We start from the raw sequence: 57,239 nt of genomic DNA, 5'->3' as shown, positions 1-57,239 counted from the left end.
AAGACTGTTCCAGCTTGCGGCTTGAATAGATGCCGTTCATGTACCCATAGACAAGAATTTTAAATAGACGCTTCGGTGATCTCTCGATTCTCCCCATTCGGGAGTACGTAGTGTACAGTTTGCTATAATCCAGCCTTTCTAACACTGCGCTGAGTAACCGTACCGAGTCATCTTCTGGGATCATCTCGCCGATGTCCATCGGCAAGACTAGTTGATATATATTTGTGTCTGTTATATAATTTGCTTGTATTTTCATGTTCCAACAAACTTGATTTTACACAAAAAAATGGCTCCCGGCTACTGCCGGTTGCCATTTTTGTTTTTTAGGGCTAGTGCGACAGCCCCTTTTTTTCTTATCCTATTTTGCTGTATCACAAGAAATATATCAGCCAGGATTGCTCCTTAAAGATTAAATACTTTTCTGGCATCTCGCGGCGTAAGTCCATGGACTTTTTTAAAGGCAACAGTAAACTTACTGGGACTCTCATACCCCAAAAACGTGCTGATATTTTGAATGCTCATATCATCTTTCCACAATAATCGCAACGCATAGTTCATCTTTTCCTGCCGTACATAGTCAGCAATCGTCAGCTTGTAATGCGCCTTAAATAAGAGACGCAGCTTGGTCGTACCCATTCCCGCAATAACAGCCAAGTCTCTAATAGGCGGCGGCGATAAAATATTTTTGTCTAATTCCGCCTTAACCCGCATGATAAATTTCATATTTTGATAGGTCAGAAATTTTGCCCTTTTTGTTTTTTCAAATCTTTCATCATAACCATTAAGCCCCATGTTCAATACAATCAGCGATAAAATCTCAATAATCTTTGTTTCGAGATACATAAGCGGCGGTTCTTTCTGCCTAATGCCATATTTTAGCTGCTCGAAGGCCAATACTAATTCAGGTACATTATAGCAATGGCTTTCCCAATTTAGAGCATCGTCTATAGAAAGAGGTTCAACCCATCCCCGGTCCTTAAGATACTTTGTAATAAAATCGCTAAAAATCCAAGCAGCAGTGTACCGAATAGGCTCTTCGCTGCCAAATATTTTTTTGAACGACTTGCCGCGATTAACCAGTAAATGAACGCCTCGCTGCAACTGTCTGGTTTTCTTGCCCTTTTCTACAATTGTCATGTCACCGCAGTCGAAAGAACACAACCACAATCCCGGCTGCTCAATTTCACACATCCAGGTGACTGACTGATGCAGGGTAAAATAAGCATTGGTAATAATCAGGCCTGGCCGAGGCTTAACATCCACCAGCCAGCTGTTACCATTTTCGGATGGCAGCCGATATCTGCTAACGTTTCCATCATCTTTTTTAGTGCAGCCTAAATGCATCATCAAATCTTCATTGCCTTTAAAATATTCATTGGTTCCCATACTTTGATCCTTTCAGGCGCCAGCAGGAGTAAGGCCTTACGATATTGTTACATTACGTATCTATTTAAGCCTTATTATAGCATGTTACGATTCCTGACTGAACAGCAGAGATAGGATATTTCGTTCCAAAGGTTCATAAAACTATACCTCTAAAACGCATTAAACTTATAAAGTCAACTTATAATATGAGAAACAATCTCATTCATGTCGACTTTTGGATACTTCAATACCTTCTCCAGAGGTTACGATCAGTCCGTTGACTGCCTTAAGTTTGCCTTGTTATAATTAGTTCCAGTTAGCCAGTGCCGGCATGCCAAGGGCAAACTTATTGTTCTTATTTACCGTTCAATGATAATCACTATTATTATTAATTGATCATTAAGCGTAATATCATCCAGTCGTTACAAAAGGGAGTCAAGAAAAGTATGAAGAAAAAAGCAGCCCGATCAGTACAGAAAAGTCTGCTCTATGTTCTGATTGGCACTAACTTGTTATGGCAATACTCGGCAACAGTTCATGCTGCTGAAAGCAATTCCGATCAACATGAGTTTACACTGGATGGGATCGAGGTTACAGCACATAAAGATGCTGCATCAGACAATGGCTATGTGGCCAGACGCAGCAGTGTCGGCACCAAAACCGACACGCCGCTTGAAGAAGCAGCCCGTTCAATCAGTATCATTACCCAAGAGCAAATAGAAGCACGTGGCGTTACTGACTTGTTCGATGCTTTAAGCTATACACCTGGCTTTAGTGACGCTACCTATTCCCGGGATTCTCGGAGCTTTCGAGCTAATCTTCGCGGCTTCACTAATGACTATTCAACCTATACTGACGGCTTGAAAATGCTATGGGGCAGCTTTGCACTTTCAGATTATGATACGTACAGTTTCGAGCGAATTGAAGTGCTTCGTGGACCGGCTGGCATTCTTTACGGTGCCAATAATCCCGGCGGCGTAATCAACCAAGTAACGAAACGGCCTACCAGCGGTGACATACGAGAAATCCGTATACAAGCTGGAAATGATAACATGCGCAGTACTGCTATCGATCTGGGTGGCAAAGTCAATGAACAGGACAATGTGTTTTTCCGCCTAACTGCTCTCGCCTCTGATGAAGATCTGCCAGCTGATTATAGCAGTGCAAAGCGCAAAATGATCGCTCCCGCCCTAACCTGGAAGCCGGATGAGGCTACCAGCTTCACCGTATTAGTCCATTACCAGAAGGACGATATTCAGGGAAGTTTTGACACCAATCCCTATCGTTACCTGCCTGGTCATGCTTTATATGGTTATTCCAAAACCGGCTTTTACGGCGAACCCAATTATGACCGTTTCATCAGGGATGACAAACAAATCAGCTATATTTTCGAGCATCGTTTTAACAATATATGGTCGGTGGCACAGAGTGCCCGGCACTCCGATATTTTTACAGATTTTAAGTATATGGAAGTCGCCGACGTAACCAATGGCATCGCCAGCCGCAGAGCCAATTATCTCACAGCCGACCTTAGCGCAGATGTGATTGATACTCACTTCCAGGCAAAGTGGTCGGGTGGGGTGGTGGAGCATACTACGCTGGTCGGCTTTGATTATCAAAACAACAATTACATATATAGCTGGGGCCGCAACAACTCGGCACCATCTCTTGATCTTTCCACAATGAATTATGGTCAGACAATCACTACTCCGGCTTTTAGCATTATAACCGATACTAAAGTCAGGCAAAACGGCTGGTACCTTCAGGATCAGCTCAAGTTTGGCCAGCGGTGGACTGCAATTGCCGGGGGGCGCTACGACAGCTACAACAGTAATGTGTTAAACCGCAAAACGAATGGACATACTCGCATTGACCAGGATGCTTTTACTGGTCGCATGGGCTTGGTTTGTGATGCCGGCAATGGATTATTTCCCTATATCAGCTATGATGAATCTTTTGAAGGTCAGACTGGCACCGATCGTTACGGCAATGCTTTTAATCCGACTACCGGCCGGCAATACGAATTGGGCATACAATACAAGCCGGAAGACGGCAGCACCCGATATACCGCTGCTATTTTTGACCTGAAGCAACAGAATACGCTGACTTCCGATCCATTGAACACAGGGCAGGAAAGTTTTAAGGTTCAAACTGGTGAAGTTTCCGCCAAAGGCCTGGAATTAGAAGCTAATATCGCCGCCTTGAAAGGTCTCAATATCACTGCCTCCTATACTTTCATGCCTAAACATGAAGTAACCAAAAGCAACGATAGTACGCGCCTTGGTAAAACAACGGCCAATGTTCCTAAACACAGTGCATCGCTTTGGTTTGATACAGCAGCTCCAGAAGCAGTTGAGGGTAAATCAGGCAAGGGTTGGGGATTTGGCGCAGGTTTGCGCTATATTGGCTCACGCTATGATTATGATAATACCGTTAAATTGGGTGGCGTGGTGTTGACCGATGCACTGCTTCGCTATGATGCCAATACCTGGCGCTATTCCGTCAATATTCACAATGTATTTGACAAAAAATATGTTGTCAGTTCCTGGACAAGTGATTATTACGAAACAGTCAGTCCCGGGCGCACGTTTATTCTGACCGCTACACGCCGCTGGTAAACCTCACGTGGAATGAGATTGACCGCCCCCAAGTTCTTCTTTTTTTAAATCCTGCACCTATGTTATACACCTGGGTGCAGGATTTTTATATTTCTTCTCATTTTTTAGTGTAATGACTGCACCTGCTTACGAATATCTTATAGTTTTTTTTGACATGTTACCATTATAAATGTAAACGAAGGTTTATTTTCTACATCTTTATGCGGCTCAACAATGTTCGAAAATTCTATCAGTCCATATTTCCCAAAGTCTTGTTTTATCGAGTCAGAATCATAAAAAAACATTTTTACCCCATCCATTATCTCAAAATAGTCTTTACCCAGTTGTTTGCCCCTTCCAAACATTGGGGCCTCTTTTGAAATAGTAGTAAAAATCATGTATCCATTTGGTTTTAACTGACTATAGCAATCTTTAATAAATTTCGTTCTTTCGCTGTTATTCAATAAGTGAATAAGCGCGTAGCAAAACATACCGTCATAAAGCTTGTTATCAAAGGGCATCTCAGTTACTGACCCCTGATAGATATTATTATCAATGCCATTTTGTCTTGCCAAATTAATTGCTGTTTTTGAAATTTCAATACCTGTTACATTCATTCCGTTGTCAATAAAAATCTTTGCATTCCTGCCATATCCAATACCCGGTATTAATATGTCCTTGACTTTTCTTTCAAGAAAAAAGTCTTTTGTCAAGATTGCCGAGTCTGAAGGTTCAAATCCCCACATTGTTTGTTTTTCTATAAAACTTGACTCCCAGAATTCTGTCACAGCTCTATCTCCCTTACTACTTTATTGTGGCTCTGTCTATAGCAAAGACGTGAGATACGGTGGTTAATCCCCTTGCTTCCCCCTTGAGGCTTTTGGCTTATAGTATTATTTCCTGCATCATGGTATTATTATCCGAGAGAAATAATTAGCGGAGAATGTATTGTCGAGGTGAGCTGGGGTTGTCTTTGTTGGATACATATACAGTTTATTTTCTTACCCTTTTAGGAAATCTTGTTATGCTTTTGATGCTGGTTATTTTCGTGAAAACTACCAGCTTTGAAGGTTTAATGCAACATTATATATATGGGAAACTACTGCAAACCATTGGTGCTGCTTTAGGTCTTTTTAGGGGGGCAGTACCGATTGATTTCTCCATTATCATAGGAAATAGTGTCATTTTCATTGGTGTCGCCTTGGAAGTCTACAGTATCGTTCATGTTGATAGAGTACCTCTTAAAAGCGTAACGAGGCGCTGGACACAGGTAGTATCCGTAATCATTTTAGTATTTACGTTCATATATTTGGCAGGGGTAAACATGGGGCATAGAGTTTTTTTCTGTGCTATGATTTTAGCGCTCTATTCGTTAACAGCAGCAGCCGGACTTTTTTTTCACAGCGCTGCTACAAAATTACGAAAAACATTGGCATTATTCTTCGTATTTTTAGCTGCTCATCAGGTTATTCGAGCTTTGGATGGCTTGCTAATAGGCGAGAGTTATACATTATTCACGGCTTCATTATTACAAATGATTTCGTTTATAAGCATATATATACATACGCTGGTAAGCACAATGGCATATTTGCTAATGACTCGCGAGATTATTGACATAAAGCTGAAAGAAACGGCTACCAAAGACTATCTGACAGGTATCTATAACCGCATGTATTTTCTGCAGCTGTCAGAAAAACGATTCTCACTACTGATCCGTCAGCAAAAACCAGCCTCAATATTTATGATTGATTTTGATTATTTCAAGGTTATTAATGATACGTATGGTCATATCGTCGGCGATAAGGTATTAGCGCATTTTAGCCGAGAAACGCAAGGCATTATTGGTGCCGATAATTTGTTGGGCAGATACGGTGGTGAAGAGTTTATTATCTTTGCCCCCAACACCACGGCTAAAGATGCACTTATCCTCGGGCAAAAAATCCAAGCAAAGCTAGCGCTGCTTTTTGCCAATGATGTATCGATTCCTAAATATACTGTTAGTATTGGCACAGCCACTATGGTTCCAGCGATACTTACGGACATGGATAATTTAATTAAGCAGGCAGACAAAGCCTTGTTACAAGCGAAAAAAAATGGACGAAATCAGATTGTTCAGGCCATTTTCTAAGGGTTGTGTCTAAAGGCATTCGTTATTTCCCCCTCACCCTTAGCATGGAAAAAGCAACTCTAACAAATGGATCCCCTGTTTTCCTCCCATCGTGATTGCTTCTCTACAGAATTTACAATAACATGCAACTTTTTCTGTCTGAATTTGTGTACAGTACTTTTGAAAATATGCTATCTGTTCCTCTTGGGAACAAGGGGTAAACATATTCGCTCCTTCCTCTACATAGCGCTTGGGGGCCAGTTTGGCATTGCTTGGTGTACAGGGAGCTAATAGGTTCACACCACAGAATTTGGTCTTTTCAAAGTTTTCATCCAGTTCTACATACTTAATATTCATTTTTTTCAAAAGAGAACGTACCGTATCTTGAAGATGTCGTTTTTCAAAAGCAATCCAGCAATCCTGAATCGTTACGATCTCGCTCTGATAATCTGGAAATGGAAAATCAGCATCATCGTCGATCAACGCCCAGACAAACTCAATATTTTCAGTCTGAGAGCTTTCCTCCATTATAGCGGCACAATTATTACAGACAACAATTGCTCCATCCTGAGCTGTTAGCTTTTGATGCTCTGCGCGACAACACCCGCTTGAATCAATATCATATCTATCTTTCATGTAGATACGCAATTTTTCACTTGCTTGTGTATACGAAGCTTTTGCCTTACAGCTTGGAAAAAAGAATTTTGCCATACCAATCACCTCATAAAAGTTTTGATTTTATTACAACATTCCTAGCAGCTTAATTTGTTCTCCATATGGTCCTGTAAAAACCAGTTTCATGGGACATGGAGCAAGTTCTTTGTTAGCTTCTCTTTATAACTGCTAATTCCTGTTATATCTTTACACTATAATCAATCATTATTTTACCAGAATCTCTACTTCAAAGTTCTTACCTCTTCTATAGTAAAAATGAAAACGGCTGCTTGCCTAAAAAGAATCGGTGTTTATATCGTTGCATGCGTACCCTTATGCAAAACTGCTATTGCCGCTGCTATAAGGATCATACCCATAAAAGCGGGTGCAGCAGACCCGAGTGATACATAGATTTGACCTCCAATGATAGGTCCAATCATTCTTGCTAAAGCCTGAATCGATTGGCTGCCTCCTTGAATCCTTCCTTGTTCACGAGAATCGACAGATTTGGAGAGCATTCCATTGAATGAAGGCCCAAAGATCGAATCACCAAAACCAAATATAAACATTCCAGCGATACAAAAAGGATAGAATGAGAACAAAGCCGATGCTGCAATAAGACTGTATCCTATAATCTCCGAAACCATTCCAAGAATTGCGATCTGCTTATCACTCAAATTTTTTAAAAGCTTCGGCATTATGAAACCTTGTGAAATGATGTCTTGGAAGCCCATAATTGAAAACATAAGTCCGATTATTGCAGGCCTCCAACTGAAAGTATCGATTGTAAATTGCGAAAAAACTGCCTGTAAAGACCCGTTGGCTATCCAAAGTAAGAACGCTGAGACAAGCAGCCTTTTTAAGTGTTTCATGGAAAGTAGGTTTGCAAGCTGTGTAAATGGGTTCAATCTTACAAAGGCAATCTCTTTCAGTCTATTATTCTTGTCTAGGCTCTCAGGCATAAAGTAGAATCCATAAACAACATTCAATACCGTTAGTATTGCTCCAAAATACATGGGTACAGCATAACCAAACTTGGCAAGGAATCCGCCTAGCGTTGGACCAATGACGGTACCTACGCCTACAACCGCACTCAGCCATCCAAAATATTTGGTTCGCTGTTCTGGCGGAATAATGTCTGCAAAATATGCGAAGATCGTACTTATGCTCCCGCCTGTTACACCTTCTATTATGCGCCCAGCAAATAATACCCATAGAGCTCCCCCTATGCCAAAAACAAAGTACCCGATTGCAGAACCCAAAAGGCATATTAAGAGCAGTGGACGACGGCCATATTTGTCGCTCAAAGCTCCAAAAGCAGGAGCCGAAAAAAACACGCAGACTGCATAGACAGAGGTCAGCAGCGTAACAACGATAGCTTGTTCTCCCGGATTATTTGTATAAGGCTGCACTAAGAATGGAACGACAGGTATTATAATACTAAAGCCTATTCCGCAAAGAAACACAGAGACGAGACCGAATAATAAAGCGTGTTTATCTACAGTTTGTTCTGTGTCCTGTTCATTGTGTGATCTAAATGTGAACACTTAAATTCTCCCTTCAAAACTGCATTTTTGTTTCCTCGGAAACATATTTATCCTATCATTATTTTGTTTCCTCGTCAACAAAATAATCACAATAAAAATGCAGCCTGTTCTCAATAGAATTGGCTGCCTGTACTTTCATTTCATTATTCAAATTCCGACTTATTATCTACACTCAGTTTCTTTATTTCTGCATCCAAATGCCTACTATACGTTTCTACGAAACTCAGCATACTGTCAAATTGTTCCTCGGTTACCTGCGCAAATACGGCTTTGTCCCGCTCTTGAAATTCATTGTGCAGTTCCTCATGGATTTCGTAAATTATTTTCCCTTGCTCAGTAAGCCTAAAATAGATTTCTTTCTTGTTCTCCGGCTTCTGGTAGCTTTCGATAATGCCTTTTTTTATGAGCTTCTTAGTGAGTTTACTGATGGCACCGTTAGTCATATAAAAGGACTCCGCAAGTTTTGTCACATTGGGATCTACATTTCTTCCAATGTATTCGATGCAATGTACTTCAGAAGACTTATACCCCTTAAGGCTGTCTTCCATCTTAGACTTATTAAGCCAAACCATCTTATTGAATAAATCCCTGAAACCCATTATGACCTGCTCTTCTTTGTTCATGCCCTGTCCTCCCACCCGTTGGTGCATTGCCACTATTATATTAAATTTTTGTTTCTATTTCAACAATATAAAAGGGAAATGCAACGGGTGTTCCCTGTTTTTTTATTACTTTGCGATACTCCTTACTCTTTTAATATTCTTGTAGCATACGTAATGAATTTTCGTACCGCCGGCGAAGCTGCCTTTATAGAAGGAACGGCGATTCCCAGCGTAATACTATGCGGTGGGTCAAGCGGAAGCATGACAACGTTATTTTGCCGCCCTTTGGTGATAAGCTCATTCATCACACTCATGCCTAATCCGCATTCAATCATTGCGATGGCCGCGTAATTTTCCAGTGTTGAAAAACAAATCTGCGGAGTCAAGTTCGCTTTTTTCAAAAGCTCAACAACATCATTATCCTTTCCCAATGCAGGCATGATGAATGCTTCCTCTTGGCATGCGGAAAGCGGGTACGCCGCTAGCTGCGACATCGGGTGATCAGGCGGTAAAACAGCGAGCATAGGATCTGTCTTCAAAGGTATCCATTCGTAAGTCATCGGCTCCTGATAGCTAAAAAAGGCAAGATCTACGCGCCTTTCTGAAAGCCATCCATCTACTTCTTGCCGAATCCCTTCCATCAAGTGGATTTCAATATGCGGGTATTCCTCACGAAATACTTTAATCACTTTCGGCAACCAATGAGTTGCAATGCTGGAATAGGCGCCGATCGTGATAGTGCCGGTTTCAAGACCATTGATTTCTGCTGCCGTCTGCCTAAACTGTTCATCCCACCGTAATAGTTCCCGCAGAATCGGCAGCAGCTTCTGTCCGTTTTCTGTTGCCGTGACCCCTCTATGCCCACGAACCAAAAGCGAAAAGCCAATTTCGCTCTCCAGGGCATTCATCATATGCGCCACGCCGGAAGGCGTGTATCCTGACTGCTCTGCCGCTTTTGAAAAGCTGCCAGTGTCGATTGCGCGAACAAAAATCTCGCATTTCTTCAAATCCATGGTCCAACTCCTAGCTGTGAGAATTTCTCATATCAAATGCAAGAAATTGTCGTTTTATTTTATACTGAACCCATTGTATAGTGAAATAAGTAAAATGACAAGGTACAAGTCCGAATTACGATTTCATGAAAAAGGAGATTATATAGATGTATAAAAGCGCCAGGAGCAATGCCACCTTTATTGGGTTAATTGCTATCATACTTTGGAGCACAATGGTTGGTTTAATTCATAGCGTAAGTGAACTGCTTGGTCCGATTGGAGGTATCGCTATGATCTATACCTGTGCCTCTGCCCTTCTTATTGTTACCTTTGGAATACCCAAAATAAAAACTTTTCCTTGGAAATATATATTAATTGGAGGTTTTTTATTTGTAGCTTATGAAATATCTTTTGCTCTAGCGATTGGGTATGCAAGCAATGGGACTCAGGCAATTGAAGTCAATATTATAAACTATTTGTGGCCCTGCCTTACAATCCTATTTGCTATCATTTTTAATAAACAGAAATCTACACTCCTAATCATTCCCGGACTTACTCTTTCCCTTCTTGGTGTTTGCTGGGTATTAGGAGGCGAGAAAGGTTTAGACTTAAGTGTGATGATCAGCAATATAAAAAGCAATACGTTTAGCTATGTTTCAGCGTTTGTAGGTGCTTTCATTTGGGCTACGTACTGCACTGTCACGAATAAGCTAGCGGAAGGGAAAAATGGCATTACATTATTCTTTATCCTTACTGCTGCTGTCCTATGGGTTAAGTTCTTCATGAGTGGAGGTGCTGCACTCAATCTTAGTATGCGTGCAATACTCTATGTATTGATGACAAGTTGTGCAGTGGGTTTTGGGTATGCTTCCTGGAATTTCGGTATATTGTATGGCAATGTCTCCATACTTGCCAGTGCCTCATACTTCACGCCAATATTATCATCGTTATTAGCCTCATTGTTGTTGAATGCGCCACTTTCTGTTTCCTTTTGGCAGGGTGTATTGATGGTATGTTTAGGATCAGTATTATGTTGGCAGGCAACAAAAGACCAGCCATCAAAAAATAAAGTTTGCTCTTCCTAGTTATTTTTTATTCGGTCCTATAATTTTATGCTTAGATACGATATCTCTTTAGGAATATGCAAATAGATTCCATACTGGCGACTGAACAGTAAGATTCGCATAATGGCTCCCACTGCTAGAAATACTACTTTCAGAGCAGCATCCTTCTGGTGACATTAGGTCTTTTTTAAGCCTTTGTCTTTTCCAGGAAATTGCATAGTTTACTGCTGGGGAAGGAGTATATCGCTATGGAAATTGCATCTGATTTATTCAAAGTGGCAGTACGGATCTTCACTATTTTGCCACTGATGCTATTCGTAACCTTATTTATGGGAAGACGATCTGTCGGAGAATTGCCTGTTTTCGACTATTTGATCATCATCACGCTAGGTTCTGTGGTGGGTGCAGACATTGCCGAGCCTAAAATCAACCACATTTACATTGCGTTTGCCGTTATCGTCATTGGAATCCTGCAAAAACTTTTTGCTGAACTAACAATCCGGAATCAAAAATTTAAAGAGTTAACAACTTTTGATCCGGTAGTTGTAATAAAAGACGGAATATTAATTGTCAAAAACATCAAGAAAATTAAGTACTCCCTTGAAAATATTTTAGAATTATTAAGAGAATACGGAATTTTTAATATAGCAGAGGTTAGCATCGCACTGATTGAAGCAAACGGACGATTATCAGTTTACAAAAAGCCAGAACTGTCAACGGTAAACCTGCAGGATTTAGGCATCCAAAAACCAAACAGCGGAATTGCCTATCCGGTAATTAAAGAAGGAAAAATACTACAACAAGCATTAACTGACCTCCACTTAACGGAGAATTGGCTTTATGACCAGCTAAAACTACAAGGAATTGCTACTGCTAAAGCCGTCTTTTTCGCTACCGTGGACGACAATCAACAAGTATATATATCACCTCTCCATGTCAAAAGTGAATCAAATTAAGGACTGGAGTTTAATCTTAGATGGAATACGGAAACAGTATCCTATCTTTCGATAATGATACTCATGCTAATATATCTAAGGCTAGTTTCTTCTCTCTTTTTTTTACAGAGCTTGCTGCTTTTACTGTATTACTTTTGCTGTTATCAGCTGTCACATTTGCATCCATTTCATCTTTTTTTCTTTTTCGTTCCACTTCAGCAGCCTCAATTCCCAATTCTTTTGCCTCTTTAATATTTTCTTCTGGTGAAATATTTGTCTTGGCTAAAAGCAAATGTCTCATACTGGCGTTAAAAAGATAGGTTTCATGTTCTTTTCTGACTTTCGCGCGTTTGCTAGGGCTTTTAGCAGGAGATGATTCATTTTTATACCAATCTTCTCTAAGCTTTCGTACGGTTTTTTCGTATTGAATCTGCTGTATTTGTTTTGTAACTCCTTGTAAGGCCACAAACGTCTCTTTTCTGTCTTTGGGAAAAAATATTGGCATCGCCGCTTTTCTTATTAGCATGTTTAGATTGTAATGTTTTTAGTATGTCATCTCTGTATTTTTCTAATGATTTTAATGAATCATTAGAATTGACATTTAACAAATTATTAAATTCCCCCCATTCATTGGAAAACATCCCCATTACATTACGTATCGAAAAAGTCATCGTAACTATTAAGCAGTAATGTCATGAAATGCAAAAAAATTCTAACATAGGAGGTATTTCTATCTATCGTCATATCAACTTAAAGAGAATCTGTCCATAAATTTACTAACAAATTTATAGACAGATTCTCTTTATTAACATGAAATTACTACATCTTTTAGCAGCAATTCATTAGCTATTATTCTTTGCATTGAGTAAATCTTTTCCAAAATCAGAGAAATCTGTCTTGACAGTAGATTCTAATTATTATAAGATTTACTTAATAAATTCACTGAATGCGTTCAGTGAAAAAAGAGAGGAGAGTATTCAGTGCAAAAATACAAAAAATTATTTGAACCAATAAAAATAGGTTCTATCGAAATTAAAAACCGCTTTGCCATGGCACCGATGGGACCGTTAGGCCTAGCGGATTCGGAAGGCGGTTTTAACCAACGCGGCGTCGAATATTATACAGCACGTGCTCGTGGCGGAGTAGGTCTTGTTATTACAGGTGTTACTTTTGTTGATAATGTCATCGAAGAGCATGATGTATGTCACGTTCCTTGCTCTACCCATAATCCAGTCCATTTTATCCGTACTGCCAGAGAAATGACAGAACGTATCCATGCTTATGATGCGAGGATCTTTCTTCAACTAAGCGGGGGCTTCGGCAGAGTAACCATTCCTACTAATTTAGGCAATCATCCTCCAGTTGCACCATCTCCTATTACTCATCGGTGGCTTGATAAAACGTGCAGAGAACTTTCGGTTGCGGAAATTAAACAGATTGTAGAGAATTTCGGCAAGGGTGCATACAATGCAAAGAGGGCTGGCTTTGACGGTGTTCAGATTCATGCTGTGCATGAAGGATATTTAATCGATCAGTTTGCCATTTCCCTTTTCAATCAGCGTACCGATGACTATGGCGGCTCTTTAGAAAATCGATTGCGCTTTGCTAAAGAAATCGTCGAAGAGATCAAGAAGACATGTGGAGCAGATTTTCCGGTAACCCTCCGGTACAGCCCAAAGAGCTTTATCAAGGGTTTGCGTGATGGCGCACTTCCAGGTGAGGAATTTGAAGAAAAAGGCAGAGATATTCCTGAAGGAATTGAAGCTGCAAAACTTCTTGTGTCCTATGGTTATGACGCTCTTGATATCGATGTGGGATCGTATGATTCCTGGTGGTGGAGCCACCCACCCATGTACCAGGAGAAAGGCTTATATATACCTTACGCCAAGATTATAAAAGACGTGGTTGAAGTGCCTATCATCTGCGCAGGGCGTATGGATAATCCAGCTTTAGCATTAAACGCACTAGAAGATGGCGCTTGCGATATGGTAAGTCTCGGTCGCCCGCTGCTCGCTGACGAAAGCTATGTAAATAAGCTTCGCAGTGGAAAAGTAGTTAATATACGTCCATGTTTATCCTGCCAAGAAGGCTGTATGGGACGCATCCAAGAATATTCTTCCTTAAACTGTGCTGTTAATCCAAGAGCCTGCCGTGAAAGGGAAACGGAGCTTACGCCAGCACTTACAAGTAGAAAAATACTGATTGCAGGCGGTGGCGTCGCTGGCTGTGAGGCAGCCAGAGTCTTAGCACTCCGTGGACACAAGCCTATCATTTATGAAAGCACAGGGCGTTTAGGAGGTAATTTGATACCAGGCGGTGCACCTGATTTTAAAGAAGATGACCATGCTTTAATCGCTTGGTATGAAAATACATTAAAAGAACTTAATGTAGAAGTTCATCTTAATACTGTAGTTACTCCTGAATTGATCAGTAACCATCAAATTGATGGCCTCATCATTGCCACAGGCTCCAAACCTAAAATGTTTAGCCTTGGAGATAATAGTAAAGTTTACTCTGCTGCACAAGTGCTGCTGAAAGAAGTCGACCCTGGCAGTAAAACTGTTATTGTTGGCGGTGGGCTTGTCGGCTGTGAGCTGGCTCTTTGGTTGGCAGATCAGGAGAAAAAAGTTACACTAGTAGAAGTGCAAAGCAAGCTCTTGGCACTAAACGGCCCCCTTTGCCACGCTAATTCAGAAATGCTGGAAAAATTAGTTCCCTTTAAAGGCATAGAAGTACTAACATCCGCTAAAATTTTAAAAACTACAGACAAAGGAATTTTACTTGAAGCCAATAACAAAACCGAAGAAATTCCTTGTGACAGCGTAATCCTAGCTGTCGGGTATACCTCCGAAAACTCCCTTTATAATGAACTTAAATATGACTTTTCCGATATTCATGTAATTGGTGATGCCCGTAAAGTTTCAAATATAATGTATGCCATATGGGATGCATTTGAAGTAGCCTCAAAATTATAAGTTTTATATTGATGAAACCTCTGGCAGCTCTTTGGCATGCCAGAGGTTTTTTATTTGCTGCTATTGATTGAAAACCTTTTTTGAATTATATATAATTAGGCTAATTGTGAATCAAATAGCCGTTTATATAGAGGAGAAAGCATATGACAAAATTAACAAGCCGAGCAAAACAAGCTTTGGAGACAAAAAATAGAATTTATGAATGCGGTGTTAATCTGATTGGGAAACATGGTTTTGATCAGATTACAGTAGAGCAAATTGCCTCTGAGGCAGGAGTCTCTGTAGGCACCTATTATTATTATTTTGAATCAAAGTTTGAACTCTTTAAAGAAATGTTTAAACGTGCTGATGAATACTTTTTAAACAAAATTGCCGACAATTTGGAAAGTAGCACTGCACCAGAGAAAATTGTTGAATTCTTCGAAAAATATGCTGATTTTACTTATGAAACTGAAATTGAAATCGTAAAAAAGATTTATATTTCCGATAATAAAATGTTTATTACTGAAAACCGCCCCATGCAAGCAATCTTACAGTCAATTATTGAAAAAGGACAAGCGAGTGGAGAATTTTCAAAATCAATGTCTTCCATCGAACTAACTAATATGCTCTTTCTAGTTGGACGAGGTGTTATCTTTGATTGGTGCTTGCGGGATGGTACTATCAATCTTAAGGAAACTATGAAAAAAGTAATCGGTATTGTGACAAAGGGTTTGAACTAAGTCATATCCTTTCTTTCCATATGGGTACCCCTTCTGTGCTCTATCTCACCGAGACAGGTTCTTTATCCTGCTCTATTCAGTATAAATCATCTTTTTGGTCATACCGCCATCAATTACAATATTTTGGCCAGTTATAAAATCATTCTTGTCATCCGCTAAAAATATACAGGTTCTAGCAATATCCTCCGGTTTCCCTACTCGTTTGGAAGGATGCTGCTCATGATCTTTCATACTTAGTTCTTCATAGTGATGATTTTCAATCCAGCCTGGACTGATGGCATTAACCGTAAAATTCTTAGCACTAAGTGAAAGGGCCAATGCATGAGTAAGTGCTACGATACCACCTTTGGAAGCTGCATACGCTTCCGAATTCGGTTCAGACATTACATAACGAGTAGATGCAATATTAATAATCCGACCATAACTATTACTCTTATGGTATTTTGCAAACTCTTGCGCAGTAACAAATGCAGCTCTAAGATTGAGATGGATAACCTCGTCCCATTCCTCAATTTTTAGTTCACAAATCGGTTTAAAGATTCCTTTTCCTGCATTATTAATAAGGACATCGAGCTTCTTATAGCTGCAAACAATGAATTGATACATCGTTCTAATTGCTGAAACGTCTGTTAAGTCTATTTTATAAAAAACGGCCTTATAGTTATTTTGTCGCCATTCACGAACTAATACTTCACCATTTTTCTCATCAATGTCGGCAATAATGACGGTAGCCCCTGCAGCTAAAAATTCGTAGCTGACAGACTTTCCAATACCATTAACACCGCCTGTTACTAAAACAATTTTCTCGGCATAACCCATCTGTTTCACCTGCCAGTATTCATTTTTTCTAAGTACAGACATACACTTTTTTCCTTTTTTAGAGCATTCATTCTATCGATTTTAACTGGATAGGTTCCTTGTCTCAGTTCAATTTGATATATTGAGAATTAAGTTTGCTATATATTTTCGATGGAAATAGCTCGTACAGGTGAACCATCAGCATTTTTATGCTTCATTGGCATAATACTTAAAATAAACTCTTCTTTGCTAATGGAATCTAAATTTGTTAGGTTCTCAATAATTATGATTTTCTTCAGCATTAATATTTTATGAACTGCAAACGTAGCTGATTCTATATCATCTACTGAAATTGCGTCAATGCCAATTCCTTTTAATTTAAATTCTGACAGCCATGTGGCTGCTTCTTCACTTAAAGAAGGAAAATCTTTATAATATTTCTTATCGCCCCAGTATTTACTCCACCCCGTTTTTATGATAATGAATTCAACACTTTTTATTTTCTCCTCATAAATTTTTAAACCATCAATATCTATTAACTTCATCTTTTTGTCCGAAAAATCAAGAACAGTTGCTTTTCCAATAAAATGTTCTATATCTAAATTATCTAAATAAGCTCCATTACTCAACATATGTGCAGGTGCATCTATATGTGTACCTGTATGTGAGTACATCGTTATTTTAGCCTCTTGAAAACCATCATTTTCCAAGGTATTCGCTTTTCGAAAAATGGGTTGCTCTGTTCCTGGAAAAACGGGCATATCCGCATGAATACAATGTGTTAAATCGATAACTTTCATCGTACACCTCCCATAATAACTAAATCTTCTCAATAACCTAAGGCGTTTATATCTTCACCTCAAAAATTTTGCTTCATAGCAGACGAGTTGGCCAAAACGTATCTCTTAGGTCTGCTTATTTATTATGGTAGCTTCTCTTTCAAAATGCTAAATCCTTCTAGATTCTTAGTTGTTAAAAAAGAAGCTGCTCATAAAAACTCTAATCATTTATTATAGCAGCTTCTCTTTATTAAATTTAAAGCCTGCCGTCTTCATATTACAAGTATTTTACCAGGCAAGTATCTGTTTTTGGTTTTTGCCAATACAGTTCTTAATGGAATGTTTTCTACATCGTCAGAACAACGTGATGAACCTCACCGTCATCTCGCATTATAACGTAAGGACCATCCTTTATGTCTTGCTCCGTAAGTACAACTTCCTGTTCATCAAATTGTAAAGCAAGCGATCCAGCAGATTTATGCGACGGGTTTTTAACGGTAATATGATACGAACTGTCACCAAAACGGTAGCTGACAGAGAACTCTGGCCATTCGCAAGGAATACAAGGGCAAATGTACAATCGATCACCACGGCGACGAAGGCCGAGAATCGACTCAATACCCGCCTGATACATCCATCCAGCAGCCCCAGTATACCACGTCCAGCCAGCGCGTCCTTGGTGCGGTTGGGCGGTATAAACATCCGCGGCAATGACGTAAGGTTCGCCTCCATACTGCCGTACTTCATTAGGAGTGCGCGTATGATTGAGAGGATTTAACAGTTGAAACAATTCCAAAGCCTTATCTCCGTTGCCAAGCCCGCACCAGGCGATAATGCTCCAGATAACGCCATGGGTATATTGAGCTCCATTCTCCCTTATACCGGGTGGGTAGCCTTGAATATAGCCGGGGCTCGGATTGGTGCGGTCAAAAGCTGGTGTTAAAAGACGCGCAACAGAAAGATCCCGATCCACCAATTCACGGTCGAATGACTGCATTGCCTGCAGAGCCTTTTCTTCTGGTGCGGCCCCTGAAATGACTGACCAAGATTGAGCAATGGCGTCGATACTACACTCCTCGTTATAGATAGAACCTAACCATTGTCCATCGTCAGTGAAAGCCCGCCGATACCATTGTCCATCCCAAGCATGCTTATCAAGAGAGGCTGCCAATTTTCCTCCTATATCCAAGTAATGTTCGGCTCGCTCTATAGCACCGCGGTGCCGGCAGAAATCTGCAAATCGCTTCAACACGTCACAGAGAAACCAACCAAGCCAAACGCTCTCACCGCGTCCTTCAGCACCGATATTGCTCATACCGTCATTCCAATCGCCGATTCCGATCAGCGGCAGCCCGTGCTCACCAAGGCGCTGCACAGCTCTGTCAATGGCCCGTAAACAATGTTCAAAAATGCTGCCGTTCTGGTCAGAGATTTGAGTAATCTCATATCGTTCATGTTCCCCCTCTGATAAAGGTTCACTAGTAAGAAATGGTATCACTTCTTCCAGTATACTGCCGTCCCCCGTATGCTCAACATACCGTCCAACGGCATAGGGCAACCATAATAGATCATCGGAGAAACGAGTACGTATTCCGCGCTGCGTTTCTTCATGCCACCAATGCTGCACGTCACCTTCCTCATATTGATGTGCGGCATGCAGCAAAATCTGCGTCCGTGTTAAATCGGGGCGGGAGTGCAGAAGTGCCAGCGAATCCTGTAATTGGTCACGAAAACCATACGCACCTCCCGCTTGGTAAAAGGCGGAGCGTGCCCACATTCTGCAACCGAGAGCCTGGTACAAGAGCCAGCCATTTAGTAGCACATTCATCTCCCTGCAAGGCGTAGAAACCGAAATTTGCTCTAAAACACCATCCCAGAATTCACATACATGCTCTAAGGCTTGATCGCAAACTTGATATTGATGATACTTTTCAGCTAGTTTCACGGCAGCGCCTCGAGACTGTTCTGCACCCAGCAGAATATAGACCATCTGTTCGGACCCAGCCTCCAGAATGAGTTTGCCCTGTACCACGCCGCACGTATTGTAAAGCGGTCCTGTCTGACCTGAAAGGCGTTCCCGGGTCATAGCTGCCGGATTTTGCCATGTACCATTGCGTCCGAGAAATTCATTGCGGTCTGCAGTCCACGACAGGTCGTCAAAACCAAAGTTCTGCTTTGCTTCACTTTCCGCCAATGCCGATGGGCTAACAGAAACTTTGTTTTTAGAATATACGCCTAAAAAGGCGCAGACCCCGTGAAACGACTCCTGATACACATTATGTGCCAGCAGCAGCCGGGCAGAATCATCCCACTCCGTGACGATGAAAGAAGCATTTGAGGGACGCTGTACACCTAGTACCCATTCCGCATAATAGGTGATGGAAAGTTGCCGCTGCTCGGCACTGTTATTTTGCAACCGTAACTGAATAACCTTGACAGGGTCATCGGGGGGAACAGAAACAGTCATTTCTGACCTGATACCGTGCTCCTCGTGACGAAAGCAAGTAAACCCCTTACCATGAGTAACGGTATATCCCGAGACGGAAGACGCAGCAGTCTGCCCGGCATCCCCTCGCTTTGGTACAGCTGACCAAAGTTCTCCGCTCACTTCATCCCGCAAATAACACATTTCACCTGGCGGATCAAGCACTGGATCATTAGACCATGGGGTCAGCTTACACTCACGGCTGTTCTTCCACCAAGTGTAGCCAGTGCCAAGTTCTGAAACAAGGCAGCCGAAACGGGGATTGGCAAGTACATTGATCCACGGTGCCGGCAGATAATTGCCACTTTTAAGCACAATTCGATACTTTCGGCCATCGGATGTAAATCCTCCCCAGCTATTGAAGAATAGTAATTCTTCTCCATTGTCTAACATAGGTTCAGCATGCCTGCCAACTGACGCTGTCGGCTTGAGTAGCGCTGGTAAAGCCATTGCCTTTCGGAGCAGGCTGGATTGCGCCTGGAAGCTGGGACCGTCTGCCCGAAACACAACACGGGCAGTGGCTAAAAGTAGCGTCCTGTCCTCTCCTGACAGTTGGCTGGAACCTATGACCGAAATCCCTCCGGGACCCGGGCTGTGCCAACCAACGACTTGTTCAACTGCTCGTCTCAATATCTCCTGCAAATCCTGCTGATAGCCTCCCGCCGATTCATTTAGAATAACTAAATCGAAAAGCAATCCCAGGCGGCGTAAATACTCGTGTCCGGTAAGCAGATGGATCACAAACTGCATATTGATTCGGTCCTTGATCCGTACCATGATCAATGGCACGTCACCGGAAACTCCGTGCGGCCAGAGGCCAGACTGACCTTTTACATTTGACAAAATACTTTGTGCGCGTTCCTGCCGCAGCATCGGAGTATACACAATCCGTCCAGCGAATATTTGAAAAGCCATCGCCTGGGCCGCATTCAAATGCAAGTGCTGAAATTCGATTTGACTGCGATTCCAAGCCAATTGAAATACTCGTTCTACTACCAGATCCCCAGAGAAATGTCTGATAATTTCTACTGCCTCTTCTTTCGTACCTGCCACAGCAGTAACAGCAAACAGTTGTACCTGTTCACCGGGCTTGATGTTCATTCGTCTCCGCATAATAAATGCAGGATCGGCAACAGAACCTACTGTTTTGCGCAAACGGGAACGAACACCCAACGGCAAGGCAAGCGTATGCCCTCGGCCTATGAAGCTGGACCGGTCTGTCTCATATTCCGCAGCGCCGAGAGTTTGGCCTGGAGTCAGCAGGGAATGCGCCGCCCACAACGATTGTTCGTCTTGCTTACGCGGCCTGCGTCGAGCCAGCAAACACTGGGCATCCTCAACATATGACGTTTTGATGAACAATTTACTAAATGCTGGATGCGCATCATCAGCCATGGGAGATGCCAAAGCCAGTTCAAGAAAAGTTGTCACTTCCATAATCCGCTCTTCATTGCCAGTATTCGTAAGTGTAAGCCGCCTAACTTCACCATTCCATTCAGGTGATACACAAATTTCCAGACTTGTCTGCATATCTCCATCCATGCGCATGAAGGTAGCTCGATCAAGAGTAAACTGCACACGCTGTGCATCTGAATGGACACGGCAAGGCTGAAATGCCGGCGACCATACCACATCTCGGGTAACGTCACGAATATAAAGATAGCTTCCCCAGTTATCCAATACCGGATCCTCCCGCCAGCGGGAAACGGCCAGACCTTCGTAACGGATGAACCCGCTGCCGCTGTTAGTCACCAGAGTTGTAAACGTACCATTTGACAATACGCACACTTCGGGTGCAGGCGTGCTTGTACTGTGGTACTCGCGCAGTGTGACGACCTCTGTCGGTTTCTTATCGGTCACGTATTCCCGTTCCATGGCGGGATGTTTAATAATGTTAGGCCGTGCTGGAATACGCTCCTGCAAAAGCAACTCTGCTGCTCGTACCCGCTTGTCATGGTGAAAACGCTCTATTATTGTCCTCGGCGCCAGCAAGTTAGCAAGCGCAAGCAGGCTCATTCCTTGGTGATGGGCCATAAAACTGCGTATAACTCTACTAGACTGCTTCTTGGGCAGTCGCTCAGATGTAAAATCAATTGATTCATAATAGCCGTATTTCCCCCGAGCTCCAAGCTCATCTAGCTTTTGCAATGCCTGCATTCCTTGCCGCTTTGCAAAGGGTAAGGCAAGAATCGTAGCGTATGGTGCCACGACCAAATCCTGTTCGAGACCGCGCTTGAATCCCAGACCGGGAACACCAAATGCTCTGTATTGATAATTCATCTGATGATCAAAGGCATAATAACCGGATTCAGAAATCCCAAACGGAATACCTCGCTGACTGGCATACTCCATTTGCCGCTGAACTACCCCGCGATAGGTACTGTCCCAGACGGTTTTCGAATAGGTACGCGTAAACAGCCACGGCATTAAATATTCAAACATTGTCCCGGACCAAGAAAGCAGCGTAACTCGCCTACCTACCCGTGTCATTGTTCGTCCAAGGGCATGCCAGTGTGACACGGATATCTGGCCAAGAGCGATGGCAATAAAGCTTGATAGTCTAGCCTCTGATGCCAGCAAGTCATATAGAATGGAATCGGGTTTACCCATCCCTGCGTTATAGCCCAGATAGAATAATTTAGCTTTATGATCATAAAGCGGTCGAAAGTCTGTTCCATGAATCAGCACTTCCAGACGGGCAAGTAGTTTTTGCCCGCGAAAAAGCCATTCCTCCCGGAGGCTCTGGGATGATGTTCCATATTCACCTGCATCTTCACTTTTTCTTACGGACGTTAACTCCTCAGCAAAAGCAACATGTAATGTTTCTACCGTCTTACCGTCAACTTTATTAATACCTGGCCATCCATCTTCTTTTAGATCTGATTTGATCCATTCCGCTACCCCTTCTTTGACGGCTACCAAACCTACAACGAGGTTACCTGAATCTACCGTTGACACGTACAGCGGCGGGAGCGGCTTCAATGTGACAGTATCGTACCAATTATAAAGATGACCTTTCCATTTATCTAGCTGTTCTACAGTACCAATCGTACGCTCCAATCGTTCAATCAAACCGGGTGTATCGATAAACCCAAAATCCCGCGCAGCCAATGTGCATGTAAGGTAAAGTCCAATGTTGGTCGGCGAAGTCCGGTGAGCAATTCCGTTAGGGGGCTCCAATTGAACATTATCAGGAGGCAGCCAATTTTCTTTTTTCGTAACGTAATCCTCAAAGAACATCCAAATCTGTCCTGACAGTTTTTGCAATTCTTCCTTCTCATCCGCCGTAATCAGACTCTCAGACTGCTCTACAGGCCGATTTAACCAGCGTACCGCTAAGGGAGCAATAGACCATAAGGTGCAAAATACCAAGCCTGTCCATCGCGAAACTGGAACTGTACTGGTCATTGCTATCAGTACCAAAAGAAACACTACTGCATACCCTCCGTACCTTCCCATCAAGACGGGATAGTGCCCGCCCCGCTGCCTGCGCTCGACCTCCGCCGCACTCACCCATTCCAGTAAATGACGTTTTGTCACAAATAAACGGTACAGAGTTCTGGCAATTGCGTCCAGCAAAAGCACACTCTGAAACGGCATTGTCATAACGGTTACTAAAATTTGAGCGGCTGTAGCAAAAAAACTCCGTCCATGACCAAGCATCCATCTCACCGCCACCATCTGGCGAAGCAGCGGCAGCAGCAAGGTAGCAACGATAAAGACAATCCAGCGGCCGGAAGAACCTGGCAGTACACTCATTCCAAGCAACAGCACTGTGAGCTGCGCAGGAAGCAGCATGCTGCGCCGTAAATTGTCAACAATCTGCCAAAGGGTGAGAGGGGATAAATCAACCGGCAGAATGATTCCACGGCGGTCGGGAACACTCTTTAACAACCATGAAATGAGCTGCCAGTCCCCGCGCACCCAACGGTGCATTCTCTTTTGATAGGCACTGAACACAGCTGGGTGCTCATCGATTAATTCGATATCGGACAGTAGGCCGGCGCGTAAGAATCCACCTTCTAACAAATCGTGGCTAAGCACCCGGTTTTCCGGGATGCGATCGCATAAAACCTGCGCAAATGCATCCACATCGAATATGCCCTTTCCTGTAAATATGCCCTGACCTAGCCCGTCCTGGTACGGATCAGAGGCAGCAAAGACATATGGATCGATTCCCGGATTCACTGACCAAAGATAAGCAAATCGCGAGCACAAGGCCGCGTCATGGCTAATCCCAATACGTGGCTGCAGTACGCCATATCCTTCGACAACTCTTGTCCGAGTAAGGTTTAGGCGTGGCCGATTATAGGGCAGATGCATGGTGCCAATTACCCTCTGTGCGCTTTCCAATGGCAGTTCTGTATCCGCATCAAGGGTGATGACGTAGCGGATACGCGGTAATATATCTTTGTCTCCAACTACAAAATCATAGGTGGTATCCGTCTTCCCTTTAAGCAGCTCGACAAATTCCACCAATTTACCCCGCTTGCGTTCCCATCCCATCCAAACTTCCTCGGATGGATTCCACATCCTGCGCCGCTGAAAGAGGTGAAAGATGCTCTCTTCAGAGTCGGAGTATGTGCGGTTTAATGTCTCAATGCCTGTCCGGGCAGCAGCCAGGATGACGGCATCTTCCGACAGCTTCTCCTCGCCTGCATCGGAAAAATCACCCAGGAGGGCAAAATGAACATTTGAATAACGATTTGACAGGTAGTGCAGTTCAAGCCTTTCAGCCAATTTCTCTACCTCTTTAACCGTCGACCAAATAACGGGAATCACCACCATTGTAGCTGCTTCCGGTGGAACACCGCGAGAGAAATCATAGCGAAGCAGCGGCCGTGGCTCCCTGACACATTCAATAATCCAGTGTGCAGTCGTAACGGCCCATTCGCTCACAGGTAAGAACAGCGCCAGTATAACGCCCACCCACTGACTAACAGTAAAGTTTGTGCCCCCGGATACCCACCAGGCAAATCCAAAAAGAAAAGCCATGAATAATCCTGTCAAGGCAGTAAAATATGTACCGATGGAACGACGTAACATTTCCAATTCCGGTAGATGCGAGGGAGTACCACAGATCATTAGCGCATGCCGCAGTTCCTTGATCCCATCCGCTTCGAGCAGATAATATGCGGCAAAAACTTGGCGCGGCAGTTCTTCCAGCATAACCCGATGCACTGCCTTACCTCCTTTTTCACGCTCTATGCATGCATTCTCATATTTCCTCGCAGCAAGCTCAACGGCTTGCTGCGCCACTAGATTTTCCGGTAAATGCAGTCGGCAGGCCAAATTCTCAACCCGCTTGCGCAGCACATCGCGGCTTTGGAAATCAAGAAGCAGATATGTATTTGTGCTTTCAGCGCGCAGGGTATGTTCAACCAGACTAATCTGCTCAAACTGCTCTTGCCAGTCCAAGCGAACTAATTTACGTAAGCTTCCCATAAGGTTACCTGTGGATACTTGATGACCTGCCTGAAGCTGATACTCATAAGAGACAATTCGGTCGAGACTGTCGGGACCATTTTCTAATTTGCACATAAGCCATTCACGCACGGTTGTTGAATCATCCGTCCACTCACGCAGCCGTCTGACCAAGTATGCAATTTGGCATCCAGAGAGCAGCATATCCTGACCACCCTCTTCGAGAGCATCCTTTAGTACCTCAGGACTTAACTTAGCCGACTGTAGGCGCATCAATAGCTGTTCAGTTGCGTTACACACCTCTCGCCGCTCACGAACCAATTCCATGACTGCGGCCAGGCGCCGGAATAAGGCAATACGCATGATAAGTGGAACCGCCCACGCCTCTGCTATCGTCAAAACTGATACTTCCTGGTAATAATTAATATAGGAGATGAGCGAGTTCTCCTCTAGATTCCCATCCACATGTTCAAGATAATCGGAACAAATAGACAGTATCCTTGTTTTGCTGGTCTTGCGTAAATCGGGCAAATTTCGCAAAAAGGTACCCGAAAGCTGATTACGGATAACCAGCACCTGCTCGTCGATGAATTCCGCATGATCCAAAAGCCATTCTTCTGCGGGCTGTGAACAACTTGCATCTCCTTCCTTCAGAGAGAGAATAAAAGCGCGTAATTGCTCGATGTCGGCATAAAACTCCCGCCACAGGCCCTTTGACGGCCAGCGTCTCACATAAGGATCATGGGTCAATGCAAGTTCATGAGCTTTTTGTCGGAGTTGTTCTGTATTTAAAAGCATAGGCCTCCTAAAGACAATCAAAGATTAAAAAGTAATTATTTATCCTTTTTCTATACAATACTGCACGTGAAATTGGAATCATTAAAAATATACCCCTTTGGAGCCTTAATTATGAATTGTAAAATTCGGTAACTTCTACCTAAAAGCACATTTCAGAAAGAGCAGTCTTTGTTCATAGGCATAATAAAAATCAACGCCCTGTCGGAGACGTATACTATGAACAAATACTATAAAAACAAAACTGGCATCGTTTTAAAAACGATGCCAGTCTGCGTAATTTTAAGCTATTTCAGGGAGACGATTCGAAACTTCTCCTTCTTCTTATTTGCGAATATCCTCAATTATAGTTTGATATTGCAAGTCACCAAGCCCATACTCAGGAAACCGACGTAATAAATCATTTACTAGATGTTCTTTTTCAAAATTGTCTCTGATATACTTCATAATCGGACTTTCTTCTGTCCGATAATTTAAATACATTTTTATGGCTTGATATGTAACAGGCAGCATTTTTAGCGCAGGCATTTCATGGTTATATATAACCGCCTTATATATATCTAAATAGCCCTCAACCTCTATTTTAAATGCATCAGATACGATCTCTTCACTTCTTTCAAGCACCATGCAAAAAAGAACATCCCCCTTATATCCGCTTTGTTCCAGATATGCCAGAATTGTAATCAAATTTATCTGACAAAACATATCATCACCAAACCATAAGACAATACTATCAAATTTTTCTTTTAAAAGTGGTTTTAACGATTCAATCACAATTCTTCGGTATTCCGCTTCTGTCGTTTTTAATGATTTTACTCTTTTCTCTATAAAACAATCAGAGAATATTTTAGTATCTGCTTCTCCCCAACACATTGCTTCATTAAATGGCACATAGGTTTGATTTTCTTTCATAAGATTATTTGTTTTAAATCTTTGCAGCATATGAAAACCATTGAGCACATGCAGAATATGATCCTTATATCTTGCTTCCATTTTCTCTTGAAGATTTTTTATGGCTTCTTCCATAAATTCACTCCCATTATCATAAAATAGAGAAATCTGTCTCCAACATGATGATTATTTGGTGTATGGGGTATGGGGCATGGGCCAGGCCCCTTGTCCCATTCCAAACCAATAATTTCTTAATTGTCTTGCTATCGCTATGTCAAGAAAAAGAGAAGTTTCCCATACATTTACCAACTAATTGATTATGGTAGCTTCTCTTTATAAATGCTAAATCCTGCTTGTCAATCTGCAGTTGCTTTTATCCCAATAAGAATTGTAGCTCAGGGACCTTCTTCCATCTCTCGCGACAAGTAAACTGTCCCTGTGTCCCATTATAAAAAATGACCAGTGTTCCCGTTTTTTTATTTTAGTTTATTGTTGGAAAAACTTCTTATTGTAGCGCAGGGAGTTCCTTGTCTAACTTCCTGCCTAGCTTTTTGAGGCCATTCTCAACTGCGGATTTTTCTGAAACAGTAAGCAATACTCCTATGGATCCCCCTAAAATATTCGCCTTGTCTCCTCTTGCCTGGATAACGCCGTCAAAAACGGTTTTACCGTCAGCCACATTCCAGATGGTGATCTTGACCGGGATTTCTGCTGCGCACCATTTTTTGATAGTAATTCCTTTGAAGCCCCGCCGAATTTTAATTGTTTGCAAATCAGTCCTGACCACATAATCAGCTCCTGCCACAGCGGCAGCCTTGAGCACTTCGTCTTCAGTCGCCTTCTCACCATAGGCGGACACCTGATGCGTATAATCTTCAAGTGGAATAACGGTAAAATTTTCTGCTGGATATTTCTTAGCGTACTGAACATTGATGGCTTCAGTTATGTAGCCTGTGTTCTTCATCCCGGTGTTATCGGCGATAGGAAGAAAGAGAATGCCCGGAATCTTACCTGTAGTTTCTGCCCCCTCTGGGGCGGCAATCGCAGTTCCCGATATAAGCAGCATTACGATAAAAACAATCATTTTTATTCTCAACATAAGCACTCCTAACAAAAAAGATTCCTAAGTACTAAAAGCTAACGGAAAGCAGCTTTTCACTGCAGTCTTCGTATCCAGGCCTTATCTTTGATTTCATTTCCCCTTTCCTTTCTATATTTTTCCATTATTGAGATCCGGCTTATTATAACAAATCAATGTGGCATAGATGTGTCAAGCTTCCAAAACGAGTTTACTGGGGACTGCAGAAACGATATCCTGTGGTTTTGTTCATAAAAAAGGCTGTAAGCTGACTAAACAGCTTGCAGCCTTTCTTCAGGTGAGGTTCTACTTTTGCCAAGGTATGCGGATTTTAAAAATGGTTCCTTTTCCTATGTCGCTTTCGACCGATATCGTTCCGGCCATAGCCTCCATTAAACTGCGGCTTATGGACAAACCCAGACCACTCCCTCCCAGAGAGCGGGTACGGGATTTGTCAGCACGATAAAAGCGATCCCAGATCAGCGGCAAATCTTCACTGGCAATCCCTTCTCCCTGATCGGATACGGAAACCTGAAGCCATTGATTTTCTTCAATCAGGATCAAACCAATCTGGGATTCTGGTGGAGCGTACCGTATCGCATTGCTCAGCAGGTTATCCAGAACCTGTGCAAACCGGTCGGCATCACCTAAGGCGTAACGCTTATCCGTTTCGATCCGCAGCAGGAGAGAAATATCTTTTTTCCTTAACAGAGATTCTATCTTATCGGCTTGCTGTAACAGCAGTGTTGCTATATCAAGCCGTTCCTGTTTGATAAACATCTGGTCGGATTCCAACTGCTCCATATCCATAATGTCATGGACCAACCGGGACATGCGATCGGTTTCCGCTAATATCCTTTCTAAGTAGTGGGTTCTTTCTTGCTCATTTACCGCGATTCCGTCAATGAGTGCCTCTGTTATGGCTTTGACACAGCTTAGCGGTGTTTTTAACTCGTGGGAAATATCGGAGAAGAAAGTACGCCTGGTCTGCTGTGTATGAAGAATCGCATCGGCCATAGCATTAAATGTGTTGCCAAGTGTTCCGATTTCATCTTTCGCAGTGGCACGGGTACGGCTTGTATAATCTCCTGCCGAGAACCGCTTGGCCGCAGCCGCAATATCGGCAATTGATCGGGTTAATCCCCGTGATAGTAGCATTGCTAATAAAAATGCGGCCGTAAGCCCAGCAATAAAGGGAAAAAAATAAGAGCGGATGATCATCTTTATGTGGAGAGGGCTAAAATGATAAAAAGCAAATAAGCGTCCGGGCTCGTCTTTTATTAGCACAGGCACTGAAATAATAACAGCATTTTGCGCTTCTGATGAAAAAAGGAACTGCTTGGAATAGTCTGCTGAATTATGGAGTGTATAGGGTTCTACGTTCGAATAAACAGGTGGGATTCCCTGAATAATCCGGCCATCATTATCTTCCAGCCACAATTTTGCTCCAGTGGTCCGACTAGCTAACTCCCATTCCCGATCCGGTATGTGACCTGTTTTCAAATCCTCAGAAAAGAAGGTAGCAATATTTCTTAACTTGATAGTTAATTCCCCATTATTGTTTTGATGTGCGTAGTACACAACGGAGACTGATAAGGTTAATGCCATAAAGAGAATAATGGCCACATGGCTGAATAGCTGGCGAAAAAGCAAGGAACGGGTGATCACGATTGATCCACCCCAAACTTGTAACCGCTTCCTCGTACCGTTTTGATAAAATCTCCGGCTATGCCAATTTTCCTGCGGACTCTTTTGATCGTAGTGTCAACAGTGCGTTCATCTCCTTCAAAATCATAACCCCATAAATTAACCAGCAGGTTTTCTCTGGTAAAAATAGTATGAGGATGACGAACCAGGAAGTATAATAGTTCAAATTCCTTGGCAGATAGTTCAACCGTTTGCTCATTAACCATAACTCGCTGCGTTCCCGGCTCTAATGATAAGGGCGGCACCTGTAGAACATCGCCCGGCAAAGCCAATTTTCCGGTCCGCCGCAAAACTGCATGTACTCTGGCAACTAATTCACGCGGACTAAACGGTTTGACAATATAATCATCTGCTCCCAGTTTGAAACCATTAATTTTATCGTTTTCTGCGTTTAAAGCGGTTAAAAAAATAATGGGGACATTCCGCTGCACTGCCTTGGCAATTTCCCATCCGGATAGGCCGGGCATCATGACATCCAGTATTAGTAAATCAGGTAAGTGAGCGGTCTCTATATCCACGGCCGCATGTCCGTCAGCTGCCGTGAAAACTTCAAACCCTTCGCGGCTAAGATACCAAGTAACAATATCACGGATATCCTGTTCATCATCGGCAATTAGAATTTTTACCATACTGTCACATCCCTATTCTATATTTTTAAAAATGGATCTTGCTTTATTTAAGAATAACACAGGATTATGGCACAAATAAGGCTGCCTTAGCTTGGCAGAAGTTTGGGTAGCGTTTTCGATTGGTATGTCAACCTAAAGAGAAGCTATTCTTAATCTACAATCTGTAGTTTAAGAATAGCTTCTCTTTATAAATACTACAACTTTCTTTTCTTACAACGGTGATGAATACACCATTGAGCCATTTTAGGATTGACAGCAAGAAAGGCTCGCACCGTTGTATTAGATATCATAATTGGTAGCTAGTACCACTTGCCGAGTAGCAATGCGCTCTATCAAGGGGGTACTATGAGTTACAACAATAAGTCCGATCTTTCTTTCTGCCAGTTCAGCTAATAAGAAATTCCATATTTGACTTTGCGTAATTAGATCAAGCATCGTGCTGATTTCGTCAGCAATGAGAAACTTTGTCCGTTTACCCAACGCTCTGGCAATACAAAAACGCTGCATCTCGCCGCCGGATAATTCTCCTGGAAAACGGTTAAGCCAATCACGTTCTATCCCCAATCCATCCATAATCCGCTCTTCGATTTCATCGCCTTCCGCAATTGTGCCTTTCATGCGCAATCTTGGATTAACGACTTTTTCCGGATGCTGCCATATCATCTGTACTGGACAATAGCCTTGAATTTTGTGAATATCTTTTCCATCTAGAAGTACCTGGCCGCTTATAGGCTTTATATAGCCTGCTAAAATTTGACACAGCGTAGTTTTTCCAAACCCACTGGGCGCTATGATACCGACTCGTTCATGACTTTCTACCGTGATTTGAACCTGATCGAATAGGTTTACGTCTTTTTTATAACCAAAAGATATCCCTTTTGCCTCTAAAATCATTTCATTTACTCCTCACTTTGCATGGATACAGCGAACCCTTCCGAAACGTATCGTCTGTTCCTGGATATTTCCTTCACATTCGGACGTAAGCTGAGGACACCGCGGACCAAAAGGGCAACCATTCGGCATATCTTTTGCATATGGCTGATTTCCCGGAAAAGGATGAAACCCATGTTGAGGCAAAGCTCGCCACAAAGCTTTCGTGTAAGGGTGGCGAAGGGTATCCACTGATTGAAAGTCTGCTACTGGTGCCTCTTCCACGGTGGTTCCTGCATAAAAAACAGCAATTCGATCAGCTACTTCTAACGCTAATTCAATATCATGAGTGATGAGAAGAACACCATTCCCTTTATCAGCAAATTCACGAAAATGACTCATGGCTTTTTTAGCTGCTTCTAAATGAAGACCGGGCGTAGGTTCATCGGCTATGATTAAGCGCGGACTTTCCATCATCGCGGTAGTGAGAAGAACCCTTCGTGCCATGCCGCCTGATAGTTCAAAAGGGTACAGATCAGCGGTTTTTTGTGGCAGTTTATAAAAATCGAACAACTCTTCTTGTTTTCTGCGAAGACTTTTTTCGTTTTGTTCTTTCCGCACCTGCTTGCCAACCTTTTCTAAAGGATCAAGATAGTTCACGCTCTGCGGAACTAAAACGATTTTTTTGCCGCGCAGCTCCTTAATACGTTCTGGTGATAATAATTCTTCCTGAAACCAAATATTACCCTCAGCATCACAGTTTTGCGGCAATATTCCTAAGATCGCATGAGCGAGCAGACTCTTCCCCGATCCACTGGACCCTACCACAGCAACAAGCTCTCCCTCACCTACGGAAACATTTAAATTTCGGATAACTCTTAAATCAGTTTTACGCAATCCTTGCTCATATTGCGTAAAAGTAACAGACAGGTTCTTTATCTGCAATATGTGTTTATGATTCATGCAGGTCAACGCTTCCTACCTCCTTACTCCTGGGCACTATGGGGATCAATCATTTTGCGCAAACTTCCTCCGACTACATCAAAAAGCAAAACGGTAGTCATCAAGACCATTCCAGGGAAAAGTGCCAGCCACCACATCCCCAGTGATAAATACTTCATACTTTCTGATAAAATGATGCCAATACCGGGTTGTTCTGGCGGCAGGCCAAAACCGAGAAAGGTAAGAGCAGCCTCATGCAATATGGCATGAGGAAAAAGCAGCACTAATCCGACTAGAAATTGCGGAAATACATGAGGAATCATATGTTTCACTACGATTTTCATTTTGCTTTGCCCTAGCTTTTCAGCAATTTTTATATAATTTGCTTCTTTTAGCTGAAGAATTTCTCCCCGGATGATTCTAGTCAAAACGGGCCAGTGGCTTATGGCAACAGCGACAACAACGCCAAATGTACCTCTCCCTAAAGCATAGGAAATTAAAATTAGCAGTAAAAGATGAGGAATACCCATCACTAAGTCGATGAACCAGGTTATGACGGCATCTACCTTTTTTCCTAACGTTGCGGCTGCCGCTCCTAAAACGGCTGCTATAACAGCACTGATAACCGAAGCAAAAAGTCCAATATAAATGCTGATGGACATCCCTTTTAAGGTACGTGCGAGCATATCCCTGCCTAGCCAGTCGGTACCGAAGGGATGAGCCATGTGCGGCAAGAAGTTTTTTTGGGTAAAGTTCGTTGTTATCGCTATATCTCCCACTAAAGTACCAATTACCGTAATTGCCAATAAAAAGATACTTCCAGAAGCGATATACATCAGGGTCTGACTTCGTTGATTCAATTGTTTTCTTTTATATTTCTGCAAAACAGTTATAGAACCTGTATTATTCATATGCGCTTCCCCGCCTTATTCTAGGGTCAACAATCCCATATAAAAGATTGGCAACTAAATTACCAAAAAACACTAGTGCTGCGCTGATCACTGCAATACCAAGTAAAAGAGGTGCATCTCCGCTTAAACCAGCAGAAACAGCCGCCTTCCCTAAACCTGGATAGGAAAAAACTTGTTCCACCAGTACAGAACCGCCGAAAATTTCACTGATGGATGCAAACTGCAAGGTTATAGCTGGCAGCAGAATATTACGCAGGGCATGATGCCGGATAATCGATAAATTACTTTTCCCCCGCGCTTTGGCAAAAAGAATGTAATCTTCTCCCATAATATCTATCATTTTTTCTCTGGTGTGCAGAGTAATGTTGGCAATTCCAATTACACTCAACGTTAAAGCAGGCAAAATTAAATGCTTTATGCTGTCCAAAATTGAGACTTCTGCAGCATTTACCCCAATTGGCACGCTCAATCCAATAGGCAAAATCTGCAGCCATACGGAAAAAATCATTACTAACACCAATGCTAGCCAAAAGGTAGGCATACTGGCAATTAGTAACGAATAGCCCTTAATTGCTTTATCAATCCATCGACCGCGATATAATCCAGCTATAATCCCAAATAGGAATCCTAATAAACCCGAAAAAATCCATGCCGTGGTCATGAGAACCATTGAATTCATAAATTTCACATGAATAACACTGGCAACAGGCTGACGGTAAAGCAGCGATGATCCCATATCTCCTTGAACAAAACCCGTAAACCAATTCCAGTACCTTTCGATTGGCGGTGTATTTATGCCAAAATACGCTTCGAGCTTAGCCAGGTTTTCCACACTCATATTGGCCATCCCCACTTCGCCGATGTAGGCACGAACTGGATCTACAGGCGATGCTGAAACCAGGACAAAAGAAAGAATACTTACGGCAATTAACAATGAAATTATTTTGATTATACTTTTTACGACATATTTTAAAATGCCGGAATATCGCCCTATATCCACAAGAAATACCTCATTTTAAAAAGAATAAGCCTATGGTATAGAATTTTTTTCTATACCATAGAACAGAAATAACTTGTTAATCTATTGACTACTTCCAAGACCATTGGTGGACATTATTCACAATTGTCCAGCCATAACCATGAGGATGAATTTTCTTATCAATTACATTCAGATTTTCTTTGGCAAAATAGATATGTTTTATTTCTACCAGCCACACCCAAGGTGAGTCAGCTTGAGGAGTAACACCGACAGCACCATCCCATTGCGCTTTTTTCCATAGTGGATATGATGCTTCTACAGAAGTAGCTGCTAATGCTTCATCAATGTATCTATCTACAGTTTTATTGGAATAAAAAGCATAGTTTTTACCAGTATAGTAATGGCTCCTAACTCCAGTAGGAGAATGAGATCCAGCACCAAAGACATGAGGTGTCTCATAACATAACGTTGCAATTTTATCCCAGCTTGATCCTATAGGATTTACTTTTATTCCTACTTGTTGCAGCATCTCCTTCACAGCCATAGCAATTCCTGTTCGAACAGAGTTTGAGGAAATATAGAGAAGATCAAACTCGGCTGTTAAGCCCTGTTTTTCATAAATACCATCTGCGCTTAATCTCCAGCCATCTGCTTCTAAAATTGATTTTGCTTTTGCAGGATCAAACGCGACTTTCATAGCCTCATTTTCCCAAGGCTCATTAACGCTGTCACTATAAGCCACTGAACCATAGCCGTTTAGAACATTCTTGACGATAGCCTCCCGGTCAATCGCCAAAGCAATTGCCTGGCGAATCGCTAGCTGTGAAGTAACATTGTTGCCAGCGGGGTAACTTTCTCCATTTTTCTTGGCAGGTGTCTTATTCCCAGCAGGAACAGTGGGGAGATTCAGGCCGCGAATATCTTCAGTGTTAAACGAAAGGATCTTATATCCTTTAACTGGGTTAACCGTATAAGATGGCGCTGTATAGGCTACATCGACTTGTCCGCCTTGAGCCGCCGCGTAGGAAGCATCCTCCGACATAAATACAATTGAAACTTTCTTGATTGCTGGTTTTTCACCATAATAATTCGGATTGGCTTCTAAAATTACCTGCTGCCCTTTATCCCATTGTTTGAGAATATACCGACCGGAACCAATCGGATTTTTACCATAAGTCGCTGCATTATATGCATGTTCAGGAACAATACCTACAACAGCTGCCGTGTAAGCAAATGCTGAATAAGGTGTGTTAAAATGAAAAACCGCGGTCGTATCATCAATGGCTTCCACCGATTTTAGCATAGACAAATCTGTGTCGGTCGCCTGCTTCATAGCATTATTATAGGTAAAAGCCACGTCTTTTGCCGTAAGTGGCACACCATCTGTAAATTTCACATCCGAACGAATTTTAAAAGTCCATGTGAGACCATCCGGCGAAATCGTGTACTCTTTTGCCAGGTCATAACCAATAGTAATATCATCTTTTGTAATTAATAAGGTACTTTGGATTAATGGATCATGTGTGTGCTCACCGGCAGCCCAGCCCATAATCGGATCGAATCCAGCAGCAGGCTCTGATTCAGCATCCATGGCGATTACCACACTGTCTTTTGTCGCCGTCCCAGCATCATTTTTACCTGTCTTACCACAGCCAACTAAAGCAAATAAGAAAATTACTATTAAACATATCGCTAAAATTCTTTTATTTCTCATGCTTTCCTCCAACATTATATTTTTTACGTTATCCATTATTTAATACATGCAAGGTGAGAACTTCCGGTTGTTTACTCCATATTTTCTGTTTTCTGCAAAAAAAAAGCAGCAGAAAACCAGGGAAAACTTTTCCCCAATGGTTTCATACCACAGTTTTAATCTATATATTTATGTATTACTTTACTAAAAATTAGAATATGACTTCTGCCATATTTATAAAATTTCCACAATTTTATTTTTATACTAGATTATAACAGCTAATAGTACTTCTGTAAAGATGGCTTGTCCAAACCCACGAAGTCCCTTTACCAGGAAAACGGAACCGCTATATCGAACTTTCCGTCCTATCGTAGCCATTCGTTTCTATCGTCCTCGCTTTCCCGTCATATGTTCAATTTCTATTTTGTAAACGGCAGCAGTATGCATACTTTTGGTTATATAAGCCATACCTTTTTCAAAATACTCATTTGAGTACTTTTTGATTAAAGACACCAGCGCCTGGCGTTTTTCTATTTCATCGGTAATTTCAACCGCTGTTCCAAATATAACAGCACTGTCATATTCAGTATCAAAATTCTTAGGTACTAAATTAATATAACTCACAGCAGAAAAACTGACTTTAGCGTTATTTTTGATATTATCAATTTTGTGTCCAGTATGGGCAGAATGAAAATAAATCGCACCGTTTTCATAAACAAAATTTAGCGGTACTACATACGGAAATCCATTTGCACAAATACAAGCTAATGACCCAAACTCTGTTTCCATCAGCACCTTAATCGTATCCTCTTCTGACATACTTTTTTTCTTTTGTCGCATTTCAATAAACATAATATCTTCTCCTTCGTGTTGTATCGCCCAGAAACCAGCTATTACACATCATATCGCACCATACCCATTCGCCGACAGATTGTATGTGTAAAAGGAATAGCGGGACAAGTTCCTTGCCCAATAAAAACAATAGATCTAAATTACCTTTATTTTATCGGTATGTCAACTAAAAGAGAAGCTTTCCATAAATTTATTATGGCAGCTTCTCTTTATCATTAATCCTGCTATATTATGAGCATTATTTTACTAGCAATACAATACTTGCTATCAGCAGGCGAGTTTGTAAAGCACTAAGACCGCGGAGCTAATTAATAATTATAGCTTGCTTTTACCCAAATGGTACGGCCAGGTTCATTTACTCTAAAGGAAGAAGCGATACCCAGTGCAGGAATTGCAGCTCCGGATCGGCTGATAAATTCTGCATAATTCTTGTCAAAGATATTATCCACACCAGCTGCTACCGTAATCGCTTTACTAGCTTTATAGGCCACATTGGCAGAAAGGATACCAAATCCGCTGCTTGCACCAAGGTCATAACCGATTTCACTTCCGCTGTTTAAATCATAGCGGGTTTGTGCCTGAACTCCGCGCCACAGCAAGCCGGCCTCTATCTTCTCATGACTGTATTTGATTCCCAATGTTCCTTCCAGCGGTGGAATTTGAGCCAAGGGTTTATCATCCGAATCATTATTCCCCCGTACATAGGCCAGAGAGGCAGTTGCTGTCCAGTTCTTATTCAGCGGGTAAGCCAAATCGACTTCGCCGCCATAGAGTGATGCATCAACATTGTGAGCTGTCTTTGTTGTCGAGCTATTTGCATTTTTAAATAAGATAAAGTCCTTAATATCAGCATAAAACAATGACAGGCTCGTGCTAAGTTTACCCGAACGATAAATAAGTCCGGTATCAAGTTGAGTGCTCTTTTCCGGCTTCAGATAAAAGTTAATGCTCCGCTCCCAATAATCAGCTGGCCTTTGCGCATGACCAATACCAATATAGGAGGTAATCGGTGCGTTCGCATGATCATGCTCATAACGCAGAAAGGCACCGTACGTCCGGTCATGATCTTCCTCTGCTGTTTTTTCATTTTTTACGTCCAGGCTGTCGGTCCTGAGTCCAGCAAGAAGCCGGCTGCTGTTTTTCAATTGACGTTTCAACTCACCAAACAAACCATAGTTAGTAAAGGTCAGATCTCGGACCATACCTGTATTATAAACAGGAGTCCCCATCATTGCCATTGCCATTCGTCCAGCATGTTCATTTTTTTGATAATCAATTCCAACTGTTCCCGTGGTCGATTTTCCTAAAGTTAAATCTGCTGCTAAACGTCCGCCGTTTGTTGTCCGGTCGACTTCCATAGCCATGGGCATCGTACCTGCAGGCCGCAGAGAATAGTTGTCCATTACATGATCCACATAATTATGAAATACTTTAAATTCAAAATTACTAATTACCGGGGATATATGTTTCTTGCTGAATTTAAAGTTATAATCATTACGGTCAAATTTCGGACCATCCATGGATCTTCCACCGTATGCCGCTTCGGCATCACTGGTATCTACTGTAAATTCGTACAGAGTATCAACATCAGGTGTCCAGCCGAAAATACCGGTCAGGCTCTGCCGAGTATAGAATGAATGTACCTTAGTGCCATTTCCGTCTTCATAATCATTAGAATTTGACCTGGTTTTGATGACCCGCACATAGCCTTTGGTATCACCGGCAGTGACGTCCAGCAATTCATCATCACGGCCGGCACTGCCGATAAGCACACTGCTGTTGACCCGGACTCCCGGCTTGTCAAATCTTTCTGTTTCCCGTTCAAACAATACTGTTCCGGCTACGTTTCCTCCACCATATTTAACCGTCTCCGGCCCTTTCAAAATCGAAATTTTACTATATGTTTCGGGAAAAACATACGAAGTAGTCGGGTCCATCCGTCCAGGGCATGCGCCAAACTGATACGTTCCATCCAACAAAACATTCAGCCGTGTTCCTCCCAGTCCGCGGAAAACTGGATCTCCGCCTGTCCCACCCTGCCGAGCAACAGAAAATCCAGGTATACTTTTCAGGTATCCGCCGCCATCAGCGGCTGGAACTGGCTGCCGTGGTGACTTAGGGTCGGTTTCTACAATCAGGGGATTACTGACCGCTGGCGCGGTAACAACGATCTCATCCAGTGTAAATATGGTCTTTTCTTCTTCTTCTGCCGCTGATGCTGACTGTGTATTGGCAGCAAGTAACAACAAAGAAGAAACGACAAGTGTCCGTACTTTTTTCATCAGATCATCACCATTCTTGTCTAATTTTGGTATAAGGTAATTCCATCATCCTGTTTGCGGGCGGTAAATCATGCTTAGGTTTAACTGATAGTGCCCGTTTTTTTTACCTGCACTTCCAGCTGATTTATGATCTTATCCGCTTACTGTCGCTAACAGGCAATTAATTGATTACGATTATCAATTATAACCCTTTACAATTAGACAAAGTACTATCCCAAAGTACTATCTTAATTCTCTATAAGTACTATAAATATCATTTACCGCTCTGCTCTGGCCAATTGACTTCTTACACATAACCCGCTAACTCTTTCACCACTCATTTTTATTGGTAACTAGATAAAGACCAGGTGTCTCTAAGAACAATCCTGGCCTTCAGTTATATTAATCAGCCTGTATTCGCTTATCCGTATATCTTAATAACACCCTGATTTTTCGGGATTAATTCTAAACGACTTATTATCAATCGCTCTTTGTACTGCTAATATCCCATCTAAATGATCGTATTCATGCTGAATTAGTTCAGACAAATCATCTTCAAATTCTAAAAAGCAATCATTCCATTGCAGATCCTTATAAGATACTCTGCATTTTTTATATCGATTTAACTTTACTTCTAATCCAGGAAAGCTCATACAGTCATCCCAAACTTGGAACTGTTCTTCTCCAAATTCCAATTTAGGATTCATTAGGGCATATGATTTATTATCAAAATTCATATAGATTATTCTTAGAAATTCTCCAATCTGAGGAGCAGCAATCGCCCTACCAAAGCCATATTTCTCCCTGAAATTTATAATTGTGTCATGTAAATCGTTAACTACCTGAAATCTTTTATCCATATCTTCGGTAACTTCTCGTGAAACATTATACAGAGATTCATTCCCTAAAAGTAATATTTTACGTACAGTCATTTTCCAACAACCTCCTTAGATTCTGTCTATACCTATTTGCTCGTCAGATATCTTTCTCTTACAACCTGATAGTTATCAACCCAATATTTTTCCGATATAAAATAATGCGCATTAATATTAGTATCTAACCATAGTTTCATCACCTCATCAATTTTCCTTTGCTCATATTCTTTTATCATATAGGTCCTCCTATTATTAATTTCAGATGAGAGACAGGGATTTTATCTGCTCACTAAAAAAATACCGATCAAGCAAAAAACAATACCTACAATCTGCTTTACATTAATAATCTCTTTGTAAAGAAAACCGCCAATCAAGATTAAAAATAAAGAAACGCATACATTTGCCAATAGAGATCCTGTATTTATCTTCCAGCCAAATCGATACATCAATACGTATCCAAATTCAACTCCAATTAAAGAAATCCCTAACACAAAACTTGTCCAGTTAATATTATGAATATCCTTTGCCAAATTATTTCCAGCAATGATATACGTGCAAAGAACCCCTACCAAACTTACTGCATACGTAACAGCTAGGGATAAGCACACATTTGCATCCTCTGGAATTTTTTTAGTTGCATTATGATAAAATAGATTAGAAATAATAATCAAGATTAACGGAAAATAATATCTCAATTCCAATCACCTTTGTTTAAATTTTTTTCCATGCAGATATGGGGACAATTTTCGTCCATATAGATGTCACCCGTGACCACATATCCTGATCTTTTATAAAACGATTGCACTCGGACTTGTGCCGATAAAGATATTTTCTTCCCGCCTTCGGATACGATATTATTCTCTAAAACTTCCAAAATACGCTGTCCAAAACGATTTCCCCTATAAGCTTTTAAAACCGCAATTCTACCAACAATATAAATATCTTTTTCTCTATCCTTATAGTATCGGCAAACAGCTACGGACATATTGTTTTCATAAAAAACTAAATGTGTCGCATAGTTATCAATTTCATCAAATTCATTCTGAAAACCTTGTTCAAATACAAATACCTCTTCTCGAATTTTCTTAGCATCTGGCGATAGATAATTGAATTTTTTATACATAGAATCTCCTCCTCAAAAAAATAAGGCATTCAAAACCAAACCTTATAATGCAATAAATTGCACCGTACCTACGGTTTGATTCTGAATGCCTTAACGTATTTCTATCCGGTGATAAAAATACAAGCGTTATATTAAAATGTAAACATATGCTATCAAAAATTATTATACCTGTCAAGACTAATACACTACTAGAAGGACATGTGGCCAGGTGTTTATCCTATTTACGGAGACTACGCATCTCAAAGCAAAAACAACCTGATGTTTCATGGTAAACCTCAGGTCATATTATTTAGGCGAGTCCATTATAAGAATGCTGTGGTTAATTTATTGACTTCACAAGAATATACTTCTATCAATATTGTGCTATAATCTTAAGAATAAAGGAAATCGATAATTGCAAATCAATAGAAAATAGGTATCTACTATTACTGAACAAGGAGAACCCAACATGCAAAAACAGAGTCCCACCAGCACTTATATTATTCTATTATTCGTGCCTTTATTTTGGGGTGGCGCATTTGGCACGACGAAACATATCTTATCAGAATTACCTCCGTTGACAACCTCATCCATCAGATTTATTATTGCCGGATTGCTTATGTGCCTATGGAGCTGCTGGCGTCGAGAGCTTGTCTGGCAGCCTATAAAAAAGAACTTTTTCAGCCTGCTGGCTTTAGGCGCTACAGGTGTTTTTTCTTATAACTATTTTTTTGCCATAGGTCTACAATACACATCTGCGATAACGGCGGCTTTGATTATTGTCATTAATCCTGTATTTACAACTTGTATTGCCAGTTTTTTTATGGGGGAGGCATGGAATTGGCGTACGCTGGCTGGGGTGGCCATATCCTTACTAGGAGTTTCTTTAGTGATCAGCAAAGGAGATTTTAGTGTGCTGGCTCAGATGTCGATTGGTATTGGTGAAATCTATCTATTTGGTGCAGTCGCAAGCTGGGTTATTTATACGCTTATTGTAAAAAAAGTCACAGGCACTATAGGAACAAGTGTAATGACGGCTATATCAACCATGATCGGCGCGCTGATGCTGCTGGTCATTTCCATTATCAAAGAAGATCAATGGAGTAAAGTCATACATGTCTCTTATCAAACACAGGCAGAGCTATTATACCTGGCAGTCTTCAGCACAGTGATAGCATATCTACTATTTAATTGGGGTGTGCAGCGCATTGGAGCAACAAAAGCATCGGCTTATATTAATCTCATGCCTGTGAACGCCTTGTGGATTTCTGTAATTTTATATGGAGAAGAAATTTCAGCGTATCATTTAATCGGTATGTCTCTTACTATTGCAGGCGTGCTGCTTACAACGCAAAATAAAGTGAAACCAGCAGCGCTCAACATACAGAATTTAAATAACTCCATATCTGGGACGACATTGGGAAAATAGATACAGTTATCCACAGAAATCCACATACTATTCACAGGTTTATCCACAGAATCAACTTACCTTCATCCTATTTTATTGTTAAGAACTTCCAGCTTTAATTTGGAAAACTGTAACATAGCTGTAACATTCTACTGTTATGATTAGGCTAACAAATTAAGGGAGTGGTTCTATATGAAAAACATGGTTAAAAAAATAGCAATTTATTCAATGATAGGTGTGATGCAAATAGGTTTTAGCGCTTCTGTAATTGAGGCTTCACCATTACATAATGGCCAAGGGTTCGTACAACTAAATGGTAGAGATCATAATAATGATGAAAAGCAGCGTGAACATGATAGACGCGAGCGGGAAGAAAACGAACGGCATAATCGAGAAATGCAGCGACGTGACCACGAGAGTGAGCGCGATTGGCATGAACGACAAGAAAGAGAAAAGAAACGCCATAACAATGCGCTAAGAGAAATTGCTGCCCTTTTAATCGGAATTGCAATTGGCTCATCTAACAATTAAATATTTATTGCTTTTAGAGCGATGCTACTTAATTGTTAGTTTACACGTCTCACCTTTGGGTGAGGCGTTTTTAATTTTAAAATGATTTCTTTGCTTATTTTAGCTTTAGTATTCGAATACTATTGTTATAAAACGGTGTCGCTAACAGTATTGCAATCATAACCTATAGTTATCATATCATGATTATTCAATATTTCAATTATTTGTAGAACAGGAATATAATAAAGATAACGATTACAGTATTCGGTATACTGTATTTTAAATACACTCGAAGGAAGCAATCTCTAGAAAAAATTCTTTTAAAAGAATTTCTTAACAGCCTTGTTGCATCTGAGTAATACAGTATCTTATATGTTATTTATATTTTAGGAGGATTAATATGTCATTAGTTAAGGTAGAATTCTTAGAAAAAGTAGGCATTATTACGCTAAACAATACTCAGAAACTAAACGCATTAAGTGCTCAACTCGTCGATGATATTATTGAAGCACTTGATAATTTTCAAAAACAGAAGATACATATCATTATTTTGCGCGCTCCAGAAGGATCTAAGGTATGGTCAGCAGGTCATGATGTTAAAGAATTACCGTCAAAAATGAGAGATCCGTTAAGTTATTACGATTCACTTGAGGTACTTTTACGGGCTGTGGAAGAATACCCTGGTCCGGTGATTGCTATGGTACACGGCAGTGTCTATGGTGGCGCTTGCGACTTAATTATGACTTGCGACATGGTAATCGCCGATAAGACGGCTAAGTTTGCCATGACCCCTGCTAAGCTTGGGGTTCCATACAATTCTACAGGTATTTTACATTTTATGAATCGTTTACCGATTAATATTGCTAAAGAGATGTTTTTTACTGCTGAATTAGTACCTGCAGATCGGGCTTTAAATGTAGGCATCATCAATCATTTAGTTGCAGAAGAAGAGCTTCTCTCTTTTACATTAAATTTGGCTGCGACAATCAGCACTCGGTCAATGTTATCAATTGAGGTGATTAAAGAGCAGTTCCGTGTTTTATCAAAAGCATATTCTATTACTCCTTCTGCCTTTGAGCGAGTGCAAGGAATGCGGCGAAAGGTCTATGACAGCCACGATTATGAAGAAGCAATTACTGCATTTTTAGAAAAACGCCCGGCACATTTTAAAGGTGAATAAGCTTTCTTCAGATAGCCGTGATATTCTACCAAGAAATATATTTCTACGACTTACGTTCTAAGCAACAAGACACAGTGATAAATTCATTGTTTTTATCTTGTCCATATATGTTAACTAGAAAGAAGCTGCCCATAAATTTATAGGGCAGCTTCTCTTTGTAAATACTTAAAACGTTTTTAGCAAAACTATATATCTATCCTACGCACTTACGGATCTTTTATTGTTAAAACCAAAAGACTCCTCTGCTCTATTAACCTGGAATCCGTTCAGCAATTTGCTTCCATTCATGCCTATCAAGAAAACTCCCTGGTACATTATCCTCCATCTCCTTAAACATGGCATACGGCATACTAAAGGACAGCAGATCGGCATCGATACGAGGACGTACCGAAATATCCGTCATCCCAATAACGGCCCGCGGTCGTTCTTCGTCTGCCTCACTCCCTGGAAATAAACAGGCAGTCTGGCAGCCTGCCCCAAAGGGTGCAATAACATTGTCATGCCCAGGTCGGCCATAATTGGCCAATACAACGAGTGCAGTTAATTGATCCGGATTGGCATAAAAAACAACCACTTTCGGCTCTTCTTGGTCCTCAACTTCTGCAAGCGGCTTAAATACAATGTATTGTTCTGCTACATCAATGCTAGGAACTGACTCCATCCAAGCTTTTGCTAGCTCAGGTGTTTTTTTGAAACCTTCCGGCTCACGTATTCCCTCTACCGGAGTTAATCCCGCTTTTCCTGTAGATAGAAAGTATTCCATGCCTTCTGAATACTCATTTAATAATCCTAATCCGATGCCACCTCCCTCACACCCAAACGTATTACGACTGAAAACAGCCCGGCGTCCTTTGGCAGCTGCGGTTAACATAGCTGCAACACAACCCCATTTTCCTTCCTTAAACTCCAGAGACCCCTGCGGTTTCTCGTTGGTAAAGAGTATAGCAATCGGAGAATACCTGAGTTTTAACCTCTGTGCAATTTCACTCTGCATAATGATTTCCTCCTTTTCGTAATCGGCATTTGCATTAACTCAACAGCTTGTGTAGATGTACACTCCCCCTATATTTATCAATTGACCCAAGTCAATAATAAAATAAAAAAAAGTTAAGTTAGGAGATTCATTGCAATTTTGCCTAAGTGGTAACCCTGCTTTTCAGAAACTTTAAATAACAATAGCCAATGACCCAGGTCAATATTATTGTAAAAAATTAATAACTCTATTGTCAAGCAAAAATTATTTTCTTGACAATACAAATACTATTTATATAAAATTATAATTGACCGAGGTCATTTATAAAACTATTACTTGAGTATTTCTGTATCAGTTTGATAATAGTCCTGGAAATACCAGTTAGGAGGTACTTGTTATTACAAGAATCATAAAAGAAGCTGAAGTCCGTAGAACTGAACTAATGGATGCGGCACTAGAACTATTTCGCTCCAGTGGTTATCAAAAGACAATGATTATTGATATTACCAAAAAAGCTGGCGCAGCCAAAGGCACTTTCTACCACTATTATCCTTCCAAAGAAGCCATAGTACAAGCAATTTGCAGCCGCTGGGGCACGCAAATTGCCGCTTCTTTCAAGCTGGAAGGCAGCCACCTTGACGCCTTACCCAAACTGGAATTATTTATTGAACGCCTATTTCTCCCTAAAGAGCCTAATACTCTATTCAAAAGGTTGTGGGATGAAGAACATCTTAACTTATACTACAAGTCCTGGAAAACCTTAGTTGAAGATATTTTTAACCCGCTGCTTATTGAGATAATCCAGCAAGGAAACGAGGAAGGAACTATGCATGTGGTCTGCCAGCAACAAGCGATTTCCTTTTTCTGGAATATCTTATCTTGCGTATGGGAAGCTATTTTATTTCAAGATACACCTGACGTCTTTGCAAGCAAAGCTAAAATGGCCATATCCTTATTAGAACGTATTCTGGGAATCGAGGAAGGCAAATTTGAAATATCATTGACCAGCTATGGGATTGCGTAGGAACTACGCATTTTTTTTACTCATTCATTGACCTGAGTCAATGATAAAAATGAAAATTATTAATCCGCTATTTTTTCATTCCTTTAGTCCATTTTACTCTATCCAAGGAGGAATACTTTGTGTCACAACACACCGATAACCGTCAGCAAGTCTTTAACGTATCCCTGATTCTTTTCAATACTATTGGCAATGCCTTAACGATGGACCAGTTGGCCATACGCCTGTCCGTCCCTCTTAGCAACCTGTATGCCTCTTTCAAGAGTAAACCCGAGTTAATCAAGCAACTTGTTAGTTTCATACTGAGCAAAGTGAGACAAGCGCCCCTCCAATTGTCTCACTTCTCACTGGCCGATGAACTTTGTACTTTATTTAGCACATATCAGGTATCATGCACTATTTTCAGCCATACCGCATTATCTGATTTAAAACTGTATTACCCTGAACAATGGGTCAGAATCATGGAACTCCGTGAGAGCCAGTGGCAAAGAATTTCCGCCGCTATTGAAGCGAATATCGACACTGGCCGACTCCGCCCAATTGATATCAACTTATTGCATGCGATGATTGACGGGATGCTTCTGGAACCATTTTCCCAAGAATCACCTATACCCCTGCCTGAACTGGTAGAAATTCTTCTGTATGGTATTGTTCGACAGGCACCGTAGTTCTCTTCATCAGAAAACATTTTGATAATAAGGAGTATACAGATGTTTAACATTGGACTGAATTCCAACCGAAGAAAACATTACTATGCGCTGACTGCCTTAACGGTCGGCTGCCTACTAGCAGGTGCTATGGCAAAAACATATTTTTCAGAAACAACAATAAAACCCGAGATCCTTCCTGTGGTCCGCACACAGGTCATCCAGGCAGTCAATACCGGACGAGGTTATGGCTATGCTGGAGAAGTTCGCGGCCGCTACGAAAGCCAGCTGGCCTTTCAGGTCACCGGCAAGATCAGCAAACGCAATGTGCAATTAGGCAGCGTCGTCACTGTCGGCGATGTGCTGATGCAGATTGATGCCAAAGATATTCAGCAAACGGTAAGCAGCAGTTCTGCCCAGGTATTTTCTGCGCAGTCACAGCTTAGACTAGCGGAAAGCAACCTGAATCGCTACCGGCAGTTACTGGACAGCGGCGCCGTCAGCCGCGCTCAGTATGACCAATATGTCAATGCTTATGATACAGCAGCGGCGGCTGTACAGCAGGCGACGGCACAGTATGCGCAGGGCGCTAACCAACTGGATTACACCTTATTGGTAGCCGATCAGACCGGAGTTGTCTCGGCGATCACCGCCGAAGCTGGTCAGATTGTCAGCGCCGGCCAGCTTGTGGTCACCGTTGTCCTCGACGGTGAAAGGGAAATTGAAATCAATGTCCCTGAAAATCGACTGGAGGAATTAAAAACCACTGAACAGCTCAAAGTTACGTTCTGGGCCTTGCCTAATGTGATACTGGACGGCAAGGTGAGAGAAATGTCTCCCATGGCCGACCCAAGCACCCGTACCTTCAAAGTGCGTATTAGCCTCATCAATCCGCCGCCAACCGTCAAGCTAGGCATGACAGCCACTGCTTCCTTAGACGGAGGTTCTATCAGGCCTATGTTTTCCATTCCGCTGGCTGCATTATACCAGACAGGAGATACACCTGCCGTATGGGTTGTGAACGACAATATCCTGGCACTGCGCCCAATAAAGACTGGTTCTTTTGGCAGCGGCACCATACAGGTGCTAGCCGGCCTGCAGCCTGGCGATCGGATTGTCAGCGGCGGTGTTCATAAATTAAAAGAAGGACAGCGGGTAAAAATAACCGGTGATTCTCTGTGATAAATTTTAACCTTACCGCCTGGTCACTAAACCATAAACAATTCATTTATTTCCTAGTTTTTGTCTTTTTTCTGTCTGGTATTTTCGCCTACCGAAATTTGGGACGCATGGAAGATCCTAATTTCACCATTAAACAAATGGTTATCAGCGTTGCATGGCCGGGAGCTACTGCACGCCAGATGGAAGAACAGGTCACAGATAAAATTGAAAAAAAACTACAGGATCTTCCAGGGATTGACTATCTCAAGAGTTACTCTACACCGGGGCAAACGGTGATTTATGTCAATCTCAATGAGCAAGTGTCTCCTAAAGAAATCCGGGCCAGATGGTTGGAAGCCCGTAATATGGTGAATGATATCAGGAGCGCCCTCCCTGCAGGCGTTTTGGATCCTAACTTTAATGACCGCTTCGATGAAGTATACGGCGTCGTCTACACATTGACCGGAGATGGTTACACTTATGAAGAAATGCGGGAGAAATCCGAAAAAATTCGCCGCATTCTGCTGGGCATTCCCAGTGTACGCAAAGTCCAGCTCTTGGGGGTACAAACAGAACAAATCTACATTGAAATAGAAAATAGCAAGCTAGCTCGCTTAGGTATTGATCCTTCTATAATTACAGCTGCCCTGCAGGAGCAGAATGCCATGGTCGCTGCCGGCATGTTGGAAACGGCATCTGACAATGTGCATTTGCGAATTAGCGGCATGTTTGAAAATCTGGAAGATGTTCAAACGACGCCCATTCAGGTTGGTGGCCGCACCTTTCAACTGGGGGATATTGCCGTGGTAACACGCGCCTATGCCGAGCCGGCTGATCCGAAAATGTTCTATAATGGTCAGCCAGCCATCGGCATTTCGCTGGCTATGGAGCCTGGAGGAAACATTTTGACACTGGGTAAAAATCTCGATACTGCTCTCTCCCAAATCAAACAAGAGCTGCCCGCAGGCCTTGAAATCAATCAAACTGTCAATCAACCAAAAGTCGTGGAATCCTCCATCGACGAATTTGTTAAATCTCTGGCCGAAGCCATCGTCATCGTCTTAATCGTAAGCTTTGCCAGCCTTGGCTTTCGGTCCGGTGTAGTCGTGGCGCTAACTGTACCACTAGTTATCGCCATTACTTTTACTCTGATGTATCTGACAGGCATCGACCTACAGCGTATCTCACTGGGCGCTCTAATTATCGCACTTGGTCTGTTGGTCGATGATGCTATTATCGCTATTGAAATGATGATCGTCAAGCTGGAGCAAGGCTGGAGCCGCTTTGATGCTGCCTGCTATGCTTATAAGGCCACCGCGTTTCCCATGCTGACTGGTACGCTGGTTACCTGCGCCGGATTTATACCCATCGCTTTTTCTAAGGGTTCTGCCTCCGAGTTTTGCATCACTCTCTTCTGGGTTGTATTCTTTGCTCTTGTTGTTTCCTGGATGGCTGCCGTAACAGTAACGCCACTGCTCGGCTACTTGCTTCTTAAAATAAAACCAACACAGCAAACAGTCAAAACCCATGCGCACCCCAACCTCTATGATACCTCGTTCTATCGCCACTTTAAACGCATCTTACTATGGTGCATGTATCACCGCAAAACGGTACTGGCCGTTACTGCCGCTGCATTTATCGGTTCCATAGCTCTGTTGGGATTGGTAAAACAGGAGTTCTTCCCTGCCTCCAGCCGGCCAGAAGTCATCGTCCAGCTGAAATTACAGGAAGGAGCATCCGTCATCAACACGGAGAAAGTGGCCCTCCAGTTTGCCGATAAATTGGACGGTGACCCGAATATTTCTTACTACACCTATCACGTGGGTGAAGGAGCTCCCCGCTTTGTGCTAAGTTTTGAGCCAACATTCCATAAATCGAATTTCGCCGAATTTATTATAGTGGCCAAGGATGTCCAGGCCCGAAACGAACTGGCGCAAAAGACTGAACAACTACTAAATACTGAATTCACCGACGTTCAAGGACATGTCAAGATATTATTCAACGGACCGGCAGCTGATTATCCGGTAATGCTGAGGGTAAAAGGCCCAGACCATGAAAGAATCCGTCAAATCGCCGAACAAGTCCGCACCATCATGGCTGCCCACCCTGCTACCCAAAATGTAAACCTCAACTGGAATGAGAAAAGCAAAGTAATGCACCTGGAGGTTGACCAGGCAAAAGCAAGGGCTTTGGGTCTCAGCTCCCAGGATTTGGCTGCATCGCTGCAAGTACAGCTGTCTGGAGCGTCCATTGCTGAATTCCGTGAACGCGATAAAACCGTAGGTATGGTTTTCCGGTTTTCGGAAGAGGACCGAAATAGTCCTGAACACATAAAAGACCTCAACATTCACATTGGCAACGGTAAATATGTTCCACTTGACCAAATCGCCACCATCCGTTATGATGCCGAGGAAGGCTTAATCTATCGGCGTAATCTCCTCCCCATGATCATTGTTCAGGCAGAACTAAATCCTTCATCCATCCTTACTGGTACGGACGTAACCACACAAGTTTACGATGAACTCCAGGAATTACGAAGCAGCCTGCCTGCAGGCTACAGTATAGAATTTGACGGTACGACGGAGGAAAGCATGAAAAGTGGCAAATTTCTGGCGGAGCCTATTCCGGCCATGATGCTCATTATTACGATTTTGCTTATGATGCAACTGCAAAGTATACCGAAAATGCTGCTTACCCTCTTAACTGCCCCGCTTGGAATTATCGGAGTAGCTGTCAGTCTCTTGCTTACTGGAAGCCCCATGGGTTTTGTGGTCCAATTGGGAATTCTGGCATTGTCCGGTATCATTATGCGCAACTCGATCATTCTGACTGACCAGATTGAACAGCATTTGGCGACTGGTGAGTCACTGTGGGATGCCATTATAGATTCCACCATCCTCCGCTTCCGTCCTATAATGCTGACGGCCTCAGCTGCTATCCTAGCTATGATTCCACTGGTATTCAGTGCTTTTTGGGGTCCCATGGCGGTTGCCATTGGCGGCGGCTTGCTGGGAGCAACCCTATTGACACTACTAGTGCTGCCTGTTATGTATGCTACCTGGTACAAAGCACAGCCAGATGCAACTACAAAAAATAATTCACTGAACGATGCCAAGAAATCAATTCCACAATAACCCGGGATAGAATACAGATAAGATTTCTTATCCCATTAAATTATAGATTTTATTGAACAAGGCCTTATGGAACGAAACCACGTTTACCAATCATCCACAGCTTCTAGTGGATTGATTGATGTCTATTATAAAAAGTAGTCTTCATTAAATGATACATCAATTTCACCCAATATGGACACCCTATTAAAATAATAGCCAAAATTGATCGATTAGATTTTCTATCAAGAAAATGTCAATAATCTGTCCCTTCATCACTCGTCTTATTTACACAAATTACATTTCATAACACGATTTGAACTTTAATTATTGACATATTCATGGTTCTTGGTATACTTTTTTTAGAAGAAGTCCTGTTAATTTTTATGAGACTATACGAGGTGGAATGAATATGCAATATTATTATATTAACAACAACTCTCATCCGCAAGCGATTAATGCTGGCCTAATCTGGCTGACACGGCAATGTATTTATCATATCCCGCATCATGGCATCTTAGCTGGTGTACAAAAAAATACGCTGGAAGCCGCCCTACAAGATACGGAACTGCAGCAATTTCAGATTCGAGAATCCATCCTTGCCGCTGAATTTAAAATCGGTACGGTCACACTTAAAATTATGACCAGCAAGAATAATTTTCCTATTGACCACACCGGCAGCGTACTGGCTATTCATCCCAACCCGGTTCTTCTCAATCAAATTGATCAAATGCCTAATATCAACAATGTCTTAATCATTCCTGCCACACCTGGTGAATGTCAAAGCTGGATCACCGCACATCAGGCTCAGGAGGTTCCCGTATAAAGACTTGTCAGTCTTTTGGGAACTCCAAGTACACTGCTTCAATTAGAATCGAAAAAAAGAGAGAAGCTTTCGCCACTGCATACCGTGGACGAAGGTTTCTCTCTTTTCTATAAACGAAGAGCGGTCTTTGCTCAAAGTTCGATTATCTTTGTTGCAATATTTTTACAAAACTCACTATCATGTTCTACAAAGAGAATCGTTGGGCGATATTCAAGCAATAATTCTTCTATTTGCATGCGTGATATAACATCGATAAAGTTAAGTGGTTCATCCCAAACATGCAAATGGGCTTTTTCACAAAGGCTTCTCGCGAGTAAAACTTTTTTCTTCTGTCCATCACTAAAATCAGATATATCTTTTTCCAATTGAACGCGCGAAAAATCCAATTTTCGTAAGATAGCCTTAAAAATACTTTCATCAATCTTATGATCTCTGGAATAGTCGCTTAAATTTCCGTTAAGGTGAGAGGCATTTTGTGCAACATAGGATATGATAAGCTGACTTGCTTTTCTTATCGTGCCTGTATAAAAAATATCCTCTCCGCAAATCAACTTAATCAGGCTCGACTTACCCGATCCATTTTTTCCATATAACGCCACTCGATCTCCTCGCTCAATCGTGAATTGTACGCCCTCGCAAACTTTTTTCTGTCCATAGAACATTGAAATATCTTGCAGTTCCACAAATCGGTTTGTGTAAAAATCCGTCTGCGAGATTTTCAGTCTATCCGAAGTTTCAATATTTTTAAGCAGCATGGATTTTTCTTCAATAGCTGACCGCTGTCTTGCTTCGATTGATTTAGAGCGTTTCATCATCTTAGCAGATTTGTGCCCTATATACCCCCTATCCGGCCTTAAACCTGAATCTTTCGTTCCAAACTTAGTTTTTTCTACTTGATCTGACCAATCCGATGTGCGCTTGGCAGCAGCTTGTAAACGTATAATATCTTTGCGAAGTTTCTCGTTTTCTGCAAGTTCAAAGTTATCTTGCATTTTTTTGTTTTCCCACCAAGTTGAAAAGTTACCTTTTTGGATATCAATCTGTGTCTTATTTATTGACAGAATATGGTCAATACAATGATCCAGAAACGCTCTATCGTGAGATACCAAAATAAAGCCCCGCTTGGTATTTAGATATTCACTGACAATTTGTCTTGCATGCATATCCAGATGATTTGTCGGTTCGTCAATCAGTAAAAATCTATTTTCTTTTAGAAACAAGGTGGCAAGCAATACTTTTGTCTGTTCACCATTTGAAAGTGTCTCAAAAGGACGATATAAAACATCGTCTGAAACCTGCAACAGCGATAATTCACGCATGACCTGCCAAAGAAGATAGTCTGGATAGATATTTTCAATTATATCGATCGTATTATCTTTCGGTTCTGTCACCTTGAAAGGAAAATATTCAAAGTTCGTTTTTGCTGAAATAGAGCCACTATATTCGTATTTTCCCAACAATAAGTTAAGAAATGTAGTTTTCCCTCTGCCATTTCTTCCTGCGAAACCCAACTTCCAATCGGTATCAATTTGAAAATTCACTTTTTCAAATATATTATCATAACTGTCATCATAACCAAAGGTCAGATTTGTAACGTGTATTAAAGACATAAATGACCCTCCTGTATGAAAATCATTAAGCTGCAAGAAAGTACATTCTTGCAGCTCATACATACAGCAAAGCCAGGCCCAGATTAGACATGACAAAGATCTATATTTTGAGTGAAAAGAATTTGTATCTTTCTTGCATAGGCACAATAAAACAAGAGGGGGTTACCTCTCCACTCTATTATGCTTCTAAAATTAGCAAGAAAGAATAATCATCTTTTCAACTCCAATCGTTTTACTTGTGTATATTATATCATTCCTCTTTTTAAAGCTCAATAGGAAAAAATTGGGAAAAAGTTAAGAGACTTGCTGGAACAGAACTTGCGATCGGCTGCAAAGTATTATTTCAGCAGCATTGATAGCTCCTTTTTTTATACAGTGGTATAATTATACTATTTAGATTCACTTAAAAAATACTCAATGATTACATAAAAAATAATAACAGAGGTAAAGTACCATTATGGAACAATCAAAGCTTATTGAAATGATAAAGGATAATCCCAATGCTATCGCATATATAGATCATCCTACAGACGAGATGAAATTATTAGCTATTAAAAAAAATGGACTTGCATTACAATATATCGATTCTCCAACGAGAGAGATGCAAAAAATAGCTATTAATAATAATGGCCGAGCGATTCAATTTATAAATAACCCTACAGAAGACATGAAGATAAAAGCTATACATGATGGATGGATTAACTTAGAGTATATAAAAGATCCAAATGATGCGTTAATCAAACTAGCTATAAATCAGACTGGCTGGGCTATAAAATATGTAACTCATCCAAGTGAGGAATTGCAGTTATTAGCGGTCAGAAAAAATTACGATTCAATAAAGTTTATAAAAGAACCTTGCGAAAGTGTGCAAGAAGAGGCAGTAACAATAAGTTACGATGCATTACGCTATATAAAATTACCTACACATAATGCAAAGCTTATCGCTGTCAAGAACGACGAAAGGGCTATTCGCCTTATATCTGATTTAGATAAAAATAAAATCTTAGAATTTCTGAAAGTAAATATTTTAGTGATAAAATATGTCATGCAAGATATAGAAATTTCGATTGATGAATTAGAACAAGTAGTCAAGGAAGCACTGTCAAATGAAGATGTTGAAGAAAAATATGTTAGAGACTATTTAAATTGTAGTATTATAGATAAAAATAGTGATATTATGCCAATGGATAAAATCATGTTTATTTATAACTATGGAAGTAAAAAAGCAAAAAAAATAACGGTAGATGAAAAGCTGAAGATAAAATAGGTGGGAGATATAATGAATTTTATAGATACATTAAAAAGTGTTGATTTAGTGCTAGCTACTGGAGAGGTTCCTTTAATTGTTGGGGAAACCGGAATCGGGAAAACAGCCTTAGTCAAAGAAATTGCAAATATGAATCATTGGAGTTTAATTGTTATTGATGGGAATCTCCTTAAAGAAGGTGAAATAGGTGGTCTTCCAACTATAGATTCATATACAAAAGTGAATCATAATTGCGATAAAGAAGAAAAGAGAACTACAGTATATAATACAGTTCATAATAAGCTAAGGGAAATTGATGAAGAAATATCGAACGGAAAAACAGTTCTTCTATTTATCGATGAAATCAATCGTTGTGAACATACAGTACAGCAGGAACTTATGAATCTAATATTAAATAGAGAAATTAATGGATATAAGCTGCATGCAGATGTGAGAATAGTAGCGGCCATGAATCCTTCCAGCAAATATGGCTCGGATTTCGACTATCAAGTTGTAGATATGGATGTAGCACAAGAAAACAGATTTGTATGGTTATACATGGAACCTGATTATATGCAGTGGTTAGATTGGGCAATCGATACCGGAATTGAGCAAAAAGTTACAGAATTTATCTCAACCTTTCCAGAATACTTGCACAAAACAAACGAAGATGATGTTAGGGCAACTCCAAGAAGCTATGAAAGAATATCTAGCATTTATAAGATTTATAGAAAGAAAAAGGATTCGATACCAAGATCCGTATTCTTAAATGTGATAAGAGGAAATGTAGGGAAACTCATTGCAGAAGAGTTTGTTAGTTTTGTTGAATCAGACTATCATTCACTACTATCTTTTGAAGATGTTTTTTCTGGAAATTCTCTTCACGTATCTGTTGTAGAAAAAGTGAAAAACGAAAGTCATACAAGACTCTATTTATCCGCAAAGAATATTCTTAAAAACTTAGAAGCAACTATAAAAAACGATGATTCTAACCCAAATTATTATATTGATAGATTGATTGATTTTTTAAAAATATATCCTGTAGATTTAATGATAGGAATTATAAAGGATATAAAGAATAGCTATACTGAGGTGTACAAATATGCCATAGAAAATGAAGCGTTTGTAGAATCCTATTTTAAAGCTTATAGTTCAATAAGGTGATGATGTATGGAAACTTATTTTGACACCCTTGCAAAAGGGATTTATGAAGAAGCATATAAAATAATTACTGTATTTTTAAAAGAAAACAAAGATAATAATTCTAAGATACATATACCAAATGATTTTAAAGAAGAGTTTTTTAGTCTTGTAGATAAAGTTACTTTAAGTCTTATGGAGGATAAAGATAATTTCTATGGATATTTTTTGTTTCAAATGTCTAGAGAAATACGATTTGATATAAGTAGTCCAACTGCCGTCAATTTTAAAGGTTCAAAATATGTTATCTATTTTAACCCCATCATTTTTTTAACTCTTACGATAAAACAAATGGAAAGCACAATTAAACACGAGATACTCCATATCATATCTATGCACCTAATAAGAGCAAAAGAATATAAGACTAAATATGGAACATTAGCTGTTAATATGGCAATGGATGTAGTTGTAAATACATATTTAGACCATTTGCCGCCCTATGCAACAACTTTAGAATGGGTAAATTTAAATCTTTCTTTAAAACTCTTGCCATTTGAGTCCTTTGAATATTATGCAGAAGAAATTCAAACTGCCATTGATTTACTAGAAGAAGATGAAGATGCAGTAGAAGATGATAGTAATAACGATGAAATCATAGAACTTGACTACGATCCTGAAAAAACCCATGACATTTGGGAAGACATTAGTGATTTAGATGAAAAAACACTTAAAGAATTTACGGAGAAGTCTATTAATCATTCTCAAAAAGGTACTGTTCCAGCTTATTTAGAAAGTATGATCACATCACTTAAAAATAGTAAGTCTGAATTGCCTTGGAATTTGTATCTTAAGAGGCTAATGGGAACTGTTGAAAGCAGTAAAAAGAAGACGATAACAAGAAGAAATAGAAGGCAGCCTGATCGATTGGATTTAAGAGGACAGCTTAATAGTCATAAAGCAAAAATTGCTGTTGCCCTTGACATAAGCGGAAGCATTAGTGATGAAGAATTTAATCAAGCTATTAAAGAAGTGCTCAGTATAGTGAAAAATGTTAATCATGAAATTACGATTATAGAATGCGATAGTGATATTAGACGTGTTTATACTATCAAATCCGTCAAGGATATAAAGGATCGAATGAATGTAAGAGGCAGTACTAAGTTTAACCCGGTTTTTGAATATGCTAATAATAAAAAGATCAATTTATTAGTGTATTTTACTGATGGCAAAGGTGAAGATAAGCTTCTTTCAATACCTCAGGGGTATAAGACATTATGGATTCTTTCAGGGAGAGGAGATACTCTTTCATTAAAAGAAGCTTATGGAACTGTTAAAAAACTCAATACAATTGAAATAAAAGATAATACATTTGACATGCGTGATGTTCCAAGAGAAGGATATTCAATGAATAATCAGCAACGAATGCATGTATAAGCATTTCAAAAGGTTAGTAGAATTGAATACTGAAAAAGCCCGCAACGTATCAGCTGAACTGAGCCCCTTGTATTGGACATTTTAGAAAAAGTCCAATACAAGGGGTATTTTTGAGTTTATAATCAATAGTATTAAATCTTTCGGAGGATAATAATGAGCAAGATCTTGTACAACAATTTAGAGCAAAGCCTATTACTGAAAAATTCGAATGTGATTAAAGTATCTGACCGTTCCATATCCTATCATACTGATTTTAAAGTTAAAGCTGTTCGAGAGTATTTAACCGGAAAAACACCTAATCAAATTTTTATCGAAAATGGATTTAATCTTGAACTTATAGGA

45 protein-coding genes and 1 pseudogene are annotated in these 57,239 nt (G+C 41.0%); 18 read left to right on the top strand and 28 right to left on the bottom strand.

The genetic code is table 11. The features are described 5' to 3' along the window. The coding region (locus BMZ99_RS16260; RefSeq protein WP_217645104.1) for a transposase at positions 1–256 on the bottom strand (256 nt) is incomplete at its 3' end. A gap of 146 nt (positions 257–402) precedes the next feature. Next, positions 403–1,386, bottom strand: a complete 984-nt coding sequence (locus BMZ99_RS16255) for a helix-turn-helix domain-containing protein (RefSeq protein ID WP_090939552.1) — start codon at positions 1,384–1,386, stop codon at positions 403–405. A 425-nt stretch (positions 1,387–1,811) separates the two neighbouring features. On the opposite strand from BMZ99_RS16255, the gene BMZ99_RS16250 reads away from it, so the two are divergent. Next, positions 1,812–3,983 carry a TonB-dependent siderophore receptor gene (locus BMZ99_RS16250; protein ID WP_090939549.1) on the top strand — a complete coding sequence of 724 codons (2,172 nt, stop codon included), beginning with the start codon at positions 1,812–1,814 and terminating at the stop codon, positions 3,981–3,983. A 137-nt stretch (positions 3,984–4,120) separates the two neighbouring features. On the opposite strand, the gene BMZ99_RS16245 is transcribed toward BMZ99_RS16250, so the two are convergent. Further along, positions 4,121–4,750: a class I SAM-dependent methyltransferase gene (locus BMZ99_RS16245; protein ID WP_090939546.1), complete on the bottom strand. Its 630-nt coding sequence runs from the start codon at positions 4,748–4,750 to the stop codon at positions 4,121–4,123. Positions 4,751–4,938: 188 nt separating this feature from the next. On the opposite strand from BMZ99_RS16245, the gene BMZ99_RS16240 reads away from it, so the two are divergent. Further along, complete coding sequence (locus tag BMZ99_RS16240) at positions 4,939–6,090, top strand: GGDEF domain-containing protein (protein ID WP_175490579.1); 1,152 nt, start codon at positions 4,939–4,941, stop codon at positions 6,088–6,090. A 39-nt stretch (positions 6,091–6,129) separates the two neighbouring features. Here the strand turns inward: BMZ99_RS16240 and BMZ99_RS16235 are convergent, their stop codons facing one another. The 4 genes from BMZ99_RS16235 to BMZ99_RS16220 all read right to left on the bottom strand — a co-directional run bounded on the left by BMZ99_RS16235 (position 6,130) and on the right by BMZ99_RS16220 (position 9,885). After that, positions 6,130–6,780, bottom strand: a complete 651-nt coding sequence (locus BMZ99_RS16235) for a hypothetical protein (RefSeq protein ID WP_090939540.1) — start codon at positions 6,778–6,780, stop codon at positions 6,130–6,132. 254 nt (positions 6,781–7,034) lie between these two features. Further along, entirely contained in the window at positions 7,035–8,270 is a 1,236-nt protein-coding gene (locus tag BMZ99_RS16230; protein ID WP_090939537.1) for an MFS transporter, read from the bottom strand. Positions 8,271–8,413: 143 nt separating this feature from the next. Beyond that, positions 8,414–8,893: a MarR family transcriptional regulator gene (locus BMZ99_RS16225; RefSeq protein ID WP_090939534.1), complete on the bottom strand. Its 480-nt coding sequence runs from the start codon at positions 8,891–8,893 to the stop codon at positions 8,414–8,416. Positions 8,894–9,015: 122 nt separating this feature from the next. Beyond that, positions 9,016–9,885, bottom strand: coding sequence for a LysR family transcriptional regulator (locus BMZ99_RS16220; protein ID WP_090939530.1), 870 nt, complete (start codon positions 9,883–9,885; stop codon positions 9,016–9,018). 146 nt (positions 9,886–10,031) lie between these two features. Between BMZ99_RS16220 and yddG the strand changes: the two genes are divergently transcribed. Both yddG and BMZ99_RS16210 read left to right on the top strand, forming a co-directional pair. Then, positions 10,032–10,949: an aromatic amino acid DMT transporter YddG gene (yddG, locus tag BMZ99_RS16215; RefSeq protein WP_090939527.1), complete on the top strand. Its 918-nt coding sequence runs from the start codon at positions 10,032–10,034 to the stop codon at positions 10,947–10,949. A 227-nt stretch (positions 10,950–11,176) separates the two neighbouring features. Continuing rightward, positions 11,177–11,884: a DUF421 domain-containing protein gene (locus BMZ99_RS16210; protein WP_090939524.1), complete on the top strand. Its 708-nt coding sequence runs from the start codon at positions 11,177–11,179 to the stop codon at positions 11,882–11,884. A 61-nt stretch (positions 11,885–11,945) separates the two neighbouring features. Here BMZ99_RS16210 and BMZ99_RS16205 read toward each other — a convergent pair whose 3' ends face one another. Beyond that, positions 11,946–12,389: a hypothetical protein gene (locus BMZ99_RS16205; RefSeq protein WP_139214784.1), complete on the bottom strand. Its 444-nt coding sequence runs from the start codon at positions 12,387–12,389 to the stop codon at positions 11,946–11,948. Positions 12,390–12,843: 454 nt separating this feature from the next. On the opposite strand from BMZ99_RS16205, the gene BMZ99_RS16200 reads away from it, so the two are divergent. After that, positions 12,844–14,838 carry an oxidoreductase gene (locus tag BMZ99_RS16200; RefSeq protein ID WP_090939518.1) on the top strand — a complete coding sequence of 665 codons (1,995 nt, stop codon included), beginning with the start codon at positions 12,844–12,846 and terminating at the stop codon, positions 14,836–14,838. A gap of 143 nt (positions 14,839–14,981) precedes the next feature. Then, on the top strand, positions 14,982–15,560 hold the full coding sequence (locus BMZ99_RS16195; protein ID WP_090939515.1) for a TetR/AcrR family transcriptional regulator: 579 nt from the start codon (positions 14,982–14,984) through the stop codon (positions 15,558–15,560). Between the two features lie 72 nt (positions 15,561–15,632). Here BMZ99_RS16195 and BMZ99_RS16190 read toward each other — a convergent pair whose 3' ends face one another. From BMZ99_RS16190 to BMZ99_RS16105, 18 genes are all read right to left on the bottom strand, one after another. Further along, positions 15,633–16,421 carry an SDR family oxidoreductase gene (locus BMZ99_RS16190; RefSeq protein ID WP_245755011.1) on the bottom strand — a complete coding sequence of 263 codons (789 nt, stop codon included), beginning with the start codon at positions 16,419–16,421 and terminating at the stop codon, positions 15,633–15,635. 95 nt (positions 16,422–16,516) lie between these two features. Then, positions 16,517–17,158 (bottom strand): cyclase family protein, encoded by a 642-nt coding sequence (locus BMZ99_RS16185; protein ID WP_090939512.1) that lies wholly within the window; start codon positions 17,156–17,158, stop codon positions 16,517–16,519. 325 nt (positions 17,159–17,483) lie between these two features. Next, positions 17,484–25,844 (bottom strand): GH36-type glycosyl hydrolase domain-containing protein, encoded by an 8,361-nt coding sequence (locus BMZ99_RS16180; protein WP_090939508.1) that lies wholly within the window; start codon positions 25,842–25,844, stop codon positions 17,484–17,486. Between the two features lie 321 nt (positions 25,845–26,165). After that, the gene (locus BMZ99_RS16175; protein WP_090939505.1) at positions 26,166–26,867 is read right to left on the bottom strand and encodes an AraC family transcriptional regulator; all 702 of its coding nucleotides are present in this window, start codon (positions 26,865–26,867) and stop codon (positions 26,166–26,168) included. A gap of 370 nt (positions 26,868–27,237) precedes the next feature. Then, on the bottom strand, positions 27,238–27,831 hold the full coding sequence (locus tag BMZ99_RS16170; protein WP_090939502.1) for a hypothetical protein: 594 nt from the start codon (positions 27,829–27,831) through the stop codon (positions 27,238–27,240). Between the two features lie 285 nt (positions 27,832–28,116). Continuing rightward, complete coding sequence (locus BMZ99_RS16165; RefSeq protein ID WP_090939499.1) at positions 28,117–29,478, bottom strand: sensor histidine kinase; 1,362 nt, start codon at positions 29,476–29,478, stop codon at positions 28,117–28,119. Then, positions 29,475–30,146, bottom strand: a complete 672-nt coding sequence (locus BMZ99_RS16160) for a response regulator transcription factor (RefSeq protein ID WP_090939496.1) — start codon at positions 30,144–30,146, stop codon at positions 29,475–29,477. Before BMZ99_RS16160 ends, BMZ99_RS16165 begins: the two co-directional genes overlap by 4 nt. Before the next feature lie 279 nt (positions 30,147–30,425). Beyond that, a complete protein-coding gene (locus tag BMZ99_RS16155) occupies positions 30,426–31,040 on the bottom strand; it encodes an ABC transporter ATP-binding protein (RefSeq protein WP_090939493.1) in 615 nt (204 codons plus the stop codon). A 12-nt stretch (positions 31,041–31,052) separates the two neighbouring features. Next, positions 31,053–31,988 (bottom strand): ABC transporter ATP-binding protein, encoded by a 936-nt coding sequence (locus tag BMZ99_RS16150; protein WP_090939490.1) that lies wholly within the window; start codon positions 31,986–31,988, stop codon positions 31,053–31,055. Between the two features lie 14 nt (positions 31,989–32,002). Continuing rightward, positions 32,003–32,869, bottom strand: coding sequence for an ABC transporter permease (locus BMZ99_RS16145; RefSeq protein ID WP_090939488.1), 867 nt, complete (start codon positions 32,867–32,869; stop codon positions 32,003–32,005). Beyond that, positions 32,862–33,869 carry an ABC transporter permease gene (locus BMZ99_RS16140; protein WP_090939485.1) on the bottom strand — a complete coding sequence of 336 codons (1,008 nt, stop codon included), beginning with the start codon at positions 33,867–33,869 and terminating at the stop codon, positions 32,862–32,864. The genes BMZ99_RS16145 and BMZ99_RS16140 overlap by 8 nt, the downstream gene beginning before the upstream one ends. 88 nt (positions 33,870–33,957) lie before the next feature. Next, a complete protein-coding gene (locus BMZ99_RS16135; protein WP_090939482.1) occupies positions 33,958–35,562 on the bottom strand; it encodes an ABC transporter substrate-binding protein in 1,605 nt (534 codons plus the stop codon). A gap of 363 nt (positions 35,563–35,925) precedes the next feature. Next, entirely contained in the window at positions 35,926–36,393 is a 468-nt protein-coding gene (locus BMZ99_RS16130) for a pyridoxamine 5'-phosphate oxidase family protein (protein WP_090939479.1), read from the bottom strand. 308 nt (positions 36,394–36,701) lie between these two features. Further along, entirely contained in the window at positions 36,702–38,675 is a 1,974-nt protein-coding gene (locus BMZ99_RS16125) for a TonB-dependent copper receptor (RefSeq protein WP_090939475.1), read from the bottom strand. Positions 38,676–39,088: 413 nt separating this feature from the next. Beyond that, entirely contained in the window at positions 39,089–39,586 is a 498-nt protein-coding gene (locus BMZ99_RS16120; protein ID WP_090939472.1) for a peptide deformylase, read from the bottom strand. 32 nt (positions 39,587–39,618) lie between these two features. Next, complete coding sequence (locus BMZ99_RS16115) at positions 39,619–39,765, bottom strand: GNAT family protein (RefSeq protein WP_245755010.1); 147 nt, start codon at positions 39,763–39,765, stop codon at positions 39,619–39,621. A 42-nt stretch (positions 39,766–39,807) separates the two neighbouring features. Beyond that, complete coding sequence (locus BMZ99_RS16110; protein WP_175490578.1) at positions 39,808–40,200, bottom strand: EamA family transporter; 393 nt, start codon at positions 40,198–40,200, stop codon at positions 39,808–39,810. Between the two features lie 20 nt (positions 40,201–40,220). Continuing rightward, the gene (locus tag BMZ99_RS16105; protein ID WP_090939465.1) at positions 40,221–40,652 is read right to left on the bottom strand and encodes a GNAT family N-acetyltransferase; all 432 of its coding nucleotides are present in this window, start codon (positions 40,650–40,652) and stop codon (positions 40,221–40,223) included. A 448-nt stretch (positions 40,653–41,100) separates the two neighbouring features. Between BMZ99_RS16105 and BMZ99_RS16100 the strand changes: the two genes are divergently transcribed. The 3 genes from BMZ99_RS16100 to scpB all read left to right on the top strand — a co-directional run bounded on the left by BMZ99_RS16100 (position 41,101) and on the right by scpB (position 43,729). After that, complete coding sequence (locus BMZ99_RS16100) at positions 41,101–42,060, top strand: DMT family transporter (protein ID WP_090939462.1); 960 nt, start codon at positions 41,101–41,103, stop codon at positions 42,058–42,060. A 171-nt stretch (positions 42,061–42,231) separates the two neighbouring features. Continuing rightward, entirely contained in the window at positions 42,232–42,570 is a 339-nt protein-coding gene (locus BMZ99_RS16095) for a hypothetical protein (protein WP_090939459.1), read from the top strand. A gap of 379 nt (positions 42,571–42,949) precedes the next feature. Continuing rightward, on the top strand, positions 42,950–43,729 hold the full coding sequence (scpB, locus tag BMZ99_RS16090) for a methylmalonyl-CoA decarboxylase (protein ID WP_090939457.1): 780 nt from the start codon (positions 42,950–42,952) through the stop codon (positions 43,727–43,729). 250 nt (positions 43,730–43,979) lie between these two features. Here scpB and BMZ99_RS16085 read toward each other — a convergent pair whose 3' ends face one another. After that, a complete protein-coding gene (locus tag BMZ99_RS16085; RefSeq protein WP_090939454.1) occupies positions 43,980–44,723 on the bottom strand; it encodes a DUF169 domain-containing protein in 744 nt (247 codons plus the stop codon). A gap of 421 nt (positions 44,724–45,144) precedes the next feature. Between BMZ99_RS16085 and BMZ99_RS16080 the strand changes: the two genes are divergently transcribed. The 5 genes from BMZ99_RS16080 to BMZ99_RS16060 all read left to right on the top strand — a co-directional run bounded on the left by BMZ99_RS16080 (position 45,145) and on the right by BMZ99_RS16060 (position 51,467). Continuing rightward, a complete protein-coding gene (locus BMZ99_RS16080) occupies positions 45,145–45,726 on the top strand; it encodes a TetR/AcrR family transcriptional regulator (protein WP_090939451.1) in 582 nt (193 codons plus the stop codon). 119 nt (positions 45,727–45,845) lie between these two features. After that, complete coding sequence (locus tag BMZ99_RS16075) at positions 45,846–46,391, top strand: TetR/AcrR family transcriptional regulator (RefSeq protein WP_090939448.1); 546 nt, start codon at positions 45,846–45,848, stop codon at positions 46,389–46,391. 42 nt (positions 46,392–46,433) lie between these two features. Further along, positions 46,434–47,552, top strand: coding sequence for an efflux RND transporter periplasmic adaptor subunit (locus BMZ99_RS16070; protein ID WP_090939445.1), 1,119 nt, complete (start codon positions 46,434–46,436; stop codon positions 47,550–47,552). Next, positions 47,549–50,665 carry an efflux RND transporter permease subunit gene (locus BMZ99_RS16065; RefSeq protein ID WP_090939442.1) on the top strand — a complete coding sequence of 1,039 codons (3,117 nt, stop codon included), beginning with the start codon at positions 47,549–47,551 and terminating at the stop codon, positions 50,663–50,665. The genes BMZ99_RS16070 and BMZ99_RS16065 overlap by 4 nt, the downstream gene beginning before the upstream one ends. A gap of 388 nt (positions 50,666–51,053) precedes the next feature. Next, positions 51,054–51,467, top strand: a complete 414-nt coding sequence (locus BMZ99_RS16060; RefSeq protein WP_090939439.1) for a hypothetical protein — start codon at positions 51,054–51,056, stop codon at positions 51,465–51,467. Between the two features lie 131 nt (positions 51,468–51,598). Here BMZ99_RS16060 and abc-f read toward each other — a convergent pair whose 3' ends face one another. Continuing rightward, positions 51,599–53,077 (bottom strand): ribosomal protection-like ABC-F family protein, encoded by a 1,479-nt coding sequence (gene abc-f, locus BMZ99_RS16055; protein ID WP_090939436.1) that lies wholly within the window; start codon positions 53,075–53,077, stop codon positions 51,599–51,601. A 457-nt stretch (positions 53,078–53,534) separates the two neighbouring features. Between abc-f and BMZ99_RS16050 the strand changes: the two genes are divergently transcribed. The 4 genes and pseudogenes from BMZ99_RS16050 to BMZ99_RS16035 form a co-directional block, all read left to right on the top strand. After that, the gene (locus BMZ99_RS16050) at positions 53,535–54,344 is read left to right on the top strand and encodes a hypothetical protein (protein WP_090939433.1); all 810 of its coding nucleotides are present in this window, start codon (positions 53,535–53,537) and stop codon (positions 54,342–54,344) included. Between the two features lie 12 nt (positions 54,345–54,356). After that, positions 54,357–55,487, top strand: a complete 1,131-nt coding sequence (locus BMZ99_RS16045; RefSeq protein ID WP_090939430.1) for an ATP-binding protein — start codon at positions 54,357–54,359, stop codon at positions 55,485–55,487. A gap of 6 nt (positions 55,488–55,493) precedes the next feature. Next, positions 55,494–56,897: a vWA domain-containing protein gene (locus BMZ99_RS16040; protein ID WP_090939426.1), complete on the top strand. Its 1,404-nt coding sequence runs from the start codon at positions 55,494–55,496 to the stop codon at positions 56,895–56,897. A gap of 153 nt (positions 56,898–57,050) precedes the next feature. Next, a pseudogene (locus BMZ99_RS16035) lies at positions 57,051–57,239 on the top strand (IS3-like element ISBsp3 family transposase); the annotation flags it as partial.

The sequence above is a fragment of the Pelosinus propionicus DSM 13327 genome (assembly GCF_900114615.1).
Lineage (GTDB): Bacteria > Bacillota > Negativicutes > DSM-13327 > DSM-13327 > Pelosinus > Pelosinus propionicus.
The sequence above is the reverse complement of the archived record's forward strand: the minus strand, read 5'-3'. Positions and strand labels throughout refer to the sequence as shown.

What these genes read in the sequence shown, in the direction of transcription:
- BMZ99_RS16255 (WP_090939552.1), bottom strand. Translation starts at nt 1,386, where the DNA reads ATGGGAACCAATGAATATTTTAAAGGCAATGAAGATTTGATGATGCAT.
- BMZ99_RS16250 (WP_090939549.1), top strand. Translation starts at nt 1,812, where the DNA reads ATGAAGAAAAAAGCAGCCCGATCAGTACAGAAAAGTCTGCTCTATGTT.
- BMZ99_RS16235 (WP_090939540.1), bottom strand. Translation starts at nt 6,780, where the DNA reads ATGGCAAAATTCTTTTTTCCAAGCTGTAAGGCAAAAGCTTCGTATACA.
- BMZ99_RS16225 (WP_090939534.1), bottom strand. Translation starts at nt 8,893, where the DNA reads ATGAACAAAGAAGAGCAGGTCATAATGGGTTTCAGGGATTTATTCAAT.
- BMZ99_RS16220 (WP_090939530.1), bottom strand. Translation starts at nt 9,885, where the DNA reads ATGGATTTGAAGAAATGCGAGATTTTTGTTCGCGCAATCGACACTGGC.
- yddG (WP_090939527.1), top strand. Translation starts at nt 10,032, where the DNA reads ATGTATAAAAGCGCCAGGAGCAATGCCACCTTTATTGGGTTAATTGCT.
- BMZ99_RS16210 (WP_090939524.1), top strand. Translation starts at nt 11,177, where the DNA reads ATGGAAATTGCATCTGATTTATTCAAAGTGGCAGTACGGATCTTCACT.
- BMZ99_RS16205 (WP_139214784.1), bottom strand. Translation starts at nt 12,389, where the DNA reads ATGCTAATAAGAAAAGCGGCGATGCCAATATTTTTTCCCAAAGACAGA.
- BMZ99_RS16195 (WP_090939515.1), top strand. Translation starts at nt 14,982, where the DNA reads ATGACAAAATTAACAAGCCGAGCAAAACAAGCTTTGGAGACAAAAAAT.
- BMZ99_RS16190 (WP_245755011.1), bottom strand. Translation starts at nt 16,421, where the DNA reads ATGTCTGTACTTAGAAAAAATGAATACTGGCAGGTGAAACAGATGGGT.
- BMZ99_RS16185 (WP_090939512.1), bottom strand. Translation starts at nt 17,158, where the DNA reads ATGAAAGTTATCGATTTAACACATTGTATTCATGCGGATATGCCCGTT.
- BMZ99_RS16180 (WP_090939508.1), bottom strand. Translation starts at nt 25,844, where the DNA reads ATGCTTTTAAATACAGAACAACTCCGACAAAAAGCTCATGAACTTGCA.
- BMZ99_RS16175 (WP_090939505.1), bottom strand. Translation starts at nt 26,867, where the DNA reads ATGGAAGAAGCCATAAAAAATCTTCAAGAGAAAATGGAAGCAAGATAT.
- BMZ99_RS16170 (WP_090939502.1), bottom strand. Translation starts at nt 27,831, where the DNA reads ATGTTGAGAATAAAAATGATTGTTTTTATCGTAATGCTGCTTATATCG.
- BMZ99_RS16160 (WP_090939496.1), bottom strand. Translation starts at nt 30,146, where the DNA reads ATGGTAAAAATTCTAATTGCCGATGATGAACAGGATATCCGTGATATT.
- BMZ99_RS16155 (WP_090939493.1), bottom strand. Translation starts at nt 31,040, where the DNA reads ATGATTTTAGAGGCAAAAGGGATATCTTTTGGTTATAAAAAAGACGTA.
- BMZ99_RS16145 (WP_090939488.1), bottom strand. Translation starts at nt 32,869, where the DNA reads ATGAATAATACAGGTTCTATAACTGTTTTGCAGAAATATAAAAGAAAA.
- BMZ99_RS16135 (WP_090939482.1), bottom strand. Translation starts at nt 35,562, where the DNA reads ATGAGAAATAAAAGAATTTTAGCGATATGTTTAATAGTAATTTTCTTA.
- BMZ99_RS16130 (WP_090939479.1), bottom strand. Translation starts at nt 36,393, where the DNA reads ATGTTTATTGAAATGCGACAAAAGAAAAAAAGTATGTCAGAAGAGGAT.
- BMZ99_RS16125 (WP_090939475.1), bottom strand. Translation starts at nt 38,675, where the DNA reads ATGAAAAAAGTACGGACACTTGTCGTTTCTTCTTTGTTGTTACTTGCT.
- BMZ99_RS16120 (WP_090939472.1), bottom strand. Translation starts at nt 39,586, where the DNA reads ATGACTGTACGTAAAATATTACTTTTAGGGAATGAATCTCTGTATAAT.
- BMZ99_RS16115 (WP_245755010.1), bottom strand. Translation starts at nt 39,765, where the DNA reads ATGATAAAAGAATATGAGCAAAGGAAAATTGATGAGGTGATGAAACTA.
- BMZ99_RS16105 (WP_090939465.1), bottom strand. Translation starts at nt 40,652, where the DNA reads ATGTATAAAAAATTCAATTATCTATCGCCAGATGCTAAGAAAATTCGA.
- BMZ99_RS16100 (WP_090939462.1), top strand. Translation starts at nt 41,101, where the DNA reads ATGCAAAAACAGAGTCCCACCAGCACTTATATTATTCTATTATTCGTG.
- BMZ99_RS16095 (WP_090939459.1), top strand. Translation starts at nt 42,232, where the DNA reads ATGAAAAACATGGTTAAAAAAATAGCAATTTATTCAATGATAGGTGTG.
- scpB (WP_090939457.1), top strand. Translation starts at nt 42,950, where the DNA reads ATGTCATTAGTTAAGGTAGAATTCTTAGAAAAAGTAGGCATTATTACG.
- BMZ99_RS16085 (WP_090939454.1), bottom strand. Translation starts at nt 44,723, where the DNA reads ATGCAGAGTGAAATTGCACAGAGGTTAAAACTCAGGTATTCTCCGATT.
- BMZ99_RS16080 (WP_090939451.1), top strand. Translation starts at nt 45,145, where the DNA reads ATGGATGCGGCACTAGAACTATTTCGCTCCAGTGGTTATCAAAAGACA.
- BMZ99_RS16070 (WP_090939445.1), top strand. Translation starts at nt 46,434, where the DNA reads ATGTTTAACATTGGACTGAATTCCAACCGAAGAAAACATTACTATGCG.
- BMZ99_RS16060 (WP_090939439.1), top strand. Translation starts at nt 51,054, where the DNA reads ATGCAATATTATTATATTAACAACAACTCTCATCCGCAAGCGATTAAT.
- abc-f (WP_090939436.1), bottom strand. Translation starts at nt 53,077, where the DNA reads ATGTCTTTAATACACGTTACAAATCTGACCTTTGGTTATGATGACAGT.
- BMZ99_RS16050 (WP_090939433.1), top strand. Translation starts at nt 53,535, where the DNA reads ATGGAACAATCAAAGCTTATTGAAATGATAAAGGATAATCCCAATGCT.
- BMZ99_RS16045 (WP_090939430.1), top strand. Translation starts at nt 54,357, where the DNA reads ATGAATTTTATAGATACATTAAAAAGTGTTGATTTAGTGCTAGCTACT.
- BMZ99_RS16040 (WP_090939426.1), top strand. Translation starts at nt 55,494, where the DNA reads ATGGAAACTTATTTTGACACCCTTGCAAAAGGGATTTATGAAGAAGCA.